Source organism: Pedobacter ginsengiterrae, from assembly GCF_039537385.1.
Taxonomy (GTDB): Bacteria; Bacteroidota; Bacteroidia; order Sphingobacteriales; family Sphingobacteriaceae; genus Pedobacter; species Pedobacter ginsengiterrae.
In genome coordinates, this window is sequence record NZ_BAABAK010000001.1 from 461,372 (window position 1) to 519,042 (window position 57,671).

At 35.1% G+C, this 57,671-nt stretch carries 46 protein-coding genes (2 of these 46 running past the window's edge); 17 read left to right on the top strand and 29 right to left on the bottom strand.

Features of this window, described 5'->3' with window-relative positions; genetic code table 11:
* Both ABD692_RS01730 and ABD692_RS01735 read left to right on the top strand, forming a co-directional pair.
* Positions 1-262, top strand: partial view of a helix-turn-helix domain-containing protein gene (locus ABD692_RS01730; protein WP_316758108.1) — the end only. Its footprint begins 608 nt before the window's first position; 262 of the gene's 870 nt are visible here — the last part of the coding sequence; its start codon lies beyond the left edge, outside the window; it ends in the stop codon at positions 260-262.
* A gap of 420 nt (positions 263-682) precedes the next feature.
* Positions 683-1,423: a hypothetical protein gene (locus ABD692_RS01735; RefSeq protein ID WP_344764430.1), complete on the top strand. Its 741-nt coding sequence runs from the start codon at positions 683-685 to the stop codon at positions 1,421-1,423.
* A 65-nt stretch (positions 1,424-1,488) separates the two neighbouring features.
* Here ABD692_RS01735 and ABD692_RS01740 read toward each other — a convergent pair whose 3' ends face one another.
* The 7 genes from ABD692_RS01740 to ABD692_RS01770 form a co-directional block, all read right to left on the bottom strand.
* Complete coding sequence (locus ABD692_RS01740; RefSeq protein WP_344764432.1) at positions 1,489-2,421, bottom strand: dihydrodipicolinate synthase family protein; 933 nt, start codon at positions 2,419-2,421, stop codon at positions 1,489-1,491.
* A 58-nt stretch (positions 2,422-2,479) separates the two neighbouring features.
* The gene (locus tag ABD692_RS01745; RefSeq protein WP_344764434.1) at positions 2,480-3,994 is read right to left on the bottom strand and encodes a sodium:solute symporter family protein; all 1,515 of its coding nucleotides are present in this window, start codon (positions 3,992-3,994) and stop codon (positions 2,480-2,482) included.
* A 152-nt stretch (positions 3,995-4,146) separates the two neighbouring features.
* A complete protein-coding gene (locus ABD692_RS01750; protein WP_344764435.1) occupies positions 4,147-7,653 on the bottom strand; it encodes a malectin domain-containing carbohydrate-binding protein in 3,507 nt (1,168 codons plus the stop codon).
* Positions 7,650-10,469, bottom strand: coding sequence for a glycoside hydrolase family 95 protein (locus ABD692_RS01755; RefSeq protein ID WP_344764437.1), 2,820 nt, complete (start codon positions 10,467-10,469; stop codon positions 7,650-7,652). Before ABD692_RS01755 ends, ABD692_RS01750 begins: the two co-directional genes overlap by 4 nt.
* A 114-nt stretch (positions 10,470-10,583) precedes the next feature.
* Positions 10,584-12,164 (bottom strand): glycoside hydrolase family 28 protein, encoded by a 1,581-nt coding sequence (locus ABD692_RS01760; RefSeq protein WP_344764438.1) that lies wholly within the window; start codon positions 12,162-12,164, stop codon positions 10,584-10,586.
* 15 nt (positions 12,165-12,179) lie between these two features.
* Positions 12,180-13,730, bottom strand: coding sequence for an MGH1-like glycoside hydrolase domain-containing protein (locus tag ABD692_RS01765; RefSeq protein WP_344764440.1), 1,551 nt, complete (start codon positions 13,728-13,730; stop codon positions 12,180-12,182).
* Positions 13,730-16,486 carry an alpha-d-galacturonidase gene (locus ABD692_RS01770; RefSeq protein ID WP_344764441.1) on the bottom strand — a complete coding sequence of 919 codons (2,757 nt, stop codon included), beginning with the start codon at positions 16,484-16,486 and terminating at the stop codon, positions 13,730-13,732. Before ABD692_RS01770 ends, ABD692_RS01765 begins: the two co-directional genes overlap by 1 nt.
* Before the next feature lie 342 nt (positions 16,487-16,828).
* On the opposite strand from ABD692_RS01770, the gene ABD692_RS01775 reads away from it, so the two are divergent.
* The 4 genes from ABD692_RS01775 to ABD692_RS01790 are packed head-to-tail and all read left to right on the top strand — an operon-like array spanning position 16,829 to position 19,655.
* A complete protein-coding gene (locus tag ABD692_RS01775) occupies positions 16,829-17,593 on the top strand; it encodes an SDR family NAD(P)-dependent oxidoreductase (protein WP_316758089.1) in 765 nt (254 codons plus the stop codon).
* Between the two features lie 24 nt (positions 17,594-17,617).
* The gene (locus ABD692_RS01780; protein WP_316758087.1) at positions 17,618-18,475 is read left to right on the top strand and encodes a fumarylacetoacetate hydrolase family protein; all 858 of its coding nucleotides are present in this window, start codon (positions 17,618-17,620) and stop codon (positions 18,473-18,475) included.
* Positions 18,475-18,804: an L-rhamnose mutarotase gene (locus tag ABD692_RS01785; RefSeq protein ID WP_344764444.1), complete on the top strand. Its 330-nt coding sequence runs from the start codon at positions 18,475-18,477 to the stop codon at positions 18,802-18,804. The genes ABD692_RS01780 and ABD692_RS01785 overlap by 1 nt, the downstream gene beginning before the upstream one ends.
* A gap of 11 nt (positions 18,805-18,815) precedes the next feature.
* Entirely contained in the window at positions 18,816-19,655 is an 840-nt protein-coding gene (locus tag ABD692_RS01790; RefSeq protein WP_316758082.1) for an amidohydrolase family protein, read from the top strand.
* Here ABD692_RS01790 and ABD692_RS01795 read toward each other — a convergent pair.
* A complete protein-coding gene (locus tag ABD692_RS01795) occupies positions 19,647-20,792 on the bottom strand; it encodes an aldose epimerase family protein (RefSeq protein WP_344764445.1) in 1,146 nt (381 codons plus the stop codon). The genes ABD692_RS01790 and ABD692_RS01795 overlap by 9 nt on opposite strands.
* 170 nt (positions 20,793-20,962) lie before the next feature.
* Here ABD692_RS01795 and ABD692_RS01800 point away from each other — a divergent pair, with 170 nt between their 5' ends.
* Entirely contained in the window at positions 20,963-21,658 is a 696-nt protein-coding gene (locus tag ABD692_RS01800; protein ID WP_425567315.1) for an NUDIX hydrolase, read from the top strand.
* Here the strand turns inward: ABD692_RS01800 and ABD692_RS01805 are convergent, their stop codons facing one another.
* The gene (locus ABD692_RS01805; protein WP_316758075.1) at positions 21,659-22,435 is read right to left on the bottom strand and encodes a helix-turn-helix domain-containing protein; all 777 of its coding nucleotides are present in this window, start codon (positions 22,433-22,435) and stop codon (positions 21,659-21,661) included. It lies immediately after the preceding gene.
* Between the two features lie 326 nt (positions 22,436-22,761).
* Here ABD692_RS01805 and ABD692_RS01810 point away from each other — a divergent pair, with 326 nt between their 5' ends.
* Both ABD692_RS01810 and ABD692_RS01815 read left to right on the top strand, forming a co-directional pair.
* Positions 22,762-23,127, top strand: a complete 366-nt coding sequence (locus tag ABD692_RS01810; protein WP_316758073.1) for a hypothetical protein — start codon at positions 22,762-22,764, stop codon at positions 23,125-23,127.
* A gap of 75 nt (positions 23,128-23,202) precedes the next feature.
* A complete protein-coding gene (locus ABD692_RS01815) occupies positions 23,203-24,471 on the top strand; it encodes an Hsp70 family protein (protein ID WP_344764449.1) in 1,269 nt (422 codons plus the stop codon).
* 65 nt (positions 24,472-24,536) lie between these two features.
* On the opposite strand, the gene ABD692_RS01820 is transcribed toward ABD692_RS01815, so the two are convergent.
* The 3 genes from ABD692_RS01820 to ABD692_RS01830 form a co-directional block, all read right to left on the bottom strand.
* Positions 24,537-25,538 (bottom strand): aldo/keto reductase, encoded by a 1,002-nt coding sequence (locus tag ABD692_RS01820; RefSeq protein ID WP_344764450.1) that lies wholly within the window; start codon positions 25,536-25,538, stop codon positions 24,537-24,539.
* Positions 25,539-25,647: 109 nt separating this feature from the next.
* Positions 25,648-26,028: a helix-turn-helix domain-containing protein gene (locus ABD692_RS01825; RefSeq protein ID WP_344764451.1), complete on the bottom strand. Its 381-nt coding sequence runs from the start codon at positions 26,026-26,028 to the stop codon at positions 25,648-25,650.
* Between the two features lie 104 nt (positions 26,029-26,132).
* The gene (locus ABD692_RS01830; RefSeq protein WP_344764452.1) at positions 26,133-26,540 is read right to left on the bottom strand and encodes a hypothetical protein; all 408 of its coding nucleotides are present in this window, start codon (positions 26,538-26,540) and stop codon (positions 26,133-26,135) included.
* Between the two features lie 518 nt (positions 26,541-27,058).
* Between ABD692_RS01830 and ABD692_RS01835 the strand changes: the two genes are divergently transcribed.
* Positions 27,059-27,520, top strand: a complete 462-nt coding sequence (locus ABD692_RS01835; protein ID WP_344764454.1) for a lipocalin-like domain-containing protein — start codon at positions 27,059-27,061, stop codon at positions 27,518-27,520.
* A 2-nt stretch (positions 27,521-27,522) separates the two neighbouring features.
* Here the strand turns inward: ABD692_RS01835 and ABD692_RS01840 are convergent, their stop codons facing one another.
* The 8 genes from ABD692_RS01840 to ABD692_RS01875 all read right to left on the bottom strand — a co-directional run bounded on the left by ABD692_RS01840 (position 27,523) and on the right by ABD692_RS01875 (position 37,478).
* Entirely contained in the window at positions 27,523-28,704 is a 1,182-nt protein-coding gene (locus tag ABD692_RS01840) for a GAF domain-containing sensor histidine kinase (protein WP_316758062.1), read from the bottom strand.
* Between the two features lie 126 nt (positions 28,705-28,830).
* The gene (locus tag ABD692_RS01845) at positions 28,831-30,093 is read right to left on the bottom strand and encodes a sensor histidine kinase (protein WP_344764455.1); all 1,263 of its coding nucleotides are present in this window, start codon (positions 30,091-30,093) and stop codon (positions 28,831-28,833) included.
* On the bottom strand, positions 30,077-31,450 hold the full coding sequence (locus tag ABD692_RS01850) for a sigma-54-dependent transcriptional regulator (RefSeq protein ID WP_344764457.1): 1,374 nt from the start codon (positions 31,448-31,450) through the stop codon (positions 30,077-30,079). Before ABD692_RS01850 ends, ABD692_RS01845 begins: the two co-directional genes overlap by 17 nt.
* 20 nt (positions 31,451-31,470) lie before the next feature.
* Positions 31,471-32,652 (bottom strand): ABC transporter permease, encoded by a 1,182-nt coding sequence (locus ABD692_RS01855; RefSeq protein WP_344764458.1) that lies wholly within the window; start codon positions 32,650-32,652, stop codon positions 31,471-31,473.
* A 25-nt stretch (positions 32,653-32,677) separates the two neighbouring features.
* On the bottom strand, positions 32,678-33,910 hold the full coding sequence (locus ABD692_RS01860; RefSeq protein WP_344764460.1) for an ABC transporter permease: 1,233 nt from the start codon (positions 33,908-33,910) through the stop codon (positions 32,678-32,680).
* Positions 33,911-33,919: 9 nt separating this feature from the next.
* Positions 33,920-34,585, bottom strand: coding sequence for an ABC transporter ATP-binding protein (locus ABD692_RS01865; RefSeq protein ID WP_344764461.1), 666 nt, complete (start codon positions 34,583-34,585; stop codon positions 33,920-33,922).
* Between the two features lie 180 nt (positions 34,586-34,765).
* Entirely contained in the window at positions 34,766-36,229 is a 1,464-nt protein-coding gene (locus tag ABD692_RS01870; RefSeq protein ID WP_344764463.1) for a TolC family protein, read from the bottom strand.
* Position 36,230: 1 nt separating this feature from the next.
* A complete protein-coding gene (locus tag ABD692_RS01875) occupies positions 36,231-37,478 on the bottom strand; it encodes an efflux RND transporter periplasmic adaptor subunit (protein ID WP_344764464.1) in 1,248 nt (415 codons plus the stop codon).
* A 313-nt stretch (positions 37,479-37,791) separates the two neighbouring features.
* Here ABD692_RS01875 and ABD692_RS01880 point away from each other — a divergent pair, with 313 nt between their 5' ends.
* The gene (locus ABD692_RS01880) at positions 37,792-38,430 is read left to right on the top strand and encodes an NAD(P)-dependent oxidoreductase (RefSeq protein ID WP_344764466.1); all 639 of its coding nucleotides are present in this window, start codon (positions 37,792-37,794) and stop codon (positions 38,428-38,430) included.
* 93 nt (positions 38,431-38,523) lie between these two features.
* Positions 38,524-38,706, top strand: a complete 183-nt coding sequence (locus ABD692_RS01885) for a hypothetical protein (RefSeq protein ID WP_344764468.1) — start codon at positions 38,524-38,526, stop codon at positions 38,704-38,706.
* Positions 38,707-38,933: 227 nt separating this feature from the next.
* Here the strand turns inward: ABD692_RS01885 and ABD692_RS01890 are convergent, their stop codons facing one another.
* Positions 38,934-39,701: a response regulator transcription factor gene (locus tag ABD692_RS01890; protein ID WP_344764470.1), complete on the bottom strand. Its 768-nt coding sequence runs from the start codon at positions 39,699-39,701 to the stop codon at positions 38,934-38,936.
* 130 nt (positions 39,702-39,831) lie between these two features.
* On the opposite strand from ABD692_RS01890, the gene ABD692_RS01895 reads away from it, so the two are divergent.
* The 3 genes from ABD692_RS01895 to ABD692_RS01905 all read left to right on the top strand — a co-directional run bounded on the left by ABD692_RS01895 (position 39,832) and on the right by ABD692_RS01905 (position 41,287).
* Complete coding sequence (locus tag ABD692_RS01895) at positions 39,832-40,029, top strand: hypothetical protein (RefSeq protein ID WP_344764472.1); 198 nt, start codon at positions 39,832-39,834, stop codon at positions 40,027-40,029.
* Between the two features lie 290 nt (positions 40,030-40,319).
* The gene (locus tag ABD692_RS01900; protein ID WP_344764474.1) at positions 40,320-40,955 is read left to right on the top strand and encodes an HAD family hydrolase; all 636 of its coding nucleotides are present in this window, start codon (positions 40,320-40,322) and stop codon (positions 40,953-40,955) included.
* An 8-nt stretch (positions 40,956-40,963) separates the two neighbouring features.
* Positions 40,964-41,287, top strand: coding sequence for an Mpo1-like protein (locus ABD692_RS01905; protein WP_344764476.1), 324 nt, complete (start codon positions 40,964-40,966; stop codon positions 41,285-41,287).
* 207 nt (positions 41,288-41,494) lie between these two features.
* Here the strand turns inward: ABD692_RS01905 and ABD692_RS01910 are convergent, their stop codons facing one another.
* From ABD692_RS01910 to ABD692_RS01945, 8 genes are all read right to left on the bottom strand, one after another.
* On the bottom strand, positions 41,495-43,087 hold the full coding sequence (locus ABD692_RS01910; protein ID WP_344764477.1) for an amidohydrolase family protein: 1,593 nt from the start codon (positions 43,085-43,087) through the stop codon (positions 41,495-41,497).
* A gap of 39 nt (positions 43,088-43,126) precedes the next feature.
* The gene (locus ABD692_RS01915) at positions 43,127-46,018 is read right to left on the bottom strand and encodes a tetratricopeptide repeat protein (protein ID WP_344764478.1); all 2,892 of its coding nucleotides are present in this window, start codon (positions 46,016-46,018) and stop codon (positions 43,127-43,129) included.
* A 3-nt stretch (positions 46,019-46,021) separates the two neighbouring features.
* Complete coding sequence (locus tag ABD692_RS01920; protein ID WP_344764480.1) at positions 46,022-47,659, bottom strand: S10 family peptidase; 1,638 nt, start codon at positions 47,657-47,659, stop codon at positions 46,022-46,024.
* Between the two features lie 8 nt (positions 47,660-47,667).
* Positions 47,668-49,194, bottom strand: coding sequence for a S10 family peptidase (locus tag ABD692_RS01925; protein WP_344764481.1), 1,527 nt, complete (start codon positions 49,192-49,194; stop codon positions 47,668-47,670).
* A gap of 29 nt (positions 49,195-49,223) precedes the next feature.
* A complete protein-coding gene (locus tag ABD692_RS01930; protein WP_344764483.1) occupies positions 49,224-50,747 on the bottom strand; it encodes a SusD/RagB family nutrient-binding outer membrane lipoprotein in 1,524 nt (507 codons plus the stop codon).
* Positions 50,748-50,780: 33 nt separating this feature from the next.
* Positions 50,781-53,909, bottom strand: coding sequence for a SusC/RagA family TonB-linked outer membrane protein (locus ABD692_RS01935; protein ID WP_344764484.1), 3,129 nt, complete (start codon positions 53,907-53,909; stop codon positions 50,781-50,783).
* Between the two features lie 213 nt (positions 53,910-54,122).
* A complete protein-coding gene (locus ABD692_RS01940; protein WP_344764486.1) occupies positions 54,123-55,013 on the bottom strand; it encodes an AraC family transcriptional regulator in 891 nt (296 codons plus the stop codon).
* 600 nt (positions 55,014-55,613) lie between these two features.
* Positions 55,614-56,798 carry a proline dehydrogenase family protein gene (locus ABD692_RS01945; protein WP_344764487.1) on the bottom strand — a complete coding sequence of 395 codons (1,185 nt, stop codon included), beginning with the start codon at positions 56,796-56,798 and terminating at the stop codon, positions 55,614-55,616.
* Between the two features lie 96 nt (positions 56,799-56,894).
* Here ABD692_RS01945 and ABD692_RS01950 point away from each other — a divergent pair, with 96 nt between their 5' ends.
* Positions 56,895-57,101, top strand: a complete 207-nt coding sequence (locus ABD692_RS01950) for an RNA-binding S4 domain-containing protein (protein ID WP_219075251.1) — start codon at positions 56,895-56,897, stop codon at positions 57,099-57,101.
* Positions 57,101-57,671: the 5' portion of a 3-dehydroquinate synthase gene (aroB, locus tag ABD692_RS01955; protein WP_344764490.1), read on the top strand. The gene runs 488 nt beyond the window's last position; the window shows 571 of its 1,059 coding nt (coding positions 1-571); it begins with the start codon at positions 57,101-57,103; its stop codon lies beyond the right edge, outside the window. The genes ABD692_RS01950 and aroB overlap by 1 nt, the downstream gene beginning before the upstream one ends.

Consider the following 57,671-nt stretch of genomic DNA (forward strand, 5'->3'; position numbering starts at 1 on the left):
CCTTGAGGAAGTTGCATCGTTAAGTAACCTGAGTGTAACCTCATTTTGCCGATATTTTAAACTCATGACAAAGAAAACCTATTACGATTTTTTAATTGAAATACGGGTTAGCCATGCATGCAGGTTTTTGATTGAAAACAAGTTACCAACTGAAATGATTTGTTTTGATTGTGGTTTTAATAATGTATCGAATTTTTACAGGCACTTTAAAAAAGTTACAGGAATGACACCACTGGATTACAAAAGGAAATATTTGAATTAATAAGCAGCATAGATCTTTATCTTTTAATCTATATTATATATAGATTCTTTTAGAATTCACTTTACGCTTTAGCCAAAAGCATGTAACCCAAAACCTACTAAATTCTTGGCTCACAACTAGTATATATCCGGCTTAACGTTGGTAACCATTTGGGTCCTACATCCGAAATACATCCGAGGAGTAACCGAGTAAGTACCGTACAGAACAGCTATAGTGAAGAAATTTGAATGGCTAAATTCAGAAGAATGGTTGTTGTTTTATAAAGCCTGTGTTTCAGAAATCAACATTAACTAAAATAAAAATTGACGGGAAAATGGCTAATATGATGCGTCAAAAACGTGCAAATGTGTACAAAAACGACAAAAACGTCTTTTTACGATATCGGTTTCCAGCTTATGTTTTAATTTTAATAAAAAAACTATGGCACAGCAAGTTGGCACAATTAAACTTAAGGGGAAAGTCGGGGATTTATCCTTTTATGAACGCAATAACATTTATCAGGCAAGGGCTAAAGGTGGAGTAGATGCAAAGCGTATAAAAAACGACATCGCCTTTGAACGCACCAGGGAAAACAATTCGGAATTTGCCAAAGCTTCGCAAGCTGCGAAAAAGTTACGACAGTTATTTCGAATAATACTTTTGCAAGTACCAGATCCAAAGATGAATTTTAATTTAACAAGTCGCTTCTTAAGAATTGTTAAAGCAGATCAGATTAATAATCGTGGCAGCAGGAATGTTCTGGCAGAAAATTACAGGTTACTACAAAACTTTCAATTTAATTCAAACAATCATCTATACAATACTTTCCTGGAAGATATAGCTAGTTCCATAAACTTAGTCGATCAGTATGTTGAGATTAAAATTCCCGCCATCCATCCGAAAATTTCTATTGTTGCGCCTGGTGAGGTTACACATTTCAGGCTTATTACTTCGGCTGCTTCAATCGGCACTGAAAACGAATGCGCTTCCCTGCTCGATTCAGAAATTCTGAATATAAATGATGCAACGGAATCACAGACTTTTAAGATAAACCTCGTATTAAAAGCACACGAGCCTATAATTATTCTTTTTGGAATTACTTTCTTTACTACCTCTCTAAATTGCGTTGTTCCCTTACAGAATGGGGATTTAAATACTCTTGGAGTGATTAAAATATATTAAAACTCCTTCGCATTATTGATGATACCTCGCAGATTAGAATGCAAGGTATCATTGTCATTATATATCTAAATATAAACCTGAATATTTAAATCGCTTCTTAAAGCCGTGTAATCATCAAATAATTTTTCAACTTCTTTGATCACATTTGGTGTAAAAGTGCCCACCTTTCTTCTTGTAAAAGTAGATATATCCAATCCTCGCTTTTGCAAAAAGTATTTTGATACAATTGGGTAAACATTATGCATTACATCCATATTATCGATTAAAAATTGTTGCACAACATTCACTTCATTTACAAGCGAGGGATCGTTATAATGATCACATAACCAGACGATTAATTCAGGAAAGTAATTACCTTGAATGCAAGATAAACCCGAAGCGCCAGCCTTTAAAGATTCTACTGCGTGAACGATGTAAGCATCATATAAACCAAATTTATGTCCTTCGGTAAGCTTTAGTTTTTCCTTAATCTGCATTAAATCCAAACAAGTATCCTTATGATAAATTACTCTTCCAGTCGAAACGAAATCGCTTAATTGCTGAGGCTTCAAAATTCTTTTATAGGGCACCGGACACTCGTAAAACCCAATTGGAATATTTTCTGTTTGCTTTAATAAATCAAACACCCGCTCATTAAATATATCATCAGATTCTGCTTCATCAGCAAGCAAACTTGTAATCGCAATTACGGCCTCCACGCCTGTATCATTAACTTTTTTAACAAAATCGGCCTGTTTAGAAATTGGCCCGCCAAAAGTCCCTGTAGCTACAACCGGCACTGCACCATCTACAACTTTTATAACATGATTAATGGCCTGGATTCTTTCACTATCTGTTAATTCGAACATTTCACTCGATAAACAATTAGCAAATAAGCCTGACGATCCCGCTTGCAAATAAATCTCTGTGAGCTGGGTAAGCGCTGGATAATCGATGTTTCCATTGTCCAAAAAAGGCGTAAGCATGACCGGGATGAACCCTTTTTGTGAGTTTTCCATATTTAAAAAGATATGTAATAAGGTTATTTAATAATTGCCTGAATAGTTCTTATCGAACTTAATTGGCTGATTTTAATTTTCTATTTTTAATTTTCGTAATAAAAATGCCTGTTAAAAAAATGGTTAATGTGCCTACCACGATAATCATATTTTTATGCAAAGGATTTCTGAAAGCTTCGTATGCCGGAGGAAGCATAGCGGAAAAAGTCATCCAAATTATAACTGCTATCCCAATCATAGTTGCGATAATGGCTTCGTGGTTTTTAGTTTGCTTACTTACAATTCCGAGTAAAAACAAACCAAGCATCCCCGCTGCAAATATTCCTGATAGCTCCCACCATACATCCAAAATACTTTTAACACCAATCATTGCAATTCCTGCAATCATACCCAGTAAACCAAACCCTACAGTTGCAATGTGCAGGAGTGATAAATTTTGTTTTTCAGAAATATCTGGCTTAATGTACCGCCTATAAATATCAACCGAAAATACTGTTGCAGAAGCATTCATTCCTGAACTTATGGTGCTCATTGCCGCAGATAAAATAGCCGACACAATTAGCCCAACTAAACCAACAGGAATTTTTGTTACCATAAAATGAGGCATAATCTTATCGCCATAGTCTGCAGGCTTTAAGGTACTTTCTAACTTTAAAATTTCGGCAGCGGTAGAATGAATGGGTAATCGCTCAATCGCAACCTGGTGTTTAATAGACTGAACCAAATCGGGGTTAACCTCATAGTAGGCATACAAGCAAGATCCTATAACAAAAAACAACAGCGATGCTGGAATATAAAGCCATACACAGAGCCAAATTGATTTGGAAGCTGCTTTAGTTGATGATGCAGTATGGTAACGCTGAATGTAATTTTGATCCATTCCAAAATTATTCAGGTTAATAAAAAACCCATATAAAAGCACAACCCAAAAGGATGAACTAACGAAATCGGGTGAAAAGGTACCTAAACTAAATTTGTGATCTGCTTTTCCAATTTCTATTACTTTTGAAACACCTCCTGGCATATTTGTGATGATTAAATAGAGGATTAACAATGCTCCAAATGTCTTAATCACAGCCTGTACAACTTCTGTCCATATTACCGCCTCAATGCCACCTAAAACAGTATAAAATATGATGCAAATGCCCATTACGATCATAATCATTTGCATAGAGTAACCAGTTAGAGCTTGTAAGCTCAAGGCTATTCCGAAAAAGATAGATCCCATTCGGGCCAGTTGAGTAAGTAAAAAGCAAACTACAGCGTACACTCTTGCCCAGGCGCCGAAACGTTTTTCTAAATGAGTGTAGGCCGATATTTCTCCAGTATTACGATAAAATGGAACAAAGTATTTTGAGGCAATCCATGCTGCTAAAGGCATCGATATACTAAAAACAAATGCATTCCAGTTTCCTCCAAAAGCTTTACCAGGCACACCTAGAAATGTATTACTGCTTAGAAAAGTTGCATAAATTGATAAACCTATTGCCCATCCAGGAATGAGGCCCGAAGCTTTTGTAAATTGCTCGGAATTTTTATTTTTTCGCGAAAAATAAATCCCTACTAATATCATTCCAACAAGATATATGAAGATTATAGCAAGATCGAATACAGGTAGACCCTTCATTATCGGTTGGCTCGTTTATTAATTTGGTTAAAACAAATATGCATTTCTAAATATCAGTATTAATATAAGATTTTGGCTATATATTGTACCATATTATCCTATTGAACATCAAGTGCGTCAAAGGTTAAATCTTTAGCATCGGTTGCTATAATTCTTAATTTGTAAGCACCTGCATTGATCATGCTACCAGTAGTTGTGTTATAGTAATTCCACTTACCTTCTTTAGCTGGAACAAAATCGGCATTTTCGGTTCTCATTAATGTTCCATCGGCAGCTAAAAATTCCAATTTAGCTTTTAAGTTTTTTTGCAATGGATTGTGGTATTTAATAGTAAGCGAATAAGTATCAGCAACACCAACGGCAATCGAAAACTCTAAAATGCCGCCAGTTTGGGCTTTAAAACTAACTCTTTGTTTCCCCATCAAATCTTCTCTAACAATACTTTGTCCTTTTAAAACGGCATCTGTCGCTTTGTAGCTGGTTAACTTTTTTAAATCGTAGGCTGGCTCTAAATTACTTGGCGGAACAAGAGCAACGGTTGAAACTTCATTGCCCAAAGTGATCGGTGCTCCTTTTGAAAATCTCTTTCTGTAAACCTTAAAACTTTGGCCAGCATTATTTTCAATACTGGTTTTGGTATCTTCAAAAGATTTAAGCTGTTCTGGCAAACTTTTTATACTGTCATTTACCGCAGCAAAAACATCAGCTTCATCGTTTAAATTAAAGTTTATATTCTGGTGCTTTTCAGCAGTTTGAATCCATTCTGCACCGTATAAATTTGGCGGCAAGGAAGTGAACTCAAAATTACCATCCAAAAATTGTTTGTCGCCAATATCCATCCACGAATTTGATTTAAATTCGGTACTTGAGGCAGCATCGGCAATCGAATTAGATTGCACACCAACTTTAATTGTTTTATCCAAACTGGCTATGGCAATTGCAGAAATAATGGCCTGACCAACTTTTACCTGCGGAAACGAAATAGATAATCGACCAGCTTTGCTGTAAATCTTTACAGTTTTTTTAAGAATGGTATTTGTACCAACCTCTTTCCAGATATCCAAATCTTTGATTACGGTTTTATTGTTAATGGCAACATCGAATAAACGCATTTTTTCCGCATTCATGCCACCTCCAATACCCAACCAGGGTTCGATAAAACATAGTTCAACTAAATATTCACCATCTTTTGGAACCTGAAAATTAAAGTTTAACTGCTCTCTTCCGTAGCGAAATGATTGAAACAGTTTCCAATCGGATGCGCCACTAATCGGCGAAAATGTTCTTCTTTGACTAGCAAAAAAAGCGGGAATACCAGAGAAAGCCGAAGTCCATGAAGATGAACCGTAGTTTTTATTATTACTGTTTAATTGTTGATCTTTTAACCAGACCGCTCCATACTTATCGGTATAATCAGGTCCGCCACAATTTAATCTGTACAGGTAATTATAATCTTTTGCGGGTTTATTTACGGCCCCATCATTAGTTAATTTATCAAAATTCGGAGATTCGGGTAAGTTATTTAATACGATGTAATCTTTAGCAACAGCTTTTCCATCTACATAGCCAACTGCATAAAGCACATTATATTTAACATTGGGTTTATTCCACTGAAAATGAGTTCCGATTTTGCCCTTGGTTTTTTTTCCAAAAGATTGTCCGTCCACATCATTAAATAACTCTACTTCATCACAATTTGAATAAACCACAATGCTATCCTTTACGCCAGGAGTTGACCATCGATTAGGCCAAGTATGCGATACAACGTAAACCATTGGTTCCGTTTCTTTTGGAGCATAGTTGCTTCTAAACATATAAAAAACATCGGTTGGTTCTTCCCAGGGGGTAAACATACCTTTATAATTTACTGGCCCGATTCTATCTAAATCGCGTAATCCTTCCCCTCCCTGAACCCTTCCAGGATTATCATGGGAGCTATATAACCAAAAGAAATGACCTGCAGTCTTGTCTTTAACAGATTCTGCCAAACGAACTTTAGTTTCCATCAAAGTGGTCATATTGTTTTCGGTATAACCTTTACCTGCAGAATCTAAATTATGTAAGTCAATGGTTCTCCAGGCGCCATATTCACCAACTAAAACCTGTCTTTGTAAATCTTCGCCGTAGGTTAACGGATTGCCGCCATAAGTACCAGTCCAGTTTTGAGGCACATCCCAATCGGTACCTTTTCCACCATTACATGTGGTTACTTTGCGTTGTGATGAGGCAGTAGGATCTAATTTTCTAATTAGCTCAGTACATTCCTTTGCGAAATCCTCTGGCAAAGTACTTTCGTTTTCTAAACCCCAAAGCACAACCGCCGGACTATTTCTACGCTCTTTTACCCAATCAGTTAACAGCGTTTTAAAGTTCTTTCTGAACGCAGGGGTATCATACCAAATATGAGCCGCCATTTGTGTCCAGCAAAGTATTCCAAGTTTATCCCAATAATCAGAATATAAAAGATTGTGAGGCTGATGCGCATCTCTAAAAGCATTAAAACCAGCTGATTTGATTTGCATTACGCGAGAATGAATTTGTTCACTACTAAAAGCATGGCTTTGCCCGATTAAATGTTCGTATTCTGCAATTCCATTGATAAAGACAGGTTTTCCATTTAGAAAGAATTGTTTTTGGTTGGCTTTATCGCCAATTGGCCAGCTAATCCAACGAATACCATAGGATGTTTTAACTTCATCGACAAGCTTTCCATTTTCTATAATGGATGTTTTTACCGTATAGAGGTAAGGATTTTCTAACGACCAAAGTTTAGGATTGATCAGCTCAGCTGTTTTTTGGCTTACATCGATCTGTTTTCCCGACTGAACATTTATTGTCTTTTTAAGCGCCTTTTCAATATTCCCTTCAGCATCGAACAATTGAGTATAAATTGTAATCGATTTTGCTTTGGCCGAATAATTTTTAACGGTAGTAGTAAAGTTTAATACTGCCGACTGTTCTGAGATTTTATCATCGTTCCAAATGTGAATGCCAAAAGGTTGAATTCTTGCTTCGTTGGTAACAATTAAATGTACTGGCCTGAAAATACCCATTGGCTGAGAACCTTCAGAAAAACCTCGTTCGGTTGAACACCCTCCATCTACCCAGGGCAAATCCTGAATATTAGCTGGATGGTCTGCTCTGACTGCTAAAATATTCTGTTCGTTATTTAGCTTAATTACTGACGTAACATCAAAGGTAAAAGTGGTTCTTCCACCAGCGTGATAGCCAATTTTTTTACCATTGAGCCAAACAGTTGCATAAGAACCAACACCTTCAAAATATAGAAAAAACCTCTTCCCCGCTTTAACTTCGTTGCTTTTAAATGTTTTACGATACCAGGCATAACCATGTTTATTTCCATGAAGTTTCCTTTGATAACCTTCGTATTGATCCCAATTGTGCGGAACGTTTACTTTTTTCCAACTGGCAGGCTTATAGCTAACCAACTCGAAACCATTAAAAGCATTTATATTTTTCTCATCAACAATGCTTACCCAATCGGCATTTAATGAAATATCTTTTCTGATTGTGTTTTGTGCTGAAACTACTTTAAAGTTTACGAGCAATAAAATGATGAAAATTAACTTCAAAAACCTACTCATAATACCTTCAAATCTCCATTAAGTTTATAGCTTTCTCCAGCTTTAGTTACAATTTCTTTTTCTTTACCCTGATATTTGATTTTGCAAACACCACCGACTTTCGATTTTATTTCGAACATTGTTAATTTGGATTGATCCCAATTTATATTTAACTCAAAACCGCCTCTTGCTTTTAGCCCTTTAATTTCACCAAAAGGGATTTCGGCAGGTAAAGCAGGCAAAATATCTAAATAGCCTTGCTGACTTTGAACAATCATTTCGGCTATTCCTGCGGCGCCACCAAAGTTTCCATCAATTTGAAATGGTGGGTGGGCATCAAATAAATTTACATAAGAACCTGCGCCACCATTTGCTGGTTTCAACAACATTTTAATCAATTTCATTCCATGGTCGCCATCCTTAAACCTCGCCCAAAAGTTAATTTTCCAAGCCAGGCTCCAACCAGTAGCATCATCACCACGATACAATAAAGATTGTTTAGCGGCATTCATCATTGTTTTATCGGCATCCCAGTTAATATCATTCCCTGGATAAACACCCCATAAATGAGAAACATGGCGATGTTTATTCGTTGTATCATCTTTGTCTTCTAGCCATTCTTGTAACTGTCCGTGTTTCCCTATTTGATTTGGCGCAATCTGCACTACTTTTTCCTCCAGCGATTTTCTAAAGGCTTCATCTATTCCCAGAATTTTTGATGCCTCAATGCAATTTCTAAATAACGTTCTGATAATCTGATGATCCATTGTTGGCCCTGCAACTAAACCTCCGTTTTCTGGAGAATTTGATGGCGTACTGATTAGCCAACCCGTTTTCGGGTCTTTAATCAAGAAACCTTCAAAGAACAGAGCCGCTTCTTTCATCAAGGGGTAGCCTTCAGTTTGTAGAAACTTTTTATCATTGTTAAATAAATAATGCTCCCACAAATGCTGACTTAACCATCCACCGCCCGAAACCCAAATACCATGATTGGAAGCATTAATTGGAGCTGTACCATTCCATAAATCTGTATTATGGTGTAAAACCCAACCTTTTGCGTTATAATATTCCTTTGCGGTTTCTTTTCCTGAAACAGATAAGCCTTTTATCTTTTTAAATAGCGGTTCATTAAGAGCCGATAAATTCAAGATTTCAGTTGGCCAGTAGTTCATCTCAAAATTAATATTTGTGGTATACTTACTTCCCCAGGGCGGACTGAGCAGATCATTCCAAATTCCTTGCAAATTTGCTGGTTGTGTTCCTGGTCTTGAACTCGAAATCAATAAATACCTTCCATATTGCATATAAAGTGCCGTAAAGGCAGCATCTTTTGATGTGCCGAACTTTTCTAATCGCTGATCGGTAGGTAAATTCTCATTTTCAGATTGACCAAAGTTTACACTAAATGTGTTGTAATAAGTTTGATATTCTTTAATGTGGCGGGCTTTAAGATCTTCGTAAGGCGTTCCTAATAGACCAAGAACAGCACCAGAATTTTTTAGTTTTGGATTTCCAGAAACATCGTTTGCATTTACAAAATTAGTTGCGGCTGTTAAAAAGAGTGTTGCCTCATCTGCACCAGTAATAACAATTTTATTGTTGATTATTTTTATTGTACCTTTTTTTACTTCAGCAGTCAGTGTGGCCTCGCCTTTTAAAGCACCATCCTTTACCTGCACATTTAGCACAATCGAATTTTTATCTAAACTTTTAATCTCAGTTTTCTGATGAACACTCGACAAAACTGCTTCAAAAGCTATGGAGCCCGTTTTATCTGCCGATAAATGAATAACTACAGCTTGATTTGGCTGACTTGCAAAATATGTTCTCTGATATTTAACACCATCCAACGTATAAGTTGTTTTTGAAATTGCGGTATTTAAATCGAGGGAACGTTTATAATTAGTAACTGCTGATTTTCCCTTTTTGAAATACAAATTCAAATCGCCAAACGGTTGATAGCTGGCCTGATATTGAGCAACCTCTGGTGGGTTTTCATCCTGAATTTTATACTTCCACAATTTTACAAGCGAAACGCCTTGTTCAACATTCGATCCTTCAGGATAAATTCCAATTTTCTTCTTTGTATCCTTATAACCTGTCAGGCCACCTTTATCAAAGTAATTTAAAACCTGAATGGCAATTACATTTTTACCTTTTTTTATCAGCTTTGCTGGAATTGTATATTTTCGAGGCTCGAGGTTATCTGTATTGCCAACCAATTTCCCATTGATGAAAGTAAAATCCTGATCGCGAATTCGGTTTAAATCTAAAACCAGATTTTTACCCAGCCAATTTTCAGGGACATCAAAAGTGGTTCTAAACCAAACTGCACCATCTAAATTTGCTAAACCAACAGCTTCCCAACCTTCATAAGATGGAACCTGAATTGTTTTCCAAAGTTTATCATCAAAATTTTCTAATGCTGGCTTTCCAACAAGGCCCTTGCCTGATTGCATTTCCTTAACCCATTTAGTTCGGTCTCCATTTTCACTTTGAAGCCCCATAAATTGCTTTTGAGCTAAATCTTCAGCTTCTTTTTGTTTTCCCTCGAAAAGTAGCGTTCTGATTTGAGCTAAATATGCTGATGCGCCTTTGCGGTTGTAATTTCTTGGTTTGCCTGTCCAAAGGGTTTCCTCGTTAAACTGAATATGGTCTGTTTCTACACCGCCATAAATCATGGCGCCTATTCGTCCGTTTCCAATTGGTAAAGCATCTGTCCATTTTTCAGCAGGTTTGTTATACCACAACTGATTGTTTTGCGCAAAAATGAGATTACTATTTATAAAAATGATAATAAACAATAAAAGAACGGTACACTTATTTAAATTTCTCATCTATTGGTTAGTATGTAGTTTATAGTCTCTCAAACGCCTTTGAAAGCAGTTTTTAAATGTCCTTCGACAGGCTCAGGATGACAGTTATACTTATCAGATTACCTGAACTATCGATTATTTATCGCCTGAGATCACGTCAATATTTTCAGTTACATCATTTTCCTTAATAACGCCATTCTTAGCATTTTTAAAGCTATTGTTCCCTAAAATTACGTTTTTAGTTTTCTCGCCACTAAGCTTTAAGTAAGTTGTGGTTCCTTTAACAGGAAATGCGTTATACAAAAACACATCACTTGTATTTTTTAAATCGATAACAGGAGATTTAACCAATGGCGTATAACTTTTTAAATTATCAATCGTCAGGTAATTTACGTTTGAAGCAGAAACTGATGGACCAATTTCTGTATTGACCTGAACATTATGAAATTCTATTTTATTAGAAATACCGATACTAAAACCTGTTTTTGCATCCATGTTGATATCGCTAAACGTAATATTTTCGATCGGCATTTCTTCCAAGCCATTTAAATAGGCAGCCTGATTCACCTGACCAGTGATGTTACTAAAATGAATATTTCTGAATTTTGGTGTACGCTCTGAAACAGGCTCTACATTCGTTTTAGCGTACTGCATATCCAAAACAATTGCCTGTTGGCCAATATTCTTCATAATGATATTACTTACTCTAATCTCTTCTACTATTCCGCCCCGCCCTCTAGCCGTTTTAATACGAATGCCTCGATCTGTTCCATCAAAAACGCAATTCGAAATAACAATCTTACGTACATCGCCCGACATTTCACTGCCGATTACAACACCACCGTGGCCAGATAACATAGTACAATTTGTAATGGTGTAATTCTCTGCAGGCACAGCCATTTTTCTGCCTGGCGCATCTTTACCCGATTTTATAGTAATACAATCGTCTCCAACGCTTATGTGGCAATCAGAAATGTGAACATTTTTACAAGATTCTGGATTAATCCCATCGGTATTTGGCGAATGCGGATTGTTTATAGTTACTGCATGAATTTTAACATTCTCACAAAACTCGGGGTTTACCGTCCAGAAAGGAGAGTTTTTAATTGTTATCCCATCGATTAAAACATTTTTACAAAACATAGTTTGTATAAACGGTGGGCGAAGAAATCCGCGTTTCATTTGTTTTGGATCATCTGGCAAAATAATATCCTTATTCAACCCATCAAACATAGTTTGCCATTTAGAACGAGCTTGCCCCTCTTTATAGCCTTCTACAAAATCCCACCATTTTTTTCCGTGTCCATCAATTAAACCCCTGCCAATTATCGAAATATTCTCGGCTTTATAAGCATAGAAAAGAGGCGAAAACGAAGTCACATCTACACCTTCATATCTGCTTTTAACCATTGGCAAATAATCATCGAAATTATCACTAAAATGAAGTTCGGCACCTGCATCGATTAGAATTGTGATGTTACTTTTAAGATGAATTGAACCCGTTAAGTATTTCCCAGCGGGAAAGTAAACCGTACCGCCACCTGCTTTTGACGCAGCATCTATAGCATTTTTAATGGCCAATGTAGCCAGCTTGCTACTATCGTTTTTTGCGCCATACTTTAAAACATTATAATAATTTTGTGCTTTTACGTTTAACCCAAAGATTAACATACAGGCAAACAAAAAAGATACTTTCAAGCGATTATTTAATTTCATTTTATTGTTTTAAAATTAGTTCATTTGAACTTTAACAGGTTTTAAATCTTTGCCCTTGTAAATTTCTTTACCATTAACATAGATATAAAAACCTTTTCCTTTATTGTATTTATTTCCTGTTTTATCCCAAACAAGTTTAACCGTTTTATTATGATAGGATAAATTATCAAGTGTAAACCAATCCCATTTTCCTTTCGGGATAAGCGGAAAAACTTCTAAAACATCATCAATTCGAGGTTTAATACCAATTAAATCGCTGATCACTAAATCGCAAAAAGTAGAATGATTGTAAAAGCTGCTTCTTGGATTATCGCCTTTTAGCCATTCACCATTTTTTTCATCCTGGTATTCGCCTAAATAAGGTTTACCATTTTTGGTATGCGATTTTGCATAAGTATAAAGCTCATCATAAAATACTTCTGCAGTCATTTTACCATGATTTTTATAGTTGGTTAGCAGATTAGATAATCCCTTTAGGGTCTGGGAGCTGGCAAACGGCCAAAGTGCACCATCCCATTCGCAGCTATGTCCTGTGCCGCGGGTTCTAAAAGTTGGTGTTCTACGTTCGGCGGTAGTTAAACCCCAGGGTGCATTAAATCCAGCGGTATCTAACAATTGATCCCAGGCTTTTGCATAAACAGATTTATCATCTGGCAAATTGAAATCCCAAGGTGTAAAACCAATCGCTTCGCGAACATTCGCTAAGCCTTTTTTAGGAAATTTTGTTTCGAAAAATGCAGAAGACGAATTCCACAAGCTATCCTGAACCAATTTTTTAAGTTGAGCAGCTTTACCTTGATATTTTGTTTGAAGGTCTTTATCATTCAGCAATGAGGCTATAACACCTAATGCTTTCGCATTTCCGTACATATAGCTGTTAATTGTTGGTCGTCTGTTTTCATCTTTTCTCGAACCGCTAACTGATTCTTCCATTCCATCCTTTACATCGTGTTGCCAAAACAAACCACTTGCAAGCTGGCGTTCACGCTCCCATTTTTGGTAGTCTGCATCGAGTGCTGGAAGAATATTTTTCAAAAAGGTTGCATCAGGTTTTACCTTATAATTTTCTAAAACAGCATCATCTACCCAACTACTAAATTGATGAAATCGGGGTTTAGTTTGTCCAACATCTGCTTTGTAGAGCCAAAAATTAATATATTCTTTAAGATAATCGTTGTTTTTTAGCCACCTGCCTTCGTAAATATGGTGCCCCAAAGCGCAACTGATTGAATTGTATTTACCTGCATGTTTAACAGGTTCGATAAACTCGGTAAAAATAAAACCATCGGGTGTTTTAACCAGGTGCTTACGAAACGACCACCAACGGTAGTAGTAATTTTGTTCGATTATATTATCAGGGCATTCAAGTAAGGGAATATTTTCCTCCAACCAATTATAAGAATTTGCATTCGGAACAAAATTTTTGACCGCCTCTGTATCAATAGAATTAAAATATTCTACATAATTCTTCAACTTCGCTTTTAGCGGAACAACTTTTTCTTGTGAAAAACCTGAAAATGCGATGAACAAACCTATCGCTGTAATGGAAATCTTTTTATTTATCATTATTCAAATAACCAATCTATATCCTTACCCCTACCATCTAAACCTGCATTAAAAATCCTTAATTCTTGTTTATCATCAATAAAACCCAATATTAAACAAGCGCCTTTTCCTAAATTTAAAGTATGTGTACCTGCTGCAAAAGAATAAGCATGTACATTTAAAGGCGAAAAGCCATCGACAACTATTGCATTCGAAATCTTTATTTCAGATTGTCCGTAATTATTTGCGCTTGCATCAGTTTCTAATTGAGGTGGAGGCAAAGTATTACCATCTTTAATATTAAAATAGCCAACCAATAATTTAACAGCTTTCTTTGTAGAAAACTTAATTTCAGTGCCTTTTTTAATCTGCTCGTTTTTAGAAAACCTTAAGGCGTTCAAACCAATCAATTGTTCTGTAATCTCTTTAATTTTAGTTGTTGTATCTGCAAAAACCTTCGCATTTTTATCTAAAACATAACTTTCTACTTCAGGCGAGATTATTTTTACCTCGGCATTTAGGTAAGGAATTACTTTGGCAACCTTTCCAGGCTCAATCACTTTCAGCGAATCGATACTCTTTTTAAAATGATTAAATTCTTTAGTGTAAACTGGCAGCATTTCTTTCCAGGTGATGAAAGTTTTATCTACACCACGCATTGGAATTTTGCGTTGTTTAGTTTGCATGCTGTTTGCATACAAGTATTCATTTTCTGTCAGTTTTACTAAATTAGTGTAATATTCGAGACTTTTTTGAAGTAACGGCAAAGCCTTTTCTAAATCGGCAACATCGTTCGAATATTTATACCTTAAAATCCATAAAGCAGCTTTAACTTTTTCGGCATACGAATTCGCCATTGCATCATAGCAATACATATCATTTCTTAACCGCCTGAATTCTGCAGTATCCTTTGTAACTAAAGGCGTAGCCAAATTTATAGATGCAATTGCTTTTTTCCCATGCGCAACAACTTCCTGGGCAATTTGCAATGGTGTTTCGCCAGTATGCGACTGCTTTTTCCAATCCTTTTCTGCATAATCGATAATCATTTCGCCCTCTGGAGCTTCAGATTCGTACAATAAAGTAAATAAACCATAACGATAGGGATTTATTAGCTGTGTCATCAACATTCCTAAAGTTAATGTTTGCCTATTCCCATCGGTAATTCCATATCTGCGCAAAAGCTTTGGCGAAATCTCTCCAGATTCTTCGTAGGCGTTAAGTATGGCCTTACCAGCATTTAAATCGATACCATATTTATTTGCCAGTTCATTACCCCAGTAATTAATTTCACCGTTTCGATCGCGACCACTATTCCAAGCATAGCGAGCCCATTCCTTATACCAAATCCAATCCCGATCAATCTGCAATTCCCTGGTTTTTGTTTTATCGGCAGTATAAGGCCAATCCCAATAGCTTGCCTGCGGGTATAAGTGCAAGCCTTTTGCACCATAAATTTTATTCATAGCCTGAACAGATTTTTGAATAAAATCTGCAGAACCATACCTAAAAGGCTCCAGATTTGCCAAAATATGAACATTCGAAATATTCATGCTTCCGATTGTAGCCAGTTTCTTATTTAATTCTGCCCATGCGCCACGAGGTTCGTAAGTAGTTAATGCTTCACCATTAAACTTATTTTCAGTATATAAATTTTTATAAAGTGGTAATGCAGCTTTCATTACGGCGGGTGCATCAGTATCATGCGCCCGTAATACAATTGGTGGTTCTTCTGTAATTCCAGCAGCCTTTAAACCATCTTTTACACCTGGAATGATTGTTTTAGTAAACCAATCAATATCATCCTGCCCAACACCTTCCATAGCCTCGCCTAAAGCAACCATCAACCCAACATTTGGATATTTTTCTACAAAAGCTGCTATAGATTTTCTTGTATAATCAGAAATTATAGGAATTATCGGGCGATTTCTATCCTGGGTTTTTAATCCATGTTTATCAGCAAATGGTTTTGGAATAATAATGTTGTAAAACATTTGAATTACCCAAATTCCGCGTTTATCGGCCTCTTTCGCTAAAAAACGATACATTTCTTCGTTCTTTTTAAAAGTTGCTTCATCAACTTCTAGCGCATAAGGGTAATCCTTTAATTTTACCAGGGATGAAAAAGGATGTCCATTCCATAGATACAAAGAGTTGTAACGATTATCAACCATCATATCCAAGTACTTAATCCAAAGCGCTTTATCGTACAACCACGGAAAAGTTTCGGGTGTATATGGATATTCGTAAACATCGTGCCCAGGTAAATAATCTGTTTTTTGCAAACCAATACAAGTACCACGCATTACCATTTCAGGCCGATCGGTTAAAGCGATTTGCGTAGGGATTTTACCGCTTTTCTTGATCTGTTCAGCCAATTCTAAACAACCATATAATGCACCAGATGCATCGAAACCGATAATGTATAGGTTACCATCTTTGCCATAAGATAAAGAAAAACCCTCTTTACCAATATCTTTAGTTTGTTTCTTTAAAACTTCTGGCAACTGATTTTGAATAATTTTATCGCCAAGTTCTGTAACAATTATTAAACTCTTTGTTGATGGAATTTTTTGCTGAACGGATATTGTTTTTAAAGTTGCTTGTGCCCCAAACTGATTTATAGCTTTCAAAAGTTTTTCTACTCCAAAACTAACACGAACATTGTGCTCCGACGAAACAATTACGGTTGTATTTTTTTCAGCATTAATTACATCAGCTTCTGAAAATAAAGGAAATAAAAATATACAGGAAATAAAAATCAGGAAAGTTCTCATTCAAAAATTGCTCTAACGCACAAACTCCTTTTAAAAGGAATTTGACGCACATTTGGTTAAAATATTATTTAAATATAAAAATATTATTCAAATATAAGTAATATAGCCAATCGGTTATGTAAAATTTATGCAAGGTAAAGTTCGATTTAAGACTGTGAAATTGGTTATGATAACATTAGATAATATTTAGGTAATAAGCTAAAATATTTAATCAACAAAATCTGTTTAATTTGTATGTTGATAGAGATAAGAATATAAAAATATAGTTTTGATATCTTCTTGTTACATCATTAACCACCAATTTAACCAAATTATCTATAATTTAAACCCATACAAAAATATATGTTTTCATTACAAAATAAACGAGCGGTAGTTACAGGTGGCGGAAGCGGAATTGGCAAAGCCATTGCTACAATTTTGGCAAAACAAGGTGCAGAAGTTCACATTATCGAACTTGGTTTAGAGCAAGCAGAATCTACTTTACAAGAAATTAAAGCAGATGGAAATAGCGCATTTAGCTATGCCTGCGACGTTGCAGACCACGCCGCGGTTGCTTCGGTATTTAATCAGATTGGAAAAATCAACATTTTGGTGAATAATGCGGGAATTGCACATATTGGCAAAGCCGATACAACTGATGAGACCGACTTTGACCGTGTAATGCGTGTAAACGTAAAGGGTGTTTATAATTGCCTAAATGCTGCTATTCCGCAAATAAAATTATCGGGCGGTGGCGTTATCATTAATATGGCATCTATTGCTGCATTAATTGGTTTACCCGATCGATTTGCATACAGCACTGCAAAGGGGGCAGTAAAAGCAATGACTATGAGTGTTGCCAAAGATTACATTAACGAAAACATCCGTTGTAATTCGATTTCTCCCGCCCGTGTGCACACCCCTTTTGTTGATGGTTTCTTGCAGAAAAACTATCCCGACAACATCGATGAAATGTTCGAAAAGCTTTCAAAAACCCAACCGATTGGCAGAATGGCAAAGCCCGAAGAAGTGGGCGCTTTAGCATTATATTTATGTAGCGATGAAGCATCTTTTATAACTGGATGCGATTATCCTATTGACGGCGGATTTACAACCTTAAACAATTAAAATTTAAAACGAAATAAATTTACAATGAAATTAATACGATTTGGAGAGCCAGGTTCAGAAAAACCAGGATTAATTATAGAGGATAAATATTATGATGTTTCATCGCTTGTTAGCGATTATAATGAAGCTTTTTTTGGTAACGATGGTTTAGAAAAACTTAGTGAAGCCGTAAAAACAGCAAATCTACCAGAAATCGATAAAAATGTTCGTCTTGGAGCTGCACTTGCCCGTCCGTCGAAAATTATTTGTGTTGGGTTAAATTACAAAGACCATGCAGCTGAAACCAATGCTGCGATTCCAACTGAACCAATCTTATTTTTCAAAGCTACATCAGCAATTGTAGGTCCGAATGATGATTTAATTATCCCAAAAAATAGCAAAAAAACGGACTGGGAAGTTGAATTGGCAATCGTAATTGGTAAAAAAGCAAGTTATGTTTCTGAGGAAAAAGCATTAGAGCATATCGCTGGTTATGTTTTACATAATGATTACAGCGAACGCGAGTTTCAAATAGAAAGAAACGGACAATGGGTGAAGGGAAAAAGCTGTGATACGTTTGCCCCTATCGGTCCATTTATTGCAACTCCAGATGAAATCAGCGATGTCCATAATTTACGTTTGTGGCTAACTGTAAATGGCAAAACGTTACAAGATGGCAATACCTCAAACCTGATTTTCAATGTACCTTTTATGGTTTCATACATCAGTCAATTTATGACACTTTTGCCTGGCGATGTTATTACAACGGGTACCCCTGCAGGCGTTGGATTAGGACAAAAGCCTGAACCCTGGTATTTAAAACCTGGTGATGTAGTAGAACTTGGTATTGATGGCTTAGGAAGTAGCAAACAAACTGCTAAAGCTTACACCGAAAATGTATAATGGAAAGACATTGCCTTACACTCGATTTAATTGATGATGAAAAGCTTATAGCAGCTTACAAGCAATACCATAAATCGGTTTGGCCAGAAATTAAAGAAAGTATAAAACAAGCAGGTGTTGACGAGTTGGAAATTTACTTATTCGGGAACCGCCTGTTTATGATTATGGATGTAAACGATTCGTTTTCTTTCGAAGCAAAAGCAAAAGCTGATTTGGAAAATGAGAAAGTTCAGGAGTGGGAAACCTTAATGTGGAATTATCAAAAAGCAATGCCTGGAGCAAAACCAGGAGAAAAATGGATGTTAATGGAAAACCTTTTTAAACTTTAAACTTAATTATTATGATTGATACGCATGTACATTTTTGGAACTTCGACCCGATCAGAGATGAATGGATAACGGAAGATATGAATGCCATTCGTAAAGATTTTACACCCAAAAATTTAATCAGAACTTATAACGAGTTACATATAACTGGCTGCGTTGCGGTTCAGGCAAATCAATCAGAAGAAGAAAATAATTTCTTGTTATCACTTGCCGAGCAAAGCGAAATTATTAAGGGTATTGTTGGCTGGGTAGATTTGCGGCATAAAAATTTAGACGAAAGACTTAAATACTGGAGCTCTTTCAAAAAGATTAAAGGTTGGCGCCATGTGCTTCAGGCAGAAAATGCAGGTTTTATTTTAGATAAGAACTTCATCAATGGCATTAAATTATTAAAGAAATACGGTTATACCTACGATCTGTTATGTTACCACGATCAATTGCCCCACATTATTAAACTAGTTGATAGTGTTTCGAATCAGCCTTTTGTTTTAGATCATTGTGGTAAACCCGATGTTAAAAAACAAGATTTAAAAACCTGGTCGGCAAATATTAAAACACTAGCACAAAACCCTAATGTTTATTGTAAACTTTCGGCTTTATTGGTTGAGGCCGACTGGCATAACTGGAAAGAAATTGAGATTTTTAATTGCTTCGATGTAATTTTCGAGCATTTCGGAACAGATCGGGTAATGTATGGTAGCGATTGGCCTGTTGTTTTATTGAGCAGGCCTTATGCTGATTGGTTTAACCTTGTAAATAAATATGCTTCAAAATTCAGCATTCAGGAAAAGGACAACCTCTTCCTGAATACTGGTTCTAAATTCTATAGTTTAGAAAATTTCAATTTACTTTAAGAATTTATAAGTGGTTGAAGTTTTGTAAACCTGACCAGGTTTAAGTTCTGTAGATGCAAAGTTTGGATGATTTGGCGCATCAGGAAAGTGTTGAGTTTCTAAACAAATTGCAGAACGGTGCGGGTATGATTTGCCACCTTTTCCATCTTTATCTGCACCTGTTAAAAAGTTTCCACTGTAAAATTGTAAGCCTGGTTCAGTAGTGTAAACTTCCATAGAAATACCCGTAACGAGGCTTTTTACAACTGCAATTGCTTTTTTATCATCATGTGCATTTAAAGCAAAATTATGGTCGTAACCTTTACCAAATTTTAACTGTTCATCAGCATCTTCGATGTTTTTGCCAATTGCCTTAGCCTTATTAAAATCAAATGCCGTTCCAGCAACATCAGTTAATTTTCCTGTCGGGATAAGAGTCGAATCAACTGGCGTGTAAGCTTTTGCATCAATATATAATTCTAAATCAAGAATGGTTTTATTGCCTTCGCCATTTAAATTAAAGTATGCATGATTGGTTAAATTAACTACAGTAGCCTTATCGGTAGTTGCCTCATAATCGATTTTTAAAGCATTATCCTCCGTTAAAGTATAAATAACTTTAACATCAAGTTTGCCAGGATACCCAGCTTCACCATCCTTAGAACTGTAAGTTAATTCTAGTTTTTGTTCGTCAATTTGTTTTGCATCCCAAACTTTCGAGAAAAATCCTTCAGTTCCGCCATGTAAGGTATTTTGTCCGTCGTTTAATTGCAAACTATACTGCTCGCCATTTAAAGTAAACTTTCCTTTGGCAATTCGGTTTCCATAACGACCAATTAATGCACCAAAAAATGGCTCACCTTTTTTGCGATAAGAACCAATACTATCGTACCCTAAAACAACATCGGTTGGTTTATTGTCCTTATCAGGAACGATAAGCGAAACAATTCTTCCACCATAATTTGTAATCGAAACTGAAGCCCCTGCTTTATTTTCTAAAGTAAAAAGTGTAACCGATTTTCCATCAATTGTTGAAGTATATCTTGTAGAATCGCTTACCACCGAAGATTTCTGTTCGGTAGGCGAATTACAAGAAAAAAGTAATGCACTTAAACATAATGTGGCTATTGATAAGCCTTGGAGAATATTTTTTTTCATGAAGATTTAATTTGGTTAATGCTAAAGTAGAAAAATAATTAGCGTTATTGTAACGATAATTATTTTTATTTACTTTATACTTGGGCTCAACTTTCAAAAAGTTTAAAAAACACCTAATTTCGGATTTATTGAAAAAACAGTAATCCAATTTTAAAAATGCTTTTCTAATGATGCCAAAATACATAAACCAACAACCTGTTTTAGTTGCTATAGATTGCATAATTTTTGGTTACGATGGCGAGCATCTTAAACTTTTGGTTATTAAAAGAGCAATTGAACCTGTTAAAGATCAATGGAGTTTAATGGGTGGTTTTATTGGTACCCAAGAAGATTTGGATGGTGCAGCGAAACGCATTTTGTTACAATTAACTGGTTTACATGATGTTTACCTGGAGCAATTACATGCTTACGGACAACCAGATCGAGATCCGATAGAAAGAACTATATCTGTTGTTTACTTTGCTTTGATTGATATTAATAAGTACAACAAGCAAATAAACGATCAATATCACCCTGAATGGTTTAAAGTTAACGAAGTGCCTGAGTTAATTTTCGACCACAATATTATGGTAAAAGCAGCAATGGATAAAATAAGGTATCAGGCAGCTTTACATCCGATTTTATTTGAATTGCTCCCAAAAAAGTTTACCATTCCGCAGCTTCAAAATTTATACGAACAGGTTTACGATTCGCCAATAGACAACCGCAACTTTATTAGAAAAATTTCGGCAAGTGGTTTACTAATTAAGCAAACAGAAAAAGATAAATCGAGTTCGAGAAGAGGCGCTTTCTATTTTAAATTAGATAAGCAGAAACATAAGGCGCAGTTTCAATCATTCTTAAGCTTTATTTCAAAATCTAAATAGTTAATATGTTTTTCGAAACTCTATTGCCGAAACGCCCTTAGAACGTTTAAAGCTACTTGCAAAAGAATTTGATTGCTCGAAGCCGAGTATTTCTGCAATCATAGATACAGAATAATCTGTGTGAATAAGTAATTCTTCTGCCTCTCTTATAAGCCTTGCAAATAATAAATCGGGTAAGTTTTTAGTAAAGGCTTTTTTCAAAAAAGCATTAAGTCTTCTCGAGCTCATGCCCATTCCTGCAGCATAAAATTCTGTAGAACGCTCGGTTTTAAAATACTGTTCTAAAATTGCTCTAAAACGTAAAACCTGTTGCAATTCATCTACGGATAAATCCATCAACTCGGCATTTAAAACCGCAGAGAAACCCAAAAGTAATGATAGATATTGAGCGAGATAAGAAACATCTCTCTTAGCTAAAATTTCTCTTTTAAGTTGCTCCAACAAGCTAAAAGCCTTTTTAGCCTGCATACTATTCAAATCTTTAAAAGATAAAGTCATGAATAGGTTTCGGGATTGGGCATCCGTATGTTGCAGTAAAAACTCAGAATACAAAAGGGTGCTAAAGCTTAACCAGTATGCAGAGGTTATTTCTCCTTCTAAACGAATTATCCCTTCCTCTGGAATAAAAAAGACACGTCCTGGAGCCAAAACATAATCGCCCGAATTCATACACAGTAAACCCGATGCTTCTTTAATGATCAATACCCGAATTGGGTATTCAGCGTGAATTGCTTTATCTCTTTTAAATCTTCCCTTGATATCTTCAAGTTGTATCATTTTACATCAAAGTATCTTGTTCTTAATAAGACAACATAACATCTATTTGCTGTTACATCACAAATTAAGCATTTTTGTTTAACAATCGCAATATATAATAATTTAAGAGCGAGAACCATCATCATACATTAAATAAACGTGTTTTTTAATTAATTGTAGTTAAAAAAAAACTCGTCAAACAGTTGAAATTAAAATAAGGCATTCTATTTTGACAATCAAATTAATAAACAAAAAACCATAAATAAATAATTATTAATACTACAGAATTAAAACTATTTGTATAAAATTTCAAAACTTTAAGCCTGTTATACTGTTGTTACATCAACATGAAAAATAATATCTATATTGCATTCTTTTGTTTGTTTTTTTTAGCTTGTAAAAAAGACATTCCTGCACCAGATGTTATTAAGCTGGAGGTTTACAGTACAAAAATTAAATACACTAACCATAACGAGCCTGATATACTTTACTGGTATCTAAGATCGGCAACTAAAGGTGGATATTTCTACATAACCTCTACCAGAGATATTAAAGATTTCACGCCTTACAAGTTCACTTATTCTACCCAACTTCCAAATGATTTAAGAAATAAATCAGTAATCAAGACCATTGTTGTTTGGATAAACCAATTAAACGGCGATATGTTTTCGGATATTACTGGAAAAAATCCGACTGATAACATACAAGAATAATAGCTTCGGTTAATTATTTTTTTTATACTTTCGCAACCCGATTTAAAAACACCCGATAATTTTATTTCAACCGCGATGAGTAAGTTTTTGTATGGAATTGACTTTGGAACAACCAATTCTGCCCTATCTATATTTGATGAAGAAAAAAGTGAAATCATTTCTACGATTTCTATTCCATCCTTAATTTATTTTAAACATGCATTGACATCGGCAGATGATGAAAATTATGTAGTCGGCGAAAAAGCTATTGAAGAATATTTGAATGATGGCATGAAAGGTCGTTTTATAAAATCCATCAAACAAATTTTATCGCGAACTACATTTACTGAAACCCGTATTCAAAACCGCAGATACAATGCCTCGGATTTGGTTACTTTAATTTTAAAAGATCTTAAAGAAACCGCCGATAAAATTACGGGCTTTAATTGCACGAAGGCAATTATTGGTCGGCCAGTTTTCTTTGATGATGATAACACCCAAAAAGATACGCTGGCTCAAACCAGATTAAAAAAAGCTGCAGAAAATGCTGGTTTTACAGATGTTCGGTTTCAATTTGAGCCAATTGGGGCCGCTTTTGCTTATGAGAAAACCATTACAAAAAAGGAAAAAGTGCTTGTTGCCGATTTAGGTGGAGGAACAACAGATTTTACTTATCTGGTATTAGACCCAGAAAAAGTTGGAAGCAAAGACCGAAAAAATGATATGATTGCTTCGGGCGGTATTTATATTGGCGGCGATAGTTTAGACTCGGCCTTTATGTGGGAAAAAGGAACACCATATTTTGGGAAAAACACTCAATATGAAGCAACCAGAGGCCAAATTTTAAATGTTCCAAAATCGCTTTTCGCTAATATCTGCTCATGGGATAAAATGAATTTTTTCAATGGTCAAAGAATTCAAAAAGATATAGAAGATTACTACTATTTTTCTGGTAACGACAGGAAATTCAAAAACCTGATTACCCTTATCGATCATAACCTTGGCTATTCAGTATTTCAATCTATCGAGAAAACCAAAATTGAGTTATCGGACAAACAATTTTCTGATTTTGTTTATAATAACATGGGAATTGAAATTGATGAAGCGGTATCATTAACTCAATATAACGAAGTAATTGAAAAAGATGTTCAAAGAATTAGCGAATACCTGGATAAATTCTTAACAACCTATAATATAAATCCGACGGATATAGATTGTCTTTTCCTTACTGGAGGAACTTCTATGGTTTCTGCGATTCAACATTTATTTAAAACCAAATTCCCACATATTCCGATGAATTCGGGAGATAACTTTAAAAGTGTAGCCAAAGGATTGGCTTATAGCGGTTATTTATTTGAAGAATAAATGATAAAACAAAAAAGTCGGGGAGTAAAAACCTCCCCGACTTTTCAGTTATGATCATATCTTGATTAAACATTTACAGCCTGCATACCAGATGCATCATATCGAGTTCCTGCAGTTTTGCCAATCGGAATAATCGATTCCAACTTGATTTTTTCTTCTGCAGTTAAAATCACATCAGCCGCGGCGGCATTTTCTTCAATGTATTTTATTCTTTTGGTACCTGGAATAGCGACGATTCCATTCGAGATTACCCAGGCTAAAGCCAATTGCGAAGGTGTAATTCCTTTACTTTCTGCGATAGTTTGAATCTGTTTTAACAATTCCAGATTCTTATAAAAGTTTTCGCCTTGATAGCGTGGAATACTTCTTCGGAAATCATTTTCTTCGAAATCATCAGGACTTTTAATTTCTCCAGTAATAAAACCCCTTCCAAGTGGAGAATAGGCAACAAATCCAATCCCCAGTTCATTTAACACATCTAAAATTCCATTCTCTTCAGGCTCACGTTCGAAAAGCGAGTATTCAGTTTGAATTGCTGTAATTGGATGTATTTGATGTGCTTTTTTAATTGTATTTGCAGAAACTTCTGATAAGCCAATATATTTCACCTTACCCGATTGCACCAGTTCTGCCATTGCGCCAACTGTATCTTCAATCGGTGTATTCGGATCTAATCGATGTAAATAATAAAGATCGATGTAATCGGTTCCGAGGTTTTTCAATGAACGGTCGATTGCCTTATGTACATACTCAGGTTTACCGTTAAATGCCCAGGTTAGTTGTTCATTATCATCAACTTCGAAGCCAAATTTAGTTGCAATGGTATATTTGTCGCGATTTCCTTTTATAGCTTTTGAAATTAAGCGTTCGTTTAAAAGTGGTCCATATAAATCGGCAGTATCTAGAAAATTAACACCTAACTCCAAAGCCCTATGAATTGTGGCGATCGATTCTTTTTCATCGGCTTTGCCATAAATATTGCCCCCAGCAATGGTTGTCATACCCATACAACCTAAACCTTCCACTGGGACTTCCAATCCTTGACTTCCTAATTTTATCGTTTTCATTTTTGATTCTTTTAGTTTAACTGTTCTGAATTAAGACAAAGTTATGCGTACTACAGTTTCAAAAATTATACAAATCAAAGTATTCGTTAAACAAATCAACTAATCCAAATTAATTACCAGTTCTAAACTTCATTGGTGTTATGCCAGTATGTTTTTTAAAGAAGTTATTAAAATAGGATGCATACTCAAAACCTAAACTAAATGCGATTTCAGCAGCATTCCAATCGGTGTGAATCAGTAAAGATTTTGCCTCTGCAATAATGCCTTCGTTGATGTGCGCTGTTGTCGTTTTACCTGTAATCTCCTGAACTGCTGCATTTAAATGATTTACATGAACGGCTAATTTTTCAGCATAATCGCCTGCCTTTTTCAATTTTAAAGGACTTTGGGCAGAATCTACAGGAAACTGCCGCTCTAATAAACTAAGAAATAATTTGGCAATTCGAGAAGCGGCATTTGGTGGATCGAAATAGGCAACAGCAGGTTGCATCTTTATAGCCTCGTGAATAATTAAATTAACATGATTTCGAATTAACTCGTACTTATAGATGTATTCGCTATCGCTTTCGGATCTTATGCGACTAAAAATGTCGATTAGATACTTACCTGTTCCTCCTCTAAAAGATAAACAGGATGACCATCAGCTTTGTACAACGATGATTCCTGAAGGCTCTCCATGCGGCCGCCACTGTGTAGAAATTCATCTGTAAAAGCACAGAAATAACCCTCGTACTCATCCTCAGGAACATAGCCATCCCAGGAATAAGGCACTAAAGGATTTGTAAAAACCAAAGCAGGTTTATTAATTTCTATATCCCGATTGGCATAAAGCAAACGGCTCGTACCTTTCGTTATTAAAGAAATCTTATAAAAATCTCTACGATTGTAAGACGACAGCTGACATTTATTCTCGTTCAATTTAGAAACTCTAAACTGAGCAGAAACGGGCTGAACACCTTTAAACTGTTTAGTTTTTTTATCTGTTAACTCCTGTTGTTGCATTTACAAAATTAAACATTTCAAAGAGAAATATCTAAAACGTATTAGCCCTTTTTTCCGCCGCCAAATATTACGCAGAAAACGCTGAAACCACCTGCGATGAATACAACGCCAAGTATAAAATTAAGTGTATCGCCCATTCTGTAAGGTATATGTAATAAATGACATTAAAAAGACTTTAACAATATTTAGCATTCCGTTTTAGAGTAAAGCACTCTAGTGGTACCGCATTTGCAACAATTTATTTTTTAATTAATCATTTTATGTATATGCCGTTAAGATTAACGTACACAACGCCTCTTAATATTTTAGAAAACATTAAGATTGGAGACTTAATATCTGATATATATCAGATGATGGGAAAAGTAATTAAAATTGAAAAAATTACATTAAGAACTAACATTCAATTTATTTTTACGCTAGACAATTACGAGAGCATTTTAATCCTCAGATAGTTTAAATTTAAATAACAGAAATTTATACGAAATTATTAAATTGCGGTGTAACCAAATAACACTTAAATGAAAATTAAGGCACTTATCCTTCTTGCATCGGTATGTTTTGTTGCTTGTAATAGCACAGAAAGCAAAGTTGATGTTACTCCTTCAAAGTTAAACGGAACCTGGCAACTAAAATCGAGCACTGCAATTACAAATGGCGACACGGTAAATACTAGCCCTGCTAAAGGTGTCGAAACCATTAAAATTTTTAACGATACCCATTTTGCCTTTTTTAGTCACGATTTAAATCAAGGTAAAGACTCTTCTGCTGTTTATAGTTCGGGCAGCGGAACTTACACGCTTATTGGCGACAATTACGAAGAACACTTAGCATTTTGTACAGCTCGTGCCTGGGAAAACCACAATTTTAAATTTAAGCTATCGCTAGATAATGATACCTTACAGCAAAAAGGAATTGAAAAAATAGATAGCTTAAAAATCAATAGAGAAATTATTGAAACTTACGTTCGCAAGCGAAAATAACTTTACTGTACAGGTATTTTTAAGGTAAAATTAGTTTGTTGATCTGTTGACGAAACCTCTATTTTACCGTTATGAGCTCGAGCAATTTCTGAAGCAATAAATAAGCCTAACCCTAAGCCTTTTTGATTTGGTTCTACATCGCCACGCGAAAAAGGTTGAAATAATCTTTCCATTGCTGCATCAGAAATTTGCTTTCCTTTATTGGTTATTGATAAATGAAATTCTCCGTTTTGGGTTAAGGCGTTTACTACAACTGGCTCTCCTTTATCGCCATAACTCAATGCGTTCCCTAAAATATTCGAAAATAACTGAGCTATTCTTTTTGCATCGCAATCTATTGATTCGGTTATCTCAAACCGAACATCTATTTTCCGATCTGGCCAATTCGATTCCAATTCGGAAACAATTTGTTGGAGTGAACCATCCAACGATTCTTCCTTATTTTTATAGAGTTTAATACCTTCGCCCAATCTACCACTGGCAAAATCGAGCATATTTTCTATCAAACCATTTATTCTTAAAGATGATTTTTGAATAATATCACTCAACTTATAAATTCGTTGGTCTTCTGTTAATCTTTTTAAAAGTTGTGCACTATTTAATATCGCATTAAGCGGATTACGTAGATCGTGACCCAAAACAGCGATGAAATATTCCCTAAATTCGGCAATATGACGTTCTTCAATTAATTTTTTTTCTGAAAGCTCTACCCTATCGATTGCATCAAGATGAAAGGCAATTAACTCTGCAAATAAATTAAACATGCCGATTATTTCGGGTGTATCAATCTTAGCTGGCCTAGGATCAATTGCACAAAGTGTTCCGAAAAACTCTCCCGATTTTAATATTATTGGAATTGAAATATAGCTTTGAAACCCATACATTAAAGGCGTATGATGATTTGCAAAATTCTTATCTTCTGCTACGTGATTGATAATTACTGGCTTATGATTTTGACGAATTTCATTGCAAATTGTAGTCTGCAATTTAAGCTCTCCACCAGGCTTAAGACCAAAATTTATTTTATCAACAAGGCTACATGCCACCCACTTATCATCGGTTACCCGAGCAACGGCAGCAAAGCCCATACCTGTAGTATTGCAAACGACATTAAGAATATTTGCCACAGAAGGAATTCGATTAATTGCTTCAATATCGGCCAGGATGTTAGATTCTAAAGGCAATGATTTAGTTTTTAGTGTTTAATTCGAAATAAATAAAAAATCGCAATATTTTTATTTATATGCCGTAAAGATATTGTTATAATCTTAACTATTTATTATTTAAATATTGAGTTAATAATAAATAAATTACAAGCTTATTGTGAATATTGTACAATTTGGATGAATTGTTTTCAGGGAGAATTCAAAACCATGGTTTAACAGAATTTCACGAACCAAGGTTAAACCAATACCTTGTCCATCTTTTTTGGTACTGTAAAACGGGCTAAATAATTGTTCAGCATTTTCTTCGGAAATGCCTTTTCCGCTATCAGTTATGGTTAATTTATGTTTAACAATGTCCAACTCCAAATGAATAATACCATTAATATCGATGGCTTCGATTGCGTTTTTAACAATATTAATTAGTGCCTGTTCAATTTGTCCAGCATCTGCCAATATAAAATATGGCTCATCGGGCAAGTTTAATTCGAAATTTATATTTTTTTCCTTTGCTGGAAACTGCATCAATTCAGAAACCGAAACTACCAGAAAAACTAAATCCATCTGTTTACGATTTGCTTCTGGTAACTTAACTAGATCAGCAAAATTGCGCATAAAAACGTTAAGGTTTTGATTTCGATCGACTGCAACTTTCATGGCACTCTTTAACGCAACATCCTTATCGGGTAACCAAAAATTTTGGTTAGAAAGCGCTGTATTAATAATCGAATTTACAGGCCCAATCGTATTGTTTACTTCGTGGGCCATCATTCTAATCACTTTGCTATACACGTTTTTTTCTGCCTGAAAAATCTCGGCGGTTACCTCTTCCATCATTATAAAAATACGCTCGAAACCTCTATCTATAAATCTAGATTTTTGGATCTTATATGTTTGTAAACCATCAATCCGAAGTGTTTTGGAACTTCCAGTTTTCATATCCAACAACTGGTTCATCAAGTGCTCAGGATTAGAGCTTAAAATTTCAGTGGCCTTAGGATTAATTTGTTTTATTTGCTTATCGTAATCCAGAATAATTATTCCTGTTGGGGAAGTTTGAACTAATTTTTCGAGAAAAAAATGCTGCTCTTGTTGTTTGGTTCGCTCGGTTCTTAATTCATCAATCATCCGATTATAAACATCAACTAATTCATCTACCTCTTTTTTACCTGTTGCTAAAAATTTAACGTTAAAATCTTTATCCTTTATAGCCGAAATACCTTGCCTTAAATAGTTAAGTGGACTGATTAGTTGATTATAAAGATTTATTGAAATTAGTATTGAAATAATAATAAATACTTCGGCAACCATGAAAATGACCTTATTCTTCTCAAAAATAAAATAACTCATCACGAGGCAAATCAGATGAAGTAATACCAGAAACAGAATATATTTAGTCTTCAGCTTCATTAAAAGGAATTTGATATTTTTCTAAACGACGGTAAAGTGCATTTCGGGTAATCCCTAAAGAGGCCGCAGCTTTGGTAATTCTATTTTTATGGAAATTCATTGCCTGCTTAACCATTTCCGATTCCATTTGATCTAATGTCATCGTACCAACTCCTGGCAGTTTAACTTTATTATTTTTTACCGCTGGCAAGTTTAACTGAGATTGAAAATCGTCTATCTCTAATTCATCATTATGGCTAATTAAAACAGTTCGTTCTACTAAATTTTTTAACTGGCGGATATTTCCTGGTAAAGGTAACTTTTGCAACCAACGCATGGCTGATGCGGAAACCGATAAATCTGGTCTGCTGTAAATTTCTTTCATATTATTGATAAAGAAATTAACCAGCAAAGGAATATCAGATGGGCGTTCTCTTAGCGATGGCAAGTGAATGGTAATCAGGTTTATCCTGTAAAGTAAATCTTCTCTGAATAAACCAGATGCAACCATTTCGTTAAGATTTTTATTGGTTGCACAAACAACTCTCGTATCTACCGTTTTAGTTCGGCTGCTACCTAAAACTTCATAAGTTCGATCTTGTAAAACACGCAACAATTTTACCTGGCTAGATGCCTCCAGATCTCCAATTTCATCTAAAAAGATAGTGCCTTTATTTGCCATTTCAAAACGACCAGTTCTATCAAATCGAGCATCGGTAAATGCACCACGAACATGCCCAAACATTTCGCTTTCAAATAACGACGATGAAATTCCACCGAGATTTACCTTAACAAAAGGTTTTGAGATACGGGAACTATTTTCGTGTATGGCTTCTGCAATTAATTCTTTTCCTGTACCGCTTTCGCCAGTTATTAAAACCGAAGCATTTGTAGAAGCAACACGGCCAATGGTTTCCAGAATGGTTAATAAACCAGAATCTTCACCAATAATTTGTTTGAAACTGTATTTTTTATCGAGTTCTTTCCTCCCTCTGGAAGAAACTTTTTTTGCAGTAAGTTGCAGCAAAGTTTCTACCGATTGAATTAAATAATTATTATCCCAGGGTTTATTGATAAAATCGTTTGCACCTAATTTCATACCCTGAACAGCAAGTTCTATACTTGCCCAGCCTGTTATTAAAACAACAGGAATAGCGGCGTCAAAAGCTTTAATTTTTTTCAGCAAAGTCATACCCTCTTTGCCCGAGGTATCAATCGAAAAGTTTAAGTCTAAAATAACAAGTTCAGGCTTTTGGGTTTTAACAACCTCAAAAGCCTGAACAGCATTATCTGCTGTAATAATTTCATTCCCAACACTTTTTAACAGCAGGGAAAGTGAAGTTCTTACCGCAATATCATCGTCAACAATTAATATCATATTCAAAGTTAAGATAAGTATTATTCTTCGTGCAATGCAATTGCAGGATGTATGCCCGCAGCTTGTTTACCGGGGTACAAAGAACACGCAAAAACCAAAATATAGATAAACATTGCCGATAAAAGCATTGCAATAATGTAAACGCCTGCTTCTATGTTATATACATTTAATAATGGAAACTGGATGGCAAAAAAACATCCAACAACGATGGCCATGGTAGCCAAAATCATAGATTCTGTAACAAGTTGAGCAGAAACTGCATTACCACTTGCCCCAATTGCCCTTCTTAAACCAATTTCGCCCTTTCGTTTATTTATGTTGTACCACAAAACGCCAAATAGACCCAGTGCCACGTTAATAATCAGGAAACTTGCAATAATGACAAAAATAACCATCGGAATAATAGTTTCTTCATTCCTCGAATCCCTCATTTCATCAACGTGTTGAATTTCTATTGCACTACGCATATTAACGGCCATAAACTTATATAATTTGCTTTCAAAAGTTGCATTGGCAGTTTCTCTTACTTTTATTAAAACCGTACTGGTATATTTTAAATAACCTGTATCTAGCTGGGCAAATACACCATTATTACCAGGAATGAAATCTCCATTTGCTTTAATATCTTTTACAACGCCAATAATTTTAAGTTTTTCTTTATCATCAAAATCGCCTATAATTTTCCCTGTTGCTTTTTCGTTGCCAAACATTTCTTTACTAAATGTTTCGTTGATAATAATACTTTTGTTTTTACCGATGTTATCTTCTGGCAAAAACCATCTCCCATCTATTAACGAAATGTTCCATACCTTTTGATAATCGGCCCCTACCTTATAATCGCTTATATTGTTATATTCTTTTCCCTTATGTACTAAACCTCTGCTCATAAAACTATCAGAATATGGATAATTTGGACTGGTAAAGGAAGCTTCCTCAATCTCAGGCATTGCTCTAAGCGATTTGATAAGATTTTCGTATATGATACTTAAAGAATCTCGATTTTTAGTGAGTTGCCCATTACTATATGTAATTGCCCAAACTTTTTGATAACTGAACCCTAAAGGCTTAGTATAATTTTTATAGTAGTAAGTTAAGTATGAAAAAACTGCAAATATTACAAGGAAAGAAACTAAGATTTCGGATAGGAAAAGGAAATTCTGTTTCCTTTTATTCCATATTAATTTGAATAAGTGTTTAAACATGATAATATCGTTTAATAATGATTAATTATGCTTTAAGTGCTTTAACTACATTTAGTTTTGACATTCGCCATGCTGGATATACGCCTGAAATTAAACCAAAAAGTAAGCAGGCAATTAAACTGTAAAACAACACGCTGAAATTCATTGTTAAGCGCATATTTGAAACCAAATTTGCTCCGTTTATCAAGTAAATAACAACCATCGAAAGTACTAAGCCAATAATTCCTCCAAGAAAAGTAAGAATCATATTTTCTACAACGAATTGATAAACTAAAGTTTTTGAGGATGCCCCAAATGCTTTACGAACTCCAATTTCTGATGAACGCTCCATAATTCTGGTAATATTTATATTAACAAGATTGATAGTTGGCAGCAACAGGAATAAGAGAATTAAAACGCCCAACATAGATACAACTTTTGTGACACCTGTATTGGTCGAATTGCCACCAATTCTTCTGGTTAAACTGGTAAAATGTGGGTCGGCATTGCAGTAAACTTTATCGAAGTCTGCTGGTATTGGTACCTTTTTCATCATTTTATCAAACTCATTTTTCATTTTAGGAACATCTTGCTTAGTTTTCGCCAATAGAACGGCGTTATATATCCCCATTAAGCCATTATCATTATCTTGCTGTTTTGAGATTGTATAAGGCAAAAACATATCGCCACTAAAATTTCGGAGCGTTTTCGATACATTTTCTACAACTCCAATAACTCTGTAATTAATATTATCGGCAGAAATGTACTTACCAACAACCGATTTTTCGTCTCCAAAATAATCTTCTTTTGTTTCTTTTGAAATTACAGCAACCAACTCCGCGTTATCAATTTCCTTTTGAGAAAATGCTTTCCCTTCGATAAATTTATAGTCGAGTACATTCCAATAATCGGCATTGGTATATTTATATTCTATAACCAGTTTTTTATTGTTCACGTAGGCGTTTGAAGCCTTTGGCGAAGATGAAATCCCCATTTTTTCTACATTTTTTAAGGTTGATACGTATTGCTTTAAAAAATGAAGGGAAACATTACCCATATTTACCCAACCCTCTTTGGAGTTTCTGATCTCAATTCTATCTACATATAAAGAACGATCTCTCTTTAAATCAGGATAATCGGGGCTTAAAACTTTATCCATAAAAGCAGTTGCAACCATTAAAATGGTGAGTGTAAAACTGATTCCGAATAAGCTGATGAAGGTGAAAAATTTTCTCCTTCTTAATACAGCTATGGCGATTTTGAAGTAATTTTTTAGCATAGTTGTATATTATTGAACTTGAGAACCATCGAAAAGACGAACTAATCTGTGCGTTTTATGCGCCATACTTTCATCGTGAGTTACCATTACAATTGTAGTTCCTTCGTTTTGATTGAGGCTGATCAGTATATCCATAATTTCATTTCCCATTGCGCTATCCAGATTCCCTGTTGGCTCATCGGCCAAAATAATTTGCGGATTACCCACAATTGCTCTTGCTATAGCTACACGCTGACGCTGACCACCAGAAAGTTGAGTTGGAAAATGTTTTAAACGATTACTTAAACCCACTTTTTCTAAGGCTGCTGTTGCAAGCGCCTTACGTTCTCTTGCTGATAAGTTACGATATAGCAAAGGCAACTCTACATTGTCCAGAACTTGTAAATCGTTTATCAGGTGATAACTTTGGAAGATAAATCCTAATTTTTCATTACGAAACTGGGCAAGTTTTTTATCTGAAAAACGACTGATATCCTGACTATCGATATTGATATTTCCTTTAGATAGTTCATCTAACAAGCCCATAATGTTTAGCAATGTGCTTTTTCCGCAACCAGATGGCCCCATAATGGATAGAAACTCGCCTTTAGCAATATCCAAACTAATGCCGTTAACAGCCAGTGTTTCTACTGTATCGGTTCGGTAAACTTTTTCAATGTTTTGTAAGCGTATCATAATTTGTAATTTAATATAAAGTGGATTATGAGTGATGTAATATGGTTAATTTGTGTTTATTTTTTGTTCGTTATCCAAATTAAGAGAGCCAGAGCAGCTGAAAAGAATCTTAACAATTAAACTAATTTAGCCTTAGTGGAGCAGCCACAGGCTCAGTTCTCTTAATCAGGTTTTATATTTTCAATAGGTAATTTTTACATTTTTTTCAAAATCGTATAACGATAAATAGCGAAGCTGGTAATAAGCACCCCAAAAATCGCGAAGCGATGAAACATAATCGCGTTTGGCTCTATCATTTTCTTGAAAAGCAATACTTAAATCGGTAATACTTAAATTGCCCAAAACGTAGCGTTCGCTTGCTATTTTATACTTTTCAGCTGCGATTTTTTCTGCTTCATCGGTTAACTGGATTTGTTCTTTCATCATATTAAAAAGTGTTACCTGCGTTACAATTTGCTGTTTAAAAGTTTGCATATCCTGTTCTACTGCATAAGTAATAAATTGCTCATTTGCCTGAGCCGTTTTTGTTCTCGATTTCGATCTGCCCCAATCCATAACTGGAATAGAAAGTTGAAGTTGAACCGATTGTTGGTTTTTTGGATTTCTGTAAACATCGAAAGCTGTATTTGCAGCATTAGAAAAACCAAGATTTGCACTTAACGTTGCTTTTAAGCCATTTTCGCCTTTAGCCTTTGCAACATCTCTCCTTGCTTCTGCCAGTCGTCTTACAAAAGCAATTGCATCAGATCGATTTTCGAAAGCCTCGGTCAGCACTTTTTCGGTTGCCACACTCATTTGGGCAACCACAGCTGGCATATCTAACTTAATACGGTCGTTGCCTTCAATACCTGTGTAACTTCTTAAATTTAGCGTGGCAATTTCTACATCGCGTTTTGATGTACCAACAGCTTTTTGCGAGTTTAAAACCTCTAATTGAAGCTGAAGAATTTCATTTTTAGATATTTTACCTAATTCGAATTTGGTATCGGCAATGGTTAAAATCCTTTTAGTATTTGAATAGTTTAGTTCTGCAATATTTAGGTTTACCTGAGCCAGTAACAAATCGAAAAAATACTCGGTAACCGTTATCGATATTTTTTCCTGAGTTTCGATGAAAGCCTGCTTGCTTTCGTTAAACTTTAATGGTTCTATTTTCTTATCCCACTTTAAACTATTAAACTGGAGCAATGGCTGTGTATAGCCGAGCCCGTAAGGAATACCATTGTACAGTACGTTATTTCGGTCGAAATCATCAAAACGTTGTAACTGCGTTGTACCATAAATTGTTCCGCCAGTTGCCGCTATACTCTGACTAAAATTTAGCGTTAACGACGAATTATCGTAATGAACTGGCTGAAAAAGTATACTTCCATTGGGTTGCTGAACTTGAGTATAAGTTTTAGTATAGCCAGGCAAAATTCCTTCTAACGCTAATTGCGGTTGATAATTAGATTTAAAAGTTCGCCATTTCCAATATTCGGTTTCTTTTACTGTTACAGCTTGTTTCGCTGCAATGGAGTTTGCTTTAGCCATTTCTACAACTTGAGGCAGATTAAGTTTGAGTGTATCTGTTTTTGCGATTGCCAATGCACCAAAACTGATCCTACATAATAAAACGATAATTAAAAATTTCTTTATCATCATCTTAATTACTAATGGTTACCGTTTTAGATTTTTTGTAATCACCCATATCAGAGGTAATCACTTCATCGCCTGCTTTTAAACCGCTTAAAATTTCTACATAATCGAAATTGCTTAAACCAGTTTTTACCGTTCTACGTTCGGCTATGCCATTTTTTAAAACGAAGATTTCTTGCAGGTTAGAACCATTAAATGCAGGTCCGTTTGCAATTCTTAAAACATTGTTTCGGGTTGCGGTAACGAGAAAAACATCAACCTTTTGGTTAGGCCTTAACTCTTTGCTATCCTTTTGATTAAGCTGAATATCAAAAGATACAATTGCATTACTTACCGCTGGAGATATGTTTACAATTGAGCCTCTAAGCTGCGTGTTGCCAATACGAATAATGGCGATCATATTATTATGAATTTTATCGAGTAGATTATCAGACATGCTACCTGCTACCTTAAAACCGCTTAAATCAGCAATTCTTACTAAAGCATCGCCTTCGTGTACCGCAGAACCAATATTTTTATTTACCCAAGTAATTACACCAGGTCTTGTTGCAATTAAATCAGCCAAATCGAGTTTACGCTTTAAAGCATCTAAATCATTTCGTTGAATGGCTAAAGCAATTTCAGCTTCCCTAATTTCAATTTTCATGGTTTGCTGCTTGCTTTTAATTTCATTTTCGAGCTGAAGTTTTTCCAGCTCTGCAACTTTTAATTCCAACTCTGCATGTTCTACATCTTCCTTCGTTCCTCCGCCTGCTTTTAGTAATCGTTTAGCCGATGAAACGGCATCTTTTAAATTACTGATACGAAGTTGCTTAATGCTATTATTAGATTTTATATCAAAGAAGCTTTTCTCTAAATCGAGTTTCAGTTTACGGATTTCATTTTCTTTTGATTCCATTTGAAACTGAAGTTTTCCATAATCGGTTTGGCTTACCGATTTATCGAGTTCTAAAATAGATTGGCCTTTATTTACTTTGTTTCCAGCATCCATTAAAACTTTTTTTATCGAAGCATTAATCGGACTGGTTAATACTTCTTCAAATTCGGGCAAAACTTCGCCAGTTGCATTTATTGTATTTTCGATAATACCTGTATCTACCTTAGCCGTTGTAATATCTGAATTTGTTAAAGTTGGTTTGAAATAAAACCTGATAAACCAAATACTAGCAAAAACTATTACGATAATTATAAAAATGATGAGGTAATTTTTCTTCTTTCTTTTTGCAGAAACTTCTTCTTCGATGGGTTTGTCCATTAAAATATTTTACATCAGCCTTTACAAGCAAAATGCCAATATTAAATACTTATAAATCAGCAATTTAACTTAATTCAAAAAATAAAAAATGCCCGATATCGAACGTTTTGTTTGTTATCGGGCAGAATTTAATATTATCTAAGTTGAGAGAGATTTTAATCTGTTTTAAATCTAGATTTTTACCTATATTTATTTCATTAGAATAGTATTGTAAAATATTATACTCACTACATGATCAAATTAGATTGTGTAAAAAGGCTTAACAGAATTGTTTTGCCTGTAAATGTGTATTGATAATTTTTTACAAGAAACAATGATTCAAAATATAAAAATAGCCGTTTTAGGTGGCGGCGGCAGAACTGGAAAATACCTTGTTAACGAATTAATAGCAAAAGGATATAGTGTTAAACTCTTACTCCGAAATCCTGAAAACTTCCAAATAAAAAGCCCTTTAATTGAAATAATTCATGGAAATGCAATTGACTTTGTAGCAGTAAACAGTCTTTTAAAAAACTGTCAGGCTGTAATAAGTACGATTGGTCAGCGTCCTGGCGAACCATTAGTTGCTGAACAGGCAACTAAAAATGTTCTGGAAGCGATGTCACGAAATGGCATTAACCGATATATTTTATTAGCAGGCATTAATATCGATACTCCTTTCGATAAAAAAGGACCAGAAACAATTAACGCCACCAATTGGATGAAATCAAACTTCCCAATCATTCAAGAGGATAGACAAAAATCATATTCACTTTTAGTTAATAGCTCAATTAACTGGACTTTATTGCGTGTACCATTTATTGATTTTACTCAGGCTAAAAGTAAAATGGGTATAAGCTTATACGATTGTTTGGGGAATAAAATAGATGCTGGCAGTATCGCAACTTTTCTTAGATTACAACTCGAAGATTGTACTTATTACAATAAATCTCCATTTATTTACAACGCTTAATAGAATAAAGTATGTGTCGATTGAATGGCTATATTTTATGCATTTTAACTACTTAACTTATTATTTTATTAGAACTAAGTTTACCTTTACACAATGAAAAGACTGAACAGCGATACATCAAATGAAGAATTGCAAGATGTTAAAAAAGGAGATTTAGTAACTGATACCTTTAGCAAAACTGGTTTGGTAGAAAGTATTGAGGTTACGGATGATTCTTTGTATAGAACTTACCAATTCCACCTCGTAACAGGGCGAGTAATTACGGTTAAGAAATAAAAAAGAGGGGCTTAAAGGCCCCTCTAAAAATTGCACTGAAATGTACCATTAGTGGTAATGATAAACCTCTAGCAATCAAAATAATGTAATTACCATAGTTTAGTTTGCACCTGGTTTTCAGTTAATACCACAATTGCAGGCACCTTATGTATTACATCGGTTTTAAACAAAAACAATTATTATTCCAGTTTTAGTTTAAGGCCCTATTATTCGTAATTAGAATAATTTTATAATTTATCGATTTTATTTATCGCAGCAGTCATATTTCCTGAGCCTGTTTTCGCAATAATATGTTTCCTATGACTTTTAACAGTTTCTATACAGAGATATAATTTTTCGGCAATTTCCTTACTTGTATATCCTTTTCTGGCCAGTTCTAAAACTTCCATTTCTCGTTTCGATAATGTGTGGTGAGAATCGGAAAACTCTGTTTCATGACAAAGCACATATATTCCAGATGGAGAAAGCTTATGAATTGCTAAATTTATGCTACTCGTAAATCGGTATTGGGTAATATCAGTACAATTTATATACTCTAATGCTGGTTTTCCATCATCAGTAAAACTTAAAAAATTACTTTGCCGTAAAATGGTAACATAGCTATTATCTGCGGCTCTAATCCTTAAATTATAGCTAAATCGAAGCTTACCACGTTGTTCGTTTGGTGTGTTATAGTAATAATTAAAAATTTCTATATGGATATTTCTTAACAACAACAAATCTGTAGGGTGAACAATACTTAAAGCAAAATTGATCCCTCTAAGAAGAAATACATCTTTATCGTATCCCAAAATTTTCTTAATGGATGTGCTCATGCTAATATATTGCATGTTCGACCAATTGAAAACTCCCTGGTAGCCAGTATGGGTTTGTTTCTCGAAATTTTCTACCTCGAGGTTAAAATAAGGTATATGAATATTTTCCTTGTTGGTTTTTTTTGAATAACCAGCAATTCGGTATAACTCGCCAGTTGAGAGTATATCCAGGAGATTCATGGTAATTGAATTATAGGGCGATTAAAATTAACAAAATAACTCAACATTTAACAGCCTTAAAATCACTCTTTTGAGGGATAAATTCCCTAAAAATAAGGTCAACCAACGTTTATAAACTTATATTTATAGAATGATAATTTCGATTGATAAAAATACACCTACATCAAATTTGTTAAACGTTAAAGTTGGTTCAATTATTACTGATAACATTTTATCTGGAACAGTGAAAGATATTCAGATAACTGATACGGATGAGTTTTGGTTATTTATTTTCTACTTGGAAGAAGGAAATCAAATTGAGATTAAAAAAATTAAAAACATTTGTTAAAAAGAAATTTAGAAAAAGCTGAAAAGTGTTATCTATCAAATTGCTACACACATATACCCGATCCAATTGATTATCTACTTTAACAGCAGAATAAAAAACCAAAACGTATCTTTAAAATATAGTGGTGAACTATTATTCATCATTCTTTTTTTGACCCTCCATCTTACCTTCAGTTAAGCCAAATCATTGTATGATTTGGCTTAATCACTTATAAAAGGTTCTGAAATATTTACCTAAATACTATTATAAAAACCTTTTTATTAAGGATATTTGCAGCAAATTGAAAAACTATGCAGAACTTTAAAAACATCATTTTTGATTACGGAAACGTTATTTTCGATATAGATTTTAGAATTGCTCAAGCCTCATTCGAAAAGTTAGGTGTAAACGATATCGAAAATTTCTTTGCACATAAAAGTCATAATCAGCTGTTTGATGATTTAGAAACTGCTGCAATTTCGCCAGCAGAGTTTAGAGCAGGTATTAGAAAAGCTGCAAATAAACCTGAACTTACTGATGAAGAAATTGATAACGCCTGGAATAGCTTATTAATTGGAACCATCCAGGAAAATCATGATTTACTACTAAAGGTTAAAGAAAAATACCGCACTTTCTTGCTCAGTAATAACAACGAAATTCATTACGATTGGATTATTAACTATTTGAAAACGACTTTCAAAATCAATAATTACGATGATTATTTCGAAAAGGCATACTTTTCGCAACACATGAAATTGCGTAAACCAAACATTAATATTTTTGAGCAGGTTTTAAAAGAAAACAATTTAAATCCAGCTGAAACCTTGTTTATAGATGATAGTCCGCAGCATATTGAAGGCGCTAAAAAAGTAGGTTTACATACATTGTTGATGACGGAAAAACCTGCAAATCTGGAATCATTTTTAAAATCAAACGGAATTTTATAAATTGTTTTATGGCTGAAAAAAAATTTAAATCGCTTAAAGAATTTTATCCTTATTATTTAACTGAACACGTTAATACCACTTCGCGAATATTGCACTTTATTGGTACAGGCTTAGTTGCCCTGGCTTTTATTACAGGTTTTTTATTTCACGATTGGCGATTTTTTTTGGCTATGCCGATTGTAGGTTATGGCTTTGCCTGGGTTGGCCATTATTTTTTCGAAAAAAATAAACCTGCTACTTTTAAATACCCTGGTTATAGTTTAGTTAGCGATTTTATTTTATTTTACGATTTACTTACGGGCAAACAAGGTTTTGTAGCGAAGAAAGATTAAGTTTTTTTTTAAACCCATTGGTTGAATTCGTAAGCAAATTGCAGACAAGGCTTTCGAATGGCTCAAACTGGCAACTAACTTTGTTTGTAAACCCGATTGACGGGGAAAGCGCCCGATTCTTCATCGGGCCTTGTACCAAAAAGCGGGGCTGAATAATCCGAAAAATTACTGAATGTTCGTTTTCAAATAATTACAATACCGCTTTTATTATTTAACCCCAGGTTGTTTAAGTGAGTAACCAGTTTTGGCTTTCTCGGCTTTAACCATTTCTTTAACCTCCTCTAAAAGTTTTTTGGCATCGTAAACAATGCCATCTTTTATGGTATATTTTACGCCTCCAGCACGAATTACTTCGTTATTGGCATTCAACTTTATGGCACCAGTACCGTATAAAACCTGTAAATTAGCGAGTGGATTCTCTGCTACAATTACGAAATCGGCAAGTTTACCAATTTCGACACTGCCTAAATCTTTATCTACACCTAATGCTTCGGCCCCATTTAGTGTTGCGGCCTTAATTACTTCTAAAGGATGAAAGCCAGATTCTCGTAAAAGTTCCATCTCTCTCACGTACGAAAATCCAAATAATTGATAAATAAAACCTGCATCGGTACCAACGGTTACTCTGCCTCCACGGTTCTTATATTCGTTTATAAATTTCATCCAAAGCTGATAATTTTCTTTCCAATCTACCTCTTGCTCAGTACCCCACGAATGCCAGTAAGAACCATGAGAATTCCAACTTGGGCTATAAAAATCCCACAATTTAGGCATGGTATAATCGGCATGCCACTCTGCCGTTCTAGCCCGCATTAAATCGCGGTTTGCCTCATAAATATCCATTGTTGGTGTTAGGGTAAAATTTAAAGCGATTAATTCATTCATCACCTTATTCCACCTTTCTGAATAAGGTGCCGCTGCTTGTTTCCATAATGTTCCAGCTTCGCCAAAGCGATCTTGCTCATTTTGATAATTATAATCATTAGAATAATGCTGAATGGTTCGATCGGTAAACATGGCTTCGGGTAAACCATACCAATGCTCTAAGGAAGTTAATCCAGCTTTTGCGCTGTTCATGGCATTCCATCTACCAACATCGGTTTGTGCATGGTGCGCCATGGCTCTTAAACCAAGTTTCTTATTTTCATCAATCGCGGCAGCAATAATATTTGGTGCAACACCGAAAAACTTGATACCATCTGAACCTTTTTTGGCGTTTTCTCTAACCCAATTTCTGGCTTGCTCTGGAGTAGATATTGGGGTTTTACTTCCCTGACCAAACACGGTATAAGCATAAATTCTTGGTGCAGTAATTTCGTTTTTAGCACTTTTAGCCTTTTGATCGAGTGTCCAATCGATACCATTCATGCTGCCTGGTTCGCGAATTGTAGTAATTCCATGTGCCATCCATAATTTAAAAACATAATCGGCATCGGTACCTTTATTTGCGCCACCAATATGCGCATGCATATCAATAAAACCAGGCATTAAAAACATACCTTCTGCGTTTAATTCCTTACCGCCACTTATCAGTTTTGGTCTTCTAGCTGCATTTATCGGCTGATTTGGAGTTCCTACAACCGATATTTGAGCAATCCGATTATTTTCGACAACGATATCAACTGGGCCTAAGGGTGGCGAACCTGTACTATTTATTAAAGTTACCCCTCTAATAATTAACTGGGTATATGGACCATCACCTTCTTTTCGAGGTTCGGCTTTTTTTACACCGTTTTGCTGTGCAAAAACCTGAATAACTAAACATAAGCAGGCGATTAACAGGTTTAAATTTTTCTTCATCGATTATTTAGTTTTGAAGCATTTAATGATTTAAAACCGCTAATTAAATAATTTACCAGGTTGAATTTTTAAGGCCGCTCTTTTATTAAGCAACTCTGTAACTTTATCTGTTTTATTTAAAGCTTGATATTGACTTATCAGATATTTGTAAACACTAAATTGATAAGGATTATTTTTTAGAACCTGTTCGTATGCTAATAACGCTTGTTCTTGATTACCTCCATTTTCGAAAACCTTAGCTTTAGTATAATCTAAATCTGCTTGTAAAAACGGGTCGGATTTAACCACTACAGAATTAAGCAATTTTGAGGCTTCTTCGTTATTTTTTTGAGCAGATAGTAAACGAATAAGTCTTAATTTATCAGCATCTCGCAATTGATTGGTTTTTGATTTCGCTAAGTTAGAATAATAGGTTACACTATCATTTTGCTTTGTATTACTGTAAAACTCGGCCAAACGGAGATTATAATCGGCTCGATCATTACCCGAAGCTGCTAAAATTCTTTGCGCTTGTTTTATGGTTTCAATTGCAGTTTTATAATCGCCGTGAATGGCTAAAGCATCGGCATACAAATTTCGGTATTCGTAATTTTGAGGTTTTTGCGCAACTAAGTTTTTTAAAACATTAATAGATTCGGCATTACCTATGCCAGCTTTTAAAGAGGCCGAAAATGCTTTTGCATCATCTTTTCGATCTCTCAGATAGGTAGAAACTGTAGCTCCGTTCTTTCCATAATCATCAGCGGCTTCAATAGCGTCAGGAATTAATGCATTTTTCTTATACATTTCTCTTAACAAAATATTTACCCGAGCCAGTTCCTGATAATCATCTTCCAGCTTGTAAGACTTTTTTAATTGTTCCGCCTGTTGCTTTACTGCTGTTTCATTTTCTATGATATTATTTAATTGCTTTGCGCCAATTAAATCGGCATAAGCAGCATAAGTTGGTGCATAATCAGGGCTAATTTCTTCTGCTTTTTTTAGCCAAATTTCTGCAGCTTCAAAGTTCTTTTTACCAGTGTTAATTTTTGAATAGGCTAAAATGGCAGGCAAATACTTGCTATCATAAGTTAAAGCAGTATCTAAATATTTGGCAGCCAAATCTGCATTTGTTCTAGATCTGTTGCTTAAATTTAGGTATATGTTAGCCCAGTTACTGGCCATGGCGCTCTTATCGCCAGCCAGGTAAGCCTTTTCTTTTTTAACCAGTTGTTCTAAAAATTTATACATTTCTGGATCTTTAGATTTTAAATCGGCTGTTGTATTCATCGATTTAAAATCAAGTGGATGCACTTTTACAGGCTCAAAAAAAGCAGGGTAAGTTTGTGCAAAATATTCGCTTTCATTATTTTGAGAATAATAATCGAGCGTTCTCCCTTCTTTCATTGCGTTATAATAAAGCTTTCTAATTTTGCGACTTTCTTCATCTGTTAGCACTCTTCCATGAAAAAGATGAACATATTCGTGCAGGATTACATTTCGTTCTAAATAAGCGCCACGTTCTACATATTCAATGGCCGCAGCACCACTACCTACACCTCTTATATCCATCCATTGCCTGTTATCGAAGGTGGTGTTTGTTCTAAAACTTGGTGCATTCATAACAGTCGCCAAATCCTGGTGTAAAGGTGGGATTCTAAAAACATTGTCTCCTTTTGATAAAAAAGGGAAATAAACCACTGATGTAAACAATTGATTCCAAACCATTGCTTTGGCAATTTCACCAGGATAGTAAGACACATCGGGAAACACTCTTGTAAAATTAACCATATCGGTAATTTTGGTAGTGTTTAATTTGTTGGTTATAGAATCGTACATGGATAGATAGGGAATTCGCTTAGATTTTATTACTGCTGATAATCCGTTGTGAGCAGGACCATAATGTTTTTTTTGAGTTAGAATTTGTTTAAAAATCTTTTCAGCAGAATCTAATCTAAGTTTTCTGTTCATATCGAAAGCAGCATAATATAGTGAGCCGCGATGCAGTTTAGGAATTACAGAATTTGGATATTTTTTTTCGATTGTGCGTGTATAATCTATCGCCTCTTGAATCTTATTTGCCTTAAATAATTCATCAGCTTTTTCTAAAGCTTTTCTAACTTCATCATCGTTTTTTTCGGCATAATCTGCATATGTTAAATTGGTGTGCCCATTACCCCAATGCCAATGCGTTGGGAAATGCAATGGATTAACCGCCAAAGCAATTTCCCATTGTGCCGCCATTGCATTTAACTGTGTAGCATCTACCCTTCTCCAAATGGCATATCCATAACTAAATCTAGCATCAGCATTGAAAGGATTAATTTCTAAAGATTTTTTTAAAGGCGCTTCGGCCAATTGGGGTTTTTGATCCCAGAAATATACATCTGCTTCTAACTGAAAAGCCTGTGCATTTTTCGGATCATTTTTTTGAACTTCTTTAGCCAATGCTAAAGTTTTAACGTAATCTTTTTGAAGCAGTTTAATTTTACCAAGCATCAATTTTAATTCATTTGATGGATTGGTTTTCAGCGCCTGCTCGCATATTTGAGCTGCCTGTGGCAACCTCCACGCTTGCATTTGGAGATAAGCGTTATACAATATTACTTTCGGATTTTTAGGTTGTAACTTATTTAGTTCGCTAACAATTTTTTCTGCTGATTTAAAATTATTATTCAATAGTAGGTAATCTACTTCCAGCATTTTACGTTCGAAAGAGCCTTGCTTTAACTTATTCATTTCTAGCAAAGCCTTATCCCACATACCTAAATCAAACATTTTTTCTATAACAGGTACTTTATTTGGCTTGGCCACATCAATTAACAATTGTTTTCTAGCCTGTTCTAATTTTGTAAAAGCTAGGGCAGTATTGTCGGGATCAGTGGTTTGAGCCGAAACTTGAATAGCGCCAATTAATGCTAAAAATCCGAAAGAAAATATTTTTTTTCTCATTTGTTATTTACTTTTTATGGCTACAGAATTTATTTCTTTAACAACCTCATCGTAAAGTTTATCTGCATCAACTTTTGTTTGAATTAATGATGGCTTATGAATGTAAATCATATGACCAGCTTCGTAGTAGGTAAAGTTTACATTTTTACGTTGCTCTGGCCTCAAGCCCATTGTATTGAAAGTATATTCTGACGCAAAATAGGGTGTTGCCAAATCGTAATAACCGCAAAGTACCCAAACTTTTAAATGAGGATTGTTAGACATCGCTGTTCTTAAATCTTCAGCAACGTTTAAATATCGGTTTTGAACATTATTGTAATTCCATGGATTTACTCTCCCTCCCAAAATCTCGTAGGGCAAATCGTTTTTATATTTCAGTTCTGCCCTTACATAGTGATTTATGGCTGCGCTGTATGGGCCTGAAATTGTTCCTGTATTACTTGGGTCGAATTCGGGCGTTACACCCACATCATTATAATCTCTTCCAGTAAAGCGACTGTCCAATCTACCAACGGTTAAACCTTCCGTTCTGCGCAATTCTTTATCAAATTTATGAATATCGATACGAAGATTGGTTTGACGAATATATTCTTTAGTTAAGCCAGTATATCGACTTAGTTTATTTACTATATTTTCATAATCTTGGCCCGTCAATTCAGAGCCTTTCATTAAGGCAATATTGTATTCCTCTATAGCAAAATCTTCTACTTCTTTTAAAAATGACTTCAAATCTTTTTGCTGTAAATCGGCAGGTAATTTTTTATGATACCAAGCTGTTGCAGCATAAGTTGGCAGAAAAAGTGGGAATGGATAATCGTTACCCACATCAAATCTGGCGGTTTGCATATTTAAAATAGAGCTGATTAAAATTACACCGTTAAGGTAAAACTTATGTCTGCTTTGCAGATAGTCTGACAATCCAGCTGCTCGTGTGGTACCATAACTTTCGCCAGCCAAAAATTTAGGAGAGCTCCATCTTTCATATTTCGAGCTAAAAAGCTGAATAGCATCGCCCATGCTTTGAAGATCTTCTACATAACCGTGAAATTGTTTATCGCTTTCCCCGGTAACCGCTCTGCTATAGCCTGTAGTTACTGGATCAAGAAAAACCAAATCAGTTTTATCTAGCCACGAATATTCGTTATTAACGTAACTATATGGCGGAGGCAAAACATCGCCTTTATCAGTCATAACTACACGTTTTGGACCTAAAAGCCCCATGTGCAACCATACCGATGAAGAACCTGGGCCACCATTAAAAGTATAGGTAATTGGTCTTTTGCTTTTATCGCTCACTCCATCTTTAGTGTATGCAGTAAAAAATATATTGGCTTTAGGTTTTCCATCTTCGTTTTTTAATTGAAGATAACCTGTAGTAGCGGTATAATTTATTACTTGCCCTTTAATGGTTACACTATGTTTCGTAATTACAGGCGGTGGAATATTTGGAGAATTGGATACAATATAACCTGTTGGATCTACTGGTAAAGCTACAGCAGCTGTTTTAGAATCCGTTGGTGGTATTACCGCCGCCTGACCTTGTTGCTGGCGATTACCACCAGGCTGGGCAACAACGTTTAGTGCCAGAAATGTTAGTACTACAGCGATAGCAACACATTTTTTATTTCTTATATATGTCATATCAATAACTATTTAATTTCTTTTAGGGTTTTAGCATAAAATGAATCGGCATCTATTTTCATTTGTTTTAAAGATGGCATGTGAATGTATATCATATGACCAGCTTCATAGTAGGTAAAATCGATGTTTTTTTGTTGCTCTGGTCTTAACCCCATGTGGTTAATTACATATTTCGAAGCAAAATAAGGGGTGGCAAAATCATAATAGCCGCCTAAAACCCAAACTTTAAGTGTTGGACTAACCGACATGGCTTTTCTTAAAGATTCAGCTACGTTTAAATACTTATTCTGAACATTACTATAATTCCACCTTCCAATTCCGCCGCCTAATGTATAATAGGTTAAATCGTTTGTATAATTTAATTCCTTACCTAAATAGTTTAATAATCCATGTGTGTAAGGACCCGAAATTGTTCCTGTATTACTTGGATCGTATTCCGTAGAAGAACCTGTATCATTGTAATCAGTGCCTGTAAATCTCGAATCTAAACGACCAACGGTTTTTCCATCACTACGCAGGAGTTCTTTATTATATTGAGCCAGATTTATTCTCAAATTAGTTTGTTTGATAAACGTTTCTGATAAGCCAGTATATTTTGCTAGTTTACTAACTACCGCATCATATTGTGCTTTGGGTAGTTTATCGCCTTTCATTAAAGCCGTTGCATATTCTGTAATCGCAAATTGCTCTACCTCTTGTGTAAGCGTTTTAAGATCTTTTGATTGATACTCAGGACTTAACTTTTTATAATACCAGGATGTTGATGCATAACTTGGTAAATACAAAGGGTAAGGCAAATCATTACCTACCACAAATTGAATGGTTTGAAAGTTTAAAACTGCAGAAATCAATACAATACCATTTACATACATCTTATAGGCACTTTGCAGATATTCTGATAAGCCTGATGCTCTTGTTGTGCCATAACTTTCTCCAGCTAAAAACTTAGGAGAACCCCACCTTTTGTTTTTTGAAGTGTAAAACTTTATAAACTCGCCTACCGATTGAATGTCTTCTGTATAACCTTGGAATTCTGCTTTATCTACCCCAGGTGCTGCTCTCGAAAAACCAGTTCCAACAGGATCAATAAAAACTAAATCGGTTTGATCTAACCACGAAAATTCATTTTCGGTGTAAGAATATGGAGCGGTTAAGGCATCACCTTTTTCTGACATTACAATACGCTTTGGCCCAATTACCCCCATGTGTAACCAAATTGAAGCCGAACCAGGACCTCCATTGAAAGTATAAGTAATTGGTCTTTTATCTAAGTCGGTTACATTATCTTTTGTGTACGCCACAAAAAAGATGTTTGCCCTTAACTTACCATCTTCCGATTTCATAGGCATGTAACCTGTAGTTGCGGTATAACTTACAGATTTGCCATTAATAGTAACAGAGCCTTTGGTTTTTACTACACCATCGGCTGTCTTTATAATTTCCTGAGCAGCTGGAAGTGCTGCATCAGGATCTTTTTTCTGAGCAAATGTAAACTGCATACTCAGAGACAGGAGAAAAACGATTATTAATTTCATTTTATATATGTTTATTAATACTAAAACTATTAAGGACGTGTGTCCCAAAATACTCTTCCAAGCATATCAGCTCTGGCTGGAACATTAGGATTGCTATTACGCTCCAGTTGAGGGTAAACCAACGTTCTTGGAATTTTATCGTAAACAGCAACAGATATTGGTAATGCAGTAATATTAGGATAACCCGTTCTTCTCCAATCGCTCCAAGGCTCCATTACTACTCCAAAATTAGCGATGTATTTTTCGGTGATAATTTGCTCTAATTTCTGAGCATTTGTGCCTGCTAAAGTTCCGTTAACCGTAAGATAGGTTGTAATATTTGCTGCAGCTACTCCAGCATCTTCCATAGAAGCTCTTATGCCAGCCTGATAAAATGCTTGCGCATCTCCAGGACTACTTAAATTTAAAGCCGCTTCAGCACGAATAAAATTATATTCGGCAAAAGTTAATAATCGTGAAGGTCCATCACCGCTCCAAGTAATAGAATTATCTGTAACAGTACCATCACTATTTACTACAACTGTATTAAGCGTTGCAGCACCTTTTAAGAACGTATTTAGCCTTGAGTAGGCCACAGTTGCAGCCTCAGTAGCATTACCGCCTTTATATGTTGCTGGCGATGAGTTGTAAGGAAAGGGGATAAAATAAGAAGGCCTTCTAGGATCTGCCTTACCATTCATCATATCTACAATGGTTTTATTAGGAAAAAATGCATTTCTAAATTGCCCACCTTCGATACTTACATTCGGAGTTCTACGACCAGCTTCTGTAGAAAACTTCATGATAAAGTTATCCGTATTTGAGGTCATAAACTGTGCACCACTACTTATTAAAGCATTAATTTTCGAACTTGCAAAAGCAGCATCTTTAGCTGTATAATGTAGGTAAATTCTTAATTTAAGCGTATTGCCAAATCTAATCCATTGTTGCTTTACAGTATTCCAGTTATCTCCTGGATAAATTGTTGTATTTTTTGTTGGGCTTAATACCGATGTTGTACTATTAACATCAGCAATACCCTCATCAATTAAGCGAATTAAATCGGTGTAAATATCTTCTGCTTTATCAAATTTCGGGGTTAAATTATCTAAAAACTTACCAGATTCTGAATACGGAATATCACCCCAGGCATCAACCGTAATTTGAAAGGTATAAGCCTTTAACAACTTGGCAACGCCTGCATAATGTGGGCTACCGCCTTCTTTTGCTAATGGTATTAATTTTTCAATATCAGCCAAAATGCCTGAATAAATATTTGTCCATTGGTTATTAACATCAGAGTTGTTGATATTATACCTTTCGTACAGTTTAAAGGTTTCTGATAAATTTGTTGTGTTCCCTGTAAATTGTTGCATGATTAATCCGCTGTAGCGGTATAAATCGCTGGAACCGATGTATCCGATTCCGACCGTAACAGATGGCAATAACTGATCGATTGGCGCAACGGTAATATTATTCGGACTTTCGTTTACATCATAAAACTTCTTACATGATTGAAACGTAGAGACCAACATTACAATCCCTGCGCAAGCTATAATTTTATTGATTTTCATAATTATATGTCTTGAATTTCTTAATCTTGTTAATTAAAAAGTGGCTCTTAAAGTTGCGCCGTATATTTTAGATACTGGTGTTATACCAAACTCTAAACCTCTGGCATTTGAAATCCCTAATAAATTCTGCTCTGGATCTAAATCAGGAAAATTCGGAGCGTAAGTCCATAAATTTCTTCCATAGATAGAAAACTGTAGTTTGCTTATGAATTTACTTTTAGCCAATAATGCTTTTGGAAAATCGTAGGTAAAGGTTGCTTCCCTTAATTTCAAGAAAGTTGCATCTAATACATATCCTTCCCACGCAACATATTTACCAGCCAATCCCCAGTAATCTTGTGCGGTAACATAGGTATTATTCGGAGTACCATCCGCTAGTACACCTGGAAACAAATACGGCTTAGACACAGTTCCATCGGCATTAAATCTGTCAAATTCTGCTGTTTCGGCAGCTACACCATTTATTCTCAAATCACCAATTGTGCGTGATAATAAATCGCCTTTGTATTTAAAGTCGAGTAAGAAAGAGAAACTAAATGCTTTGTATTTAAATGAATTTGTTAAGCCTGCTGTAAATTTAGGGTTCGGATTACCAACTACACCAACATCACTTGTTGCTTGCGGTAAACCATTTGCTTTAATAATCATATCGCCTTGTGCATTACGCAGGTAACGATTAGAGTAAATTAAGCCATATTCCTGACCCGCAACCGCCTGAATATTCGGCGAGGTAAAACCACCTAAAGAAATTAATTCTACGCCAGGTGCCAGTTCTTTAACTATAGATTTAAACTTAGTGAAGTTTAATGATGCTTCCCAAGTAAAATTCTCAGTTTTAACTGGTACACCGCTTAGCAAAAACTCTAAACCTTTGGTCGATAATTTACCTGCATTAGCAACTTTACTGGTAAAACCAGATGAACGTGCAACGGGAACATCAAAAATTAAATTTCTCGAATCGCGTTGATAAACAGAAAAATCTAAAGTTAAGCGATTGTTAAACATAGCCAGGTCTGTGCCCAACTCAAACTCTCTGGTAAACTCTGGTAATAATAATGGATTACCAGCACCGTTCGAATAGGTAAAACCAGCCAATCCATTAAATGGAAAATTTACAGCGGTTGAGCTAAATCCATCGGCAGAACCAGCTATTCCATAATAGGTTCCTGTTTCATACGGCGAACCACCTTTTCCAACTTCTCCCCCATTTACTCTAATTTTTAACGAGTTTAATGTTTTGCTTTTTAAGCTTGGCCAAGCCTCTGTTGGCACAAAACTTACTGCAACAGCAGGATAGAAAATTGATCTGTTTTCGGGAGTTAAGGTAGAAGAATAATCGTTACGTGCTTTAACGTTTACATTTAACCACGACTTATATTGAACCGATAAATCGCCAAAGTAACCCATTAAACGATTTTTGCTATACGAATCGGTAGAATTAAATGTGGTAAAGTTACTCAGGTTCATAAAACCAGGAATCGTTATAGATCGGCCAGTTGTCGATAAGTTATTGGTATAGTTTGAGATAATCTCGTTACCAAGAGTCATCGATAAATTAAAATCGCCATAAGTTTTATTACCAGTTAAAGTAAAATAGCTATTTAAGTTACGTCGCATGTTGCGAGATTGAATTAAACCACCAGCACCACCCGAGCTTGTATTAGCGTTACTTCTTACACCTTTATCATCAAAACCTGTATTAATAATGCTAAATACGTCTGCTCCAACTTTCAAATCGGCTTGTAGCCAGGTTGTAAAATCATATTTCAAGTTTAGGTTACCGTAAAAGCGATTTAACTCTTCCGTACGTTTAATATGATCGATTGACCAATAAGGATGTTCTTCGGAAGTTGAATGCCAAATTTGATTTCCTGCAGCATCTGTAACTGGCAATCCTTGAATATCGTAAGAACGTGGTGTATAGATAGCTCTCCATAGTGGATTAGCACCTTGATTACCTGCCTGAGTACGATCTGAGATATTACTTACATAAGAAAACGATGTGCTGATTTTAAACTTATCGGTAATGTTTGTCCCTGCATTTACAGTTAAGTTATTTCGGTATAATTTATTTCCTGGCACTAATGCATTTGTTGTACTGTTACCATACGAAACACGATAATTAAATTTATCAGAAGCACCAGAAAAATTAAGACTATTATCAACACCTAATGAATTTTGCAGAATATCTCTAACATTATCTGGATAAGCCTGTAAAGCCACTTGTTGCCCAATTATATTGGTAACCTGCTGTCCAGCAATTCGTGGTCCCCACGAAGTTGAACGAGCTGTCCATGCGAAAGGATTCGCTGCTGTTCCGTAGATTCCATTTGTACCTTGTGCATAATCATTTTGGAATTCAGGAAAAATATTAATTGAACCAATATTAGCACTTGAAGTAAAAGAAACTTGTGTTTTGGTACCCAATTTACCTTTTTTGGTGGTAATTAATATTACACCCGAAGCTGCTCTAGAACCATACAACACTGTTGCAGCTGCACCTTTTAAAACGCTCATCGATTCGACATCTTCAGGGTTAATATCAGAGCCACGATTTGATGTTGATGACCCAGCATTAACGGAGTTTCCGCCGCCACCATTATCGATAGGCACACCATCTATTACATACAATGGCTGATTACTTCTCGTGATAGATGAAAAACCTCGAATTGTAATATTAGAACTATTAAAAGCGCCACCCGAACCCGATACCTGAACACCAGCTACTTTTCCAGCCAGAGCATTAGAAACATCGGGTGTTGGTGCTTGAGTTAACTTTTCGGCTGTTACCGTGCTTACTCCATATCCAATAGTTTTTTTATCTCTCTGAATACCAAATGAAGTAATAACAACATCATCTAACGATTTCGCTTCATCCTCCATAGCAATTTGAAAGCTTATTTTATCTCCAACATTAATTTTCTGTGTAACGTAGCCAACCGAGCTGAAAACTAATATTGCATTTTTTGGAACTGTAAGCGAAAATTGACCTTTGGGATCAGAAGTTATTCCAATCGAAGTACCTTCTACCTTGATGGAAATACCAGGTATTGGTAACTTATCATTCTTTCCGGTTACCGTTCCGCTAATTTTTTTATCCTGTGCGTAAGAAACAGCATAAACAGAAATTAGCAAGAAAAAGAGAAGTAAGACTTTTTTCATAATTTGTTTAGTTTGATTTAGTTGAATTGATAAACAATGAAGCTTTTAAGACCTCAACTCATCGAGTAAACAAATTTATATTCGAGAAAAAAGATAACTTGACCGTTATTGTCCCTTCGTTATCAAAAATTATCCATTATCATTTAAAACATTAACAATACTGCTACAATTCAGTATTATATGGATAAACAAAAACTTAATATCAGAGCCTAATTATCCAACATTTGGCAGGCTGTAAGAGGCATGTTTAAATCTGTATAACCTCAAATAATCTTTCGGAGACATAGAAGTGATTTTCTTAAAAACTCGATTAAAAGTGATTACACTATTAAAGCCAGTTGAATAAGCTATATCGTACAAATGTTCAAAATCAGAATTTATTATTTTTTTACAGGCCTCGTTAATCCGAACCTCGTTTAAAAAAGTGTAATAAGTTTTTTGAGTGTGTTTTTTATAAAACTTGCAAAACGAATGCAAAGTTATACAAGCAATCGAGGCTACTTTTTCAAGACTAATATCTTCTGCATAATGCTCTAAAGTGTATTGATGAACCTCATTTAATCTAAAGTTTTCTGTTTCAGGAATGCTGTGTTTAACAAAACCAGTCGATAGTGATTTAAACTCGCTTATATTTTTTTCGCAATATTGAAATATCTTTATAAGATTAATTAACCGATCCAATCCATCAATATTTTTAATATTGAGGATATATTCTGAAATTAAAAAACTCTGCTTTGTAGGAACCTGCAGGCCTTTGTAGCTGCTTTCTATTATCCTTTTAACACCATCCAGCTCTGGTAGGTTTAACAAGTGCGTTAATTTTTTAAGGTCGAAAAACAAATGCACGGCATGAGCTTCTTCCTCTTTTTCGCTATAGGTTGAATTGAAAATATGTGGTTGATTCGGCCCAATAAAATAAATATCTCCAGCCTTAAACAATTGATTGTAATTCCCTACAATAACATTGCCTTCTCCTTTTAGGATAAGTGTTATCTGATATTCTTTATGGTAATGTAAATAGTTGTAAAATTTAGGTAATAAATCTTCCTGAACAATTACAGAATTGTTTGAAGTTGATTGTAGCACAAAGTTTATGGCTTTCATGGCAATAGATTTTGTTAAATAAAAACACAATTACGCTCGAAATTTTTTCACTGATGCCTAAAGACTTCAGTTATTACTAAAGGTGGTTTTTCATAAAAAAAGCTTGACTTTTTTATCTTTAAATTTTTTTCGTAAAACTTTGGGAATAGACTTTACTGGGGAAAATCTTGGATTTGTTAGGATAGTTACAATCATAATGCTTAGTTTTTTGGTTTACTTAAGCAAATAAGAAGCATACAAAATTAAATCAGAGGTTATTGATTTTTATTTTAAACATCAATTACAATAAAAATAATTTGTTTAATGGATTAAAATTATTGGTTAATTAATTCTAATTCGAAACTATTTTTATGCAATTAAATTTCGACTTATCTGCCTGGCAATTATTAGTTATTCCGGTACTAATGTTGTTTCCAATTTATTAAATTTAATTCAGCTATATCATTTATAACAAGAATTTTATAAACTAGTTATTATCACCTAACAAACTCACCAAAACGAAAAAAGGAATTGCCAAATGGCAATTCCTTTCAAAACGTTGAGATAAGAAACAGTTAGTAATTTATAACAGAGTTTCTCTACAAAAAACTAGCCTTTTAATTAAAGCTTTCTTCTTTTCAATTCTCTTTCAATCAAACCAAGTTCCCTACCTGTTTGGCCAGCAACTGAAGTATTTTCTTGTGCTCTTCTAAATAAATACGGCATTACAGCTTTAATAGGCCCATACGGCACGTATTTTGCAACATTGTAATTGGCATCGGCAAGGTTAAAGCTTAAATTATCGCTCATACCCAGCAATTGCGCAAAATATACATGCTGATGGTTATGTGCTACTTTTTTCTCATCTAAAAGATAAGTTAACAAGCGACTGCTTTCTTCGTTATGGGTACCACAAACAATGGCAATTTCTTCAATATGATCTACGCAGTAACGCAACGATTCGTTATAATCTTTATCTGTTGATTCTTTATCTTTTTGAATTGGAGATGGATAACCCATTTCATCGGCACGTTTACGTTCTTTTTCCATATATGCACCACGAACCATTTTTACACCTAAAATAAAGCCTGCAGCTTTGGCAATTAAATGGTCGGCTTTCATATCGGCTAGTTTATCGTGGCGATATATCTGATAAGTATTATAAACAATAATGCGTTCCTGATTAAATTTACGCATCATATCTAAAGCCAATTCATCAATTGTATTCTGAATCCAGGTTTCTTCAGCATCAATCATAATTGGCACCGCTTTCTCAAAAGCAGTTCTGCAAATCATTTCGCAACGTAATTTTACTTTATCAAACTCCGCTTGTTCATCGGCCGTTAAAGTTTGTTTGGCATCTATTTTCTCTAACAACGCAAAGCGACCAATACCTGTAATTTTGAAAACCGTAATTGGAATATTTTTATCGCCATCGGCACGAAGAATGGTACTAATAATTTCCTGACAAGTTTCATCGAACACGACTTCCTCTTCTTCACCCTCCACCGAATAATCTAAAATGGTTCCTACACCACCTTTTGCAAGTTGTGCAATGGCCGTATCGCATTCGGCAATGGTTTCGCCACCACAAAATTGTTGGAAAATTGTTGCTTTAATAGCTCCTTGAATCGGCAAGCCAATATTCAAAAAGAAATTGGTAATTGGCGGGCCAACCTTCGTTAAGAAATTGCTACCAATCATTTTAAAAAGCCAATAAGCTTTTTTCAGTTCGGTATTTGTTTTCTGGCGGAAAGCTACTTCCGTGTTGTCGAAATTAGGTTGTTTGTTGGGGGATAAATCCATTTGTTAGCTAAGTAATAAGTCAGAATGGTGCAAAATTATAAATTCCATCCATTGTTAAAACTAAAAAGCTGTAAATAATCGTATTTTTGCAGCAAAATGATACAATTCAAATTAGAAGGCGAATTTATTCCATTAATCCAATTGCTAAAAGCGACTGGGTTGGTTGGAACAGGCGGAGATGCCCAGGCTGCCGTTATGGACGGTTTAGTAAAATGTAATGGCGAAGTCGAGTTTCGCAAGCGATACAAAGTTAGAATTGGTGATATCATTACTTTTGAACAAGATAAAATCGAAGTAATTTAATGGAAACCTTAACTAGCGCAGGCCATTCGCTTTATTTCGAAAGCAATTTAGATGCCTTAAAAACACTTATAGAAAGCAATAAATACAGCAAAGTTTTTATTCTTGCTGATGAACATACAAGCGAAATATGCTTGCCTGTTTTTCAAGCCCTAATGGATGATTTTTCAGATTTCGATTTAATTGAAACTTCGGCGGGTGAAGAAAATAAAAACATCGATTTCTGTATCGGCATTTGGAAAACCCTTTTGGATTTTGAGGCCGACCGCAAAAGCTTGATGATAAATTTAGGTGGTGGCGTAATTACCGATATGGGTGGTTTTATTGCTTCAACGTATAAACGTGGTATCGATTTTATTAATGTTCCCACAACCCTACTTTCGCAGGTTGATGCCTCGGTTGGTGGTAAAACAGGTATCGATATTGATAACGTAAAAAACATGGTTGGTACTTTTACTTTACCGCAAATGGTTTTTATCGAAACTGAATTTTTAAAAACTTTGCCACAACGTGAGCTTTTATCGGGCTTTGCCGAAATGATTAAGCATGGTTTAATTTACGATAAAGCTTACT

Bases quoted from the DNA above. Each gene is read 5' to 3' on its own strand.
- ABD692_RS01735 (WP_344764430.1), top strand. From the start codon at position 683: ATGGCACAGCAAGTTGGCACAATTAAACTTAAGGGGAAAGTCGGGGAT.
- ABD692_RS01740 (WP_344764432.1), bottom strand. From the start codon at position 2,421: ATGGAAAACTCACAAAAAGGGTTCATCCCGGTCATGCTTACGCCTTTT.
- ABD692_RS01745 (WP_344764434.1), bottom strand. From the start codon at position 3,994: ATGATATTAGTAGGGATTTATTTTTCGCGAAAAAATAAAAATTCCGAG.
- ABD692_RS01750 (WP_344764435.1), bottom strand. From the start codon at position 7,653: ATGAGTAGGTTTTTGAAGTTAATTTTCATCATTTTATTGCTCGTAAAC.
- ABD692_RS01755 (WP_344764437.1), bottom strand. From the start codon at position 10,469: ATGAGAAATTTAAATAAGTGTACCGTTCTTTTATTGTTTATTATCATT.
- ABD692_RS01760 (WP_344764438.1), bottom strand. From the start codon at position 12,164: ATGAAATTAAATAATCGCTTGAAAGTATCTTTTTTGTTTGCCTGTATG.
- ABD692_RS01765 (WP_344764440.1), bottom strand. From the start codon at position 13,730: ATGATAAATAAAAAGATTTCCATTACAGCGATAGGTTTGTTCATCGCA.
- ABD692_RS01770 (WP_344764441.1), bottom strand. From the start codon at position 16,486: ATGAGAACTTTCCTGATTTTTATTTCCTGTATATTTTTATTTCCTTTA.
- ABD692_RS01775 (WP_316758089.1), top strand. From the start codon at position 16,829: ATGTTTTCATTACAAAATAAACGAGCGGTAGTTACAGGTGGCGGAAGC.
- ABD692_RS01780 (WP_316758087.1), top strand. From the start codon at position 17,618: ATGAAATTAATACGATTTGGAGAGCCAGGTTCAGAAAAACCAGGATTA.
- ABD692_RS01785 (WP_344764444.1), top strand. From the start codon at position 18,475: ATGGAAAGACATTGCCTTACACTCGATTTAATTGATGATGAAAAGCTT.
- ABD692_RS01790 (WP_316758082.1), top strand. From the start codon at position 18,816: ATGATTGATACGCATGTACATTTTTGGAACTTCGACCCGATCAGAGAT.
- ABD692_RS01795 (WP_344764445.1), bottom strand. From the start codon at position 20,792: ATGAAAAAAAATATTCTCCAAGGCTTATCAATAGCCACATTATGTTTA.
- ABD692_RS01800 (WP_425567315.1), top strand. From the start codon at position 20,963: ATGCCAAAATACATAAACCAACAACCTGTTTTAGTTGCTATAGATTGC.
- ABD692_RS01805 (WP_316758075.1), bottom strand. From the start codon at position 22,435: ATGATACAACTTGAAGATATCAAGGGAAGATTTAAAAGAGATAAAGCA.
- ABD692_RS01810 (WP_316758073.1), top strand. From the start codon at position 22,762: ATGAAAAATAATATCTATATTGCATTCTTTTGTTTGTTTTTTTTAGCT.
- ABD692_RS01815 (WP_344764449.1), top strand. From the start codon at position 23,203: ATGAGTAAGTTTTTGTATGGAATTGACTTTGGAACAACCAATTCTGCC.
- ABD692_RS01820 (WP_344764450.1), bottom strand. From the start codon at position 25,538: ATGAAAACGATAAAATTAGGAAGTCAAGGATTGGAAGTCCCAGTGGAA.
- ABD692_RS01825 (WP_344764451.1), bottom strand. From the start codon at position 26,028: ATGCAACCTGCTGTTGCCTATTTCGATCCACCAAATGCCGCTTCTCGA.
- ABD692_RS01830 (WP_344764452.1), bottom strand. From the start codon at position 26,540: ATGCAACAACAGGAGTTAACAGATAAAAAAACTAAACAGTTTAAAGGT.
- ABD692_RS01835 (WP_344764454.1), top strand. From the start codon at position 27,059: ATGAAAATTAAGGCACTTATCCTTCTTGCATCGGTATGTTTTGTTGCT.
- ABD692_RS01845 (WP_344764455.1), bottom strand. From the start codon at position 30,093: ATGAAGCTGAAGACTAAATATATTCTGTTTCTGGTATTACTTCATCTG.
- ABD692_RS01850 (WP_344764457.1), bottom strand. From the start codon at position 31,450: ATGATATTAATTGTTGACGATGATATTGCGGTAAGAACTTCACTTTCC.
- ABD692_RS01855 (WP_344764458.1), bottom strand. From the start codon at position 32,652: ATGTTTAAACACTTATTCAAATTAATATGGAATAAAAGGAAACAGAAT.
- ABD692_RS01860 (WP_344764460.1), bottom strand. From the start codon at position 33,910: ATGCTAAAAAATTACTTCAAAATCGCCATAGCTGTATTAAGAAGGAGA.
- ABD692_RS01865 (WP_344764461.1), bottom strand. From the start codon at position 34,585: ATGATACGCTTACAAAACATTGAAAAAGTTTACCGAACCGATACAGTA.
- ABD692_RS01870 (WP_344764463.1), bottom strand. From the start codon at position 36,229: ATGATGATAAAGAAATTTTTAATTATCGTTTTATTATGTAGGATCAGT.
- ABD692_RS01875 (WP_344764464.1), bottom strand. From the start codon at position 37,478: ATGGACAAACCCATCGAAGAAGAAGTTTCTGCAAAAAGAAAGAAGAAA.
- ABD692_RS01880 (WP_344764466.1), top strand. From the start codon at position 37,792: ATGATTCAAAATATAAAAATAGCCGTTTTAGGTGGCGGCGGCAGAACT.
- ABD692_RS01885 (WP_344764468.1), top strand. From the start codon at position 38,524: ATGAAAAGACTGAACAGCGATACATCAAATGAAGAATTGCAAGATGTT.
- ABD692_RS01890 (WP_344764470.1), bottom strand. From the start codon at position 39,701: ATGAATCTCCTGGATATACTCTCAACTGGCGAGTTATACCGAATTGCT.
- ABD692_RS01895 (WP_344764472.1), top strand. From the start codon at position 39,832: ATGATAATTTCGATTGATAAAAATACACCTACATCAAATTTGTTAAAC.
- ABD692_RS01900 (WP_344764474.1), top strand. From the start codon at position 40,320: ATGCAGAACTTTAAAAACATCATTTTTGATTACGGAAACGTTATTTTC.
- ABD692_RS01905 (WP_344764476.1), top strand. From the start codon at position 40,964: ATGGCTGAAAAAAAATTTAAATCGCTTAAAGAATTTTATCCTTATTAT.
- ABD692_RS01910 (WP_344764477.1), bottom strand. From the start codon at position 43,087: ATGAAGAAAAATTTAAACCTGTTAATCGCCTGCTTATGTTTAGTTATT.
- ABD692_RS01915 (WP_344764478.1), bottom strand. From the start codon at position 46,018: ATGAGAAAAAAAATATTTTCTTTCGGATTTTTAGCATTAATTGGCGCT.
- ABD692_RS01920 (WP_344764480.1), bottom strand. From the start codon at position 47,659: ATGACATATATAAGAAATAAAAAATGTGTTGCTATCGCTGTAGTACTA.
- ABD692_RS01925 (WP_344764481.1), bottom strand. From the start codon at position 49,194: ATGAAATTAATAATCGTTTTTCTCCTGTCTCTGAGTATGCAGTTTACA.
- ABD692_RS01930 (WP_344764483.1), bottom strand. From the start codon at position 50,747: ATGAAAATCAATAAAATTATAGCTTGCGCAGGGATTGTAATGTTGGTC.
- ABD692_RS01935 (WP_344764484.1), bottom strand. From the start codon at position 53,909: ATGAAAAAAGTCTTACTTCTCTTTTTCTTGCTAATTTCTGTTTATGCT.
- ABD692_RS01940 (WP_344764486.1), bottom strand. From the start codon at position 55,013: ATGAAAGCCATAAACTTTGTGCTACAATCAACTTCAAACAATTCTGTA.
- ABD692_RS01945 (WP_344764487.1), bottom strand. From the start codon at position 56,798: ATGGATTTATCCCCCAACAAACAACCTAATTTCGACAACACGGAAGTA.
- ABD692_RS01950 (WP_219075251.1), top strand. From the start codon at position 56,895: ATGATACAATTCAAATTAGAAGGCGAATTTATTCCATTAATCCAATTG.